The organism is Rhodopseudomonas infernalis (genome assembly GCF_022271405.1).
Taxonomy (GTDB): domain Bacteria; phylum Pseudomonadota; class Alphaproteobacteria; order Rhizobiales; family Xanthobacteraceae; genus Rhodopseudomonas; species Rhodopseudomonas infernalis.
In genome coordinates this window covers 1-57,671 of record NZ_JAJNAL010000014.1, presented here as the reverse complement: position 1 = coordinate 57,671, position 57,671 = coordinate 1, and the positions used below count along the sequence as shown (strand labels likewise).

At 66.4% G+C, this 57,671-nt stretch carries 46 protein-coding genes (1 of these 46 running past the window's edge); 17 read left to right on the top strand and 29 right to left on the bottom strand.

The annotated features are described in order from the left end of the window. The 5 genes from kdpB to LPW26_RS11860 form a co-directional block, all read right to left on the bottom strand. Positions 1-304 carry the beginning of a potassium-transporting ATPase subunit KdpB gene (gene kdpB / locus LPW26_RS11880; protein WP_319942179.1) on the bottom strand. It extends 1,769 nt beyond the left edge of the window, so 304 of the gene's 2,073 nt are visible here — the first part of the coding sequence; its start codon is at positions 302-304; its stop codon lies off the left edge, out of view. A 16-nt stretch (positions 305-320) separates the two neighbouring features. Further along, complete coding sequence (kdpA, locus tag LPW26_RS11875; protein ID WP_238735400.1) at positions 321-2,024, bottom strand: potassium-transporting ATPase subunit KdpA; 1,704 nt, start codon at positions 2,022-2,024, stop codon at positions 321-323. A 10-nt stretch (positions 2,025-2,034) separates the two neighbouring features. Then, a complete protein-coding gene (gene kdpF, locus LPW26_RS11870) occupies positions 2,035-2,124 on the bottom strand; it encodes a K(+)-transporting ATPase subunit F (RefSeq protein ID WP_238735398.1) in 90 nt (29 codons plus the stop codon). Positions 2,125-2,347: 223 nt separating this feature from the next. Beyond that, a complete protein-coding gene (locus LPW26_RS11865; protein ID WP_238735397.1) occupies positions 2,348-5,065 on the bottom strand; it encodes a bifunctional diguanylate cyclase/phosphodiesterase in 2,718 nt (905 codons plus the stop codon). 223 nt (positions 5,066-5,288) lie between these two features. Further along, a complete protein-coding gene (locus tag LPW26_RS11860; RefSeq protein WP_238735395.1) occupies positions 5,289-5,693 on the bottom strand; it encodes a hypothetical protein in 405 nt (134 codons plus the stop codon). Positions 5,694-6,089: 396 nt separating this feature from the next. On the opposite strand from LPW26_RS11860, the gene LPW26_RS11855 reads away from it, so the two are divergent. Beyond that, positions 6,090-6,287, top strand: a complete 198-nt coding sequence (locus LPW26_RS11855; protein ID WP_238735394.1) for a hypothetical protein — start codon at positions 6,090-6,092, stop codon at positions 6,285-6,287. Here the strand turns inward: LPW26_RS11855 and LPW26_RS11850 are convergent. The 4 genes from LPW26_RS11850 to LPW26_RS11835 form a co-directional block, all read right to left on the bottom strand. Beyond that, complete coding sequence (locus LPW26_RS11850) at positions 6,284-7,546, bottom strand: acyl-CoA dehydrogenase family protein (protein WP_238735392.1); 1,263 nt, start codon at positions 7,544-7,546, stop codon at positions 6,284-6,286. The genes LPW26_RS11855 and LPW26_RS11850 overlap by 4 nt on opposite strands. Positions 7,547-7,618: 72 nt before the next feature. Next, on the bottom strand, positions 7,619-7,960 hold the full coding sequence (locus tag LPW26_RS11845) for a c-type cytochrome (RefSeq protein WP_238735390.1): 342 nt from the start codon (positions 7,958-7,960) through the stop codon (positions 7,619-7,621). Positions 7,961-7,966: 6 nt separating this feature from the next. Further along, positions 7,967-8,398, bottom strand: coding sequence for a hypothetical protein (locus LPW26_RS11840; RefSeq protein WP_238735388.1), 432 nt, complete (start codon positions 8,396-8,398; stop codon positions 7,967-7,969). Positions 8,399-8,576: 178 nt separating this feature from the next. Continuing rightward, positions 8,577-10,376, bottom strand: coding sequence for a putative bifunctional diguanylate cyclase/phosphodiesterase (locus LPW26_RS11835; RefSeq protein ID WP_238735386.1), 1,800 nt, complete (start codon positions 10,374-10,376; stop codon positions 8,577-8,579). Between the two features lie 174 nt (positions 10,377-10,550). On the opposite strand from LPW26_RS11835, the gene LPW26_RS11830 reads away from it, so the two are divergent. After that, complete coding sequence (locus tag LPW26_RS11830; protein WP_238735384.1) at positions 10,551-11,393, top strand: SDR family NAD(P)-dependent oxidoreductase; 843 nt, start codon at positions 10,551-10,553, stop codon at positions 11,391-11,393. 102 nt (positions 11,394-11,495) lie between these two features. Here the strand turns inward: LPW26_RS11830 and LPW26_RS11825 are convergent, their stop codons facing one another. Both LPW26_RS11825 and LPW26_RS11820 read right to left on the bottom strand, forming a co-directional pair. Further along, a complete protein-coding gene (locus tag LPW26_RS11825) occupies positions 11,496-12,875 on the bottom strand; it encodes a cytochrome P450 (RefSeq protein WP_238735383.1) in 1,380 nt (459 codons plus the stop codon). Positions 12,876-12,995: 120 nt separating this feature from the next. Next, entirely contained in the window at positions 12,996-14,420 is a 1,425-nt protein-coding gene (locus LPW26_RS11820) for an adenylate/guanylate cyclase domain-containing protein (protein ID WP_238735382.1), read from the bottom strand. 49 nt (positions 14,421-14,469) lie between these two features. On the opposite strand from LPW26_RS11820, the gene htpX reads away from it, so the two are divergent. The 5 genes from htpX to LPW26_RS11795 all read left to right on the top strand — a co-directional run bounded on the left by htpX (position 14,470) and on the right by LPW26_RS11795 (position 20,648). Continuing rightward, positions 14,470-15,435, top strand: a complete 966-nt coding sequence (gene htpX, locus LPW26_RS11815; RefSeq protein ID WP_238735381.1) for a zinc metalloprotease HtpX — start codon at positions 14,470-14,472, stop codon at positions 15,433-15,435. A gap of 443 nt (positions 15,436-15,878) precedes the next feature. Further along, positions 15,879-16,916, top strand: coding sequence for a branched-chain amino acid ABC transporter permease (locus LPW26_RS11810; RefSeq protein WP_238735380.1), 1,038 nt, complete (start codon positions 15,879-15,881; stop codon positions 16,914-16,916). Beyond that, positions 16,913-18,685: a branched-chain amino acid ABC transporter ATP-binding protein/permease gene (locus tag LPW26_RS11805; RefSeq protein WP_238735378.1), complete on the top strand. Its 1,773-nt coding sequence runs from the start codon at positions 16,913-16,915 to the stop codon at positions 18,683-18,685. The genes LPW26_RS11810 and LPW26_RS11805 overlap by 4 nt, the downstream gene beginning before the upstream one ends. Then, positions 18,682-19,404 carry an ABC transporter ATP-binding protein gene (locus tag LPW26_RS11800; protein ID WP_238735376.1) on the top strand — a complete coding sequence of 241 codons (723 nt, stop codon included), beginning with the start codon at positions 18,682-18,684 and terminating at the stop codon, positions 19,402-19,404. Before LPW26_RS11805 ends, LPW26_RS11800 begins: the two co-directional genes overlap by 4 nt. Before the next feature lie 92 nt (positions 19,405-19,496). Then, positions 19,497-20,648: an ABC transporter substrate-binding protein gene (locus LPW26_RS11795; protein WP_238735374.1), complete on the top strand. Its 1,152-nt coding sequence runs from the start codon at positions 19,497-19,499 to the stop codon at positions 20,646-20,648. 230 nt (positions 20,649-20,878) lie between these two features. Here the strand turns inward: LPW26_RS11795 and LPW26_RS11790 are convergent, their stop codons facing one another. From LPW26_RS11790 to LPW26_RS11775, 4 genes are all read right to left on the bottom strand, one after another. Then, positions 20,879-22,066, bottom strand: coding sequence for a pyridoxal-phosphate-dependent aminotransferase family protein (locus tag LPW26_RS11790; RefSeq protein ID WP_238735372.1), 1,188 nt, complete (start codon positions 22,064-22,066; stop codon positions 20,879-20,881). A gap of 60 nt (positions 22,067-22,126) precedes the next feature. Then, the gene (locus tag LPW26_RS11785) at positions 22,127-22,969 is read right to left on the bottom strand and encodes an LssY C-terminal domain-containing protein (RefSeq protein WP_406677437.1); all 843 of its coding nucleotides are present in this window, start codon (positions 22,967-22,969) and stop codon (positions 22,127-22,129) included. Positions 22,970-22,990: 21 nt separating this feature from the next. Further along, a complete protein-coding gene (locus LPW26_RS11780) occupies positions 22,991-23,716 on the bottom strand; it encodes a thermonuclease family protein (RefSeq protein ID WP_238735368.1) in 726 nt (241 codons plus the stop codon). Positions 23,717-23,887: 171 nt separating this feature from the next. Continuing rightward, entirely contained in the window at positions 23,888-25,627 is a 1,740-nt protein-coding gene (locus LPW26_RS11775; RefSeq protein WP_238735366.1) for a hypothetical protein, read from the bottom strand. 431 nt (positions 25,628-26,058) lie between these two features. Between LPW26_RS11775 and LPW26_RS11770 the strand changes: the two genes are divergently transcribed. Next, positions 26,059-26,958 (top strand): caspase family protein, encoded by a 900-nt coding sequence (locus LPW26_RS11770; protein ID WP_238735492.1) that lies wholly within the window; start codon positions 26,059-26,061, stop codon positions 26,956-26,958. Positions 26,959-27,042: 84 nt separating this feature from the next. On the opposite strand, the gene LPW26_RS11765 is transcribed toward LPW26_RS11770, so the two are convergent. After that, entirely contained in the window at positions 27,043-27,801 is a 759-nt protein-coding gene (locus tag LPW26_RS11765) for a carbonic anhydrase (RefSeq protein ID WP_238735364.1), read from the bottom strand. 86 nt (positions 27,802-27,887) lie between these two features. After that, complete coding sequence (locus tag LPW26_RS11760; protein WP_238735490.1) at positions 27,888-28,514, bottom strand: S24 family peptidase; 627 nt, start codon at positions 28,512-28,514, stop codon at positions 27,888-27,890. A 341-nt stretch (positions 28,515-28,855) separates the two neighbouring features. Between LPW26_RS11760 and LPW26_RS11755 the strand changes: the two genes are divergently transcribed. After that, positions 28,856-29,200 carry a DUF952 domain-containing protein gene (locus LPW26_RS11755; RefSeq protein ID WP_238735362.1) on the top strand — a complete coding sequence of 115 codons (345 nt, stop codon included), beginning with the start codon at positions 28,856-28,858 and terminating at the stop codon, positions 29,198-29,200. Further along, entirely contained in the window at positions 29,197-30,291 is a 1,095-nt protein-coding gene (locus LPW26_RS11750) for a quinone-dependent dihydroorotate dehydrogenase (RefSeq protein ID WP_238735360.1), read from the top strand. Before LPW26_RS11755 ends, LPW26_RS11750 begins: the two co-directional genes overlap by 4 nt. 168 nt (positions 30,292-30,459) lie before the next feature. Here LPW26_RS11750 and LPW26_RS11745 read toward each other — a convergent pair whose 3' ends face one another. The 7 genes from LPW26_RS11745 to LPW26_RS11715 all read right to left on the bottom strand — a co-directional run bounded on the left by LPW26_RS11745 (position 30,460) and on the right by LPW26_RS11715 (position 38,319). Continuing rightward, a complete protein-coding gene (locus LPW26_RS11745; protein ID WP_238735358.1) occupies positions 30,460-31,194 on the bottom strand; it encodes an MBL fold metallo-hydrolase in 735 nt (244 codons plus the stop codon). Between the two features lie 92 nt (positions 31,195-31,286). Continuing rightward, a complete protein-coding gene (locus tag LPW26_RS11740; protein ID WP_238735356.1) occupies positions 31,287-31,991 on the bottom strand; it encodes a carbonic anhydrase in 705 nt (234 codons plus the stop codon). Between the two features lie 122 nt (positions 31,992-32,113). Continuing rightward, a complete protein-coding gene (locus LPW26_RS11735; protein ID WP_238735354.1) occupies positions 32,114-33,397 on the bottom strand; it encodes an MATE family efflux transporter in 1,284 nt (427 codons plus the stop codon). A 74-nt stretch (positions 33,398-33,471) separates the two neighbouring features. After that, the gene (locus LPW26_RS11730; RefSeq protein WP_238735352.1) at positions 33,472-33,774 is read right to left on the bottom strand and encodes a DUF6460 domain-containing protein; all 303 of its coding nucleotides are present in this window, start codon (positions 33,772-33,774) and stop codon (positions 33,472-33,474) included. A 69-nt stretch (positions 33,775-33,843) separates the two neighbouring features. Further along, complete coding sequence (locus LPW26_RS11725; protein WP_238735350.1) at positions 33,844-35,706, bottom strand: ATP-dependent DNA ligase; 1,863 nt, start codon at positions 35,704-35,706, stop codon at positions 33,844-33,846. Continuing rightward, positions 35,703-36,749 (bottom strand): ligase-associated DNA damage response exonuclease, encoded by a 1,047-nt coding sequence (locus LPW26_RS11720; RefSeq protein ID WP_238735348.1) that lies wholly within the window; start codon positions 36,747-36,749, stop codon positions 35,703-35,705. The genes LPW26_RS11725 and LPW26_RS11720 overlap by 4 nt, the downstream gene beginning before the upstream one ends. Before the next feature lie 208 nt (positions 36,750-36,957). Next, positions 36,958-38,319 (bottom strand): outer membrane protein, encoded by a 1,362-nt coding sequence (locus LPW26_RS11715; protein ID WP_238735346.1) that lies wholly within the window; start codon positions 38,317-38,319, stop codon positions 36,958-36,960. A gap of 341 nt (positions 38,320-38,660) precedes the next feature. Between LPW26_RS11715 and LPW26_RS11710 the strand changes: the two genes are divergently transcribed. From LPW26_RS11710 to pdeM, 3 genes are all read left to right on the top strand, one after another. Beyond that, complete coding sequence (locus LPW26_RS11710) at positions 38,661-39,875, top strand: ABC transporter substrate-binding protein (RefSeq protein ID WP_238735344.1); 1,215 nt, start codon at positions 38,661-38,663, stop codon at positions 39,873-39,875. A 333-nt stretch (positions 39,876-40,208) separates the two neighbouring features. Then, entirely contained in the window at positions 40,209-42,965 is a 2,757-nt protein-coding gene (locus LPW26_RS11705; protein WP_238735343.1) for a ligase-associated DNA damage response DEXH box helicase, read from the top strand. 105 nt (positions 42,966-43,070) lie between these two features. After that, entirely contained in the window at positions 43,071-43,745 is a 675-nt protein-coding gene (gene pdeM / locus LPW26_RS11700) for a ligase-associated DNA damage response endonuclease PdeM (protein WP_263858994.1), read from the top strand. A gap of 227 nt (positions 43,746-43,972) precedes the next feature. On the opposite strand, the gene LPW26_RS11695 is transcribed toward pdeM, so the two are convergent. The 4 genes from LPW26_RS11695 to LPW26_RS11680 all read right to left on the bottom strand — a co-directional run bounded on the left by LPW26_RS11695 (position 43,973) and on the right by LPW26_RS11680 (position 50,363). Beyond that, positions 43,973-44,758 (bottom strand): TIGR02186 family protein, encoded by a 786-nt coding sequence (locus tag LPW26_RS11695; protein WP_238735342.1) that lies wholly within the window; start codon positions 44,756-44,758, stop codon positions 43,973-43,975. After that, a complete protein-coding gene (locus LPW26_RS11690; protein WP_238735340.1) occupies positions 44,758-45,681 on the bottom strand; it encodes a sulfite exporter TauE/SafE family protein in 924 nt (307 codons plus the stop codon). The genes LPW26_RS11695 and LPW26_RS11690 overlap by 1 nt, the downstream gene beginning before the upstream one ends. A gap of 168 nt (positions 45,682-45,849) precedes the next feature. Next, on the bottom strand, positions 45,850-49,206 hold the full coding sequence (locus tag LPW26_RS11685) for a tetratricopeptide repeat protein (RefSeq protein ID WP_238735338.1): 3,357 nt from the start codon (positions 49,204-49,206) through the stop codon (positions 45,850-45,852). A 392-nt stretch (positions 49,207-49,598) separates the two neighbouring features. Further along, positions 49,599-50,363, bottom strand: a complete 765-nt coding sequence (locus LPW26_RS11680; protein WP_238735336.1) for a TetR/AcrR family transcriptional regulator — start codon at positions 50,361-50,363, stop codon at positions 49,599-49,601. A 146-nt stretch (positions 50,364-50,509) separates the two neighbouring features. Between LPW26_RS11680 and LPW26_RS11675 the strand changes: the two genes are divergently transcribed. The 3 genes from LPW26_RS11675 (at position 50,510) to LPW26_RS11665 (ending at position 54,143) form a co-directional block, all read left to right on the top strand. Further along, the gene (locus LPW26_RS11675; RefSeq protein WP_238735487.1) at positions 50,510-50,896 is read left to right on the top strand and encodes a nuclear transport factor 2 family protein; all 387 of its coding nucleotides are present in this window, start codon (positions 50,510-50,512) and stop codon (positions 50,894-50,896) included. A 92-nt stretch (positions 50,897-50,988) separates the two neighbouring features. Then, complete coding sequence (locus LPW26_RS11670; RefSeq protein WP_238735334.1) at positions 50,989-52,779, top strand: acyl-CoA dehydrogenase C-terminal domain-containing protein; 1,791 nt, start codon at positions 50,989-50,991, stop codon at positions 52,777-52,779. A 155-nt stretch (positions 52,780-52,934) separates the two neighbouring features. Continuing rightward, positions 52,935-54,143 (top strand): acetyl-CoA C-acetyltransferase, encoded by a 1,209-nt coding sequence (locus tag LPW26_RS11665; protein ID WP_238735332.1) that lies wholly within the window; start codon positions 52,935-52,937, stop codon positions 54,141-54,143. Between the two features lie 93 nt (positions 54,144-54,236). Here the strand turns inward: LPW26_RS11665 and LPW26_RS11660 are convergent, their stop codons facing one another. Continuing rightward, positions 54,237-55,010: an EAL domain-containing protein gene (locus LPW26_RS11660; RefSeq protein ID WP_238735330.1), complete on the bottom strand. Its 774-nt coding sequence runs from the start codon at positions 55,008-55,010 to the stop codon at positions 54,237-54,239. A gap of 105 nt (positions 55,011-55,115) precedes the next feature. Here LPW26_RS11660 and LPW26_RS11655 point away from each other — a divergent pair, with 105 nt between their 5' ends. Next, positions 55,116-57,332, top strand: coding sequence for a 3-hydroxyacyl-CoA dehydrogenase NAD-binding domain-containing protein (locus LPW26_RS11655; RefSeq protein ID WP_238735328.1), 2,217 nt, complete (start codon positions 55,116-55,118; stop codon positions 57,330-57,332). The last annotated feature ends 339 nt before the right edge of the window (positions 57,333-57,671 follow it).

The window sequence follows — 57,671 nt, the reverse complement described above, 5'->3', positions numbered from 1 at the left end:
TGTCGGCCTGCGCCCTGCCTCGGCCTTCGGCGACGGCCTCGGCGAAGTTGGCGAACAGCACCGTGAACCACAGCCAGACGGTGATCTGCAGTTCGAACCCGATGTCGCCCTGCCCGGTGACGATGTCGCGGAGCAGCAGCACGGTGGTGAGTGCGGTGACGATCTCGAGGACGAACATCACCGGGTTCTTGATCAGCGTGCGCGGATCTAGCTTGACGAAGGCCTGGCCGATGGCTGGCAGCAGCACCGCCGGATCGAGCATGGCCGACGCCATGTTCCGCTTGCGTGTTTTCGAGGGTTGCATGGCTGGTAGCTCCGGATCAGAACGCGGCGCCGTGGAGCATCGCCAGATGCTCGACGATGGGGCCGACTGCGAGTGCGGGGAAGAAGGTGAGGCCACCGACGATCAGGATGACGCCGACGAGCAGGCCGACGAACAGCGCGCCATTGGTGGGGAAAGTGCCGCTGGTGGCGGCGACCTTCCTTTTGCCGGCGAGCGAACCGGCGATCGCCATCGCCGGCACGATCATCCAGAACCGGCCGAAGAACATCGTCACCGCGCCGGCGAGGTTGTAGAACGGCGTGTTGCCGGTGAGGCCGCCGAACGCCGAGCCGTTATTGGCGGCCTGCGACGTGAAGGCGTACAGCACCTCGCTGAAGCCGTGCGGGCCGGCATTGGCCATCGACGCGAGCGCAGGCGGATACACCACGGCGATTGCCGTGAAGCCGAGCATGAACAGCGGCAGCACCAGGATCGCCAGCATCGCCATCTTGACCTCGCGGGCCTCGATCTTCTTGCCGACATATTCGGGCGTGCGGCCGACCATCAGTCCGGCCAGGAAGATGGTGATGATGACGAACAGCAGCATGCCGTAGAGGCCGGCGCCGACGCCGCCGATCACGATCTCGCCGAGCTCCATGTTGATCAGCGGGATCATGCCGCCGAGCGCGGTGAAGCTGTCGTGCATGGCGTTGACGGCGCCGCAGGAGGCGGCGGTGGTCACCACCGCGAACAGCGCCGAGGCGACGATGCCGAAGCGGACTTCCTTGCCTTCCATGTTGCCGCCGCTGAGGCCGAGCGACTGCAGGATCTGCGTGCCGTTCGCTTCGGCCCAGTAGCAGACCGCGACGCCAGCGATGAACAGCACGCCCATCGCGGCGAGGATCGCCCAGCCCTGACGCTGATCGCCGACCATGCGGCCGAACACGTTGGTGAGCGCCGCGCCGAGCGCGAAGATCGACAGCATCTGCACGAAGTTCGACAGCGCGGTCGGGTTCTCGAACGGATGCGCCGCGTTGGCGTTGAAGAAGCCGCCGCCATTGGTGCCGAGCATCTTGATCGCGACCTGCGACGCCACGGGGCCGAGCGCGATCGACTGCTTGCCGCCTTCGAGTGTGGTCGCATCAACGTAAGCGCCGAGCGTCTGCGGGATGCCCTGCCAGACCAGGAAGAGGGTGAGGATCACCGAGATCGGCAGCAGCACGTAGAGCGTACAGCGGGTGATATCGACCCAGAAATTGCCGATGGTGTTGGCCGAGGCGCGGGCGAAGCCGCGGATCAGTGCCACCGCCAGCACTATGCCGGTCGCGGCGGAGAGGAAGTTCTGCACCGTCAGCCCGAGCATCTGCGACAGATACGACATCGTCGTCTCGCCGCCGTAGTTCTGCCAGTTGGTGTTGGTGAGGAACGACACCACGGTGTTGAGCGTGAGGTCCGGCGCGACGGCGGACTGATCCGCCGGGTTCAGCGGCAGCACGCTTTGCAGCCGCAGCAGGCCGTACAGCAGCACGAAGCCGGCGGCGTGAAACAGCAGCATCGCCACCGTGTAGGTGAGCCAGTGCTGTTCGCGCTCGGGATCGACGCCGCAAAGCCGGTACAGCCCGGCCTCGACCGGCCGCAGCACGAACGACAGCGGCGTCGTTTGGCCGTTGAAAACGCGGGTGAGATAGGCGCCGAGCAGCGGCGTCAACGCGATAATGATGGCGCAGAACAGCGCGATCTGGGTCCAACCAATGAGGGTCATGGCGGCGCTCCTAAAACCGCTCGGGGCGCAGCAGCGCGTAGACGAGGTAGATCAGCAGCATCGCGCAGACCGATGCGGCCAGTACGTAGTCGATCGTCATGGGTGCGCTCCTCAGATCCGTTCGCACGCGTAGGCGTAGCCGATGGTGACGGCGAACAGGCTGAATCCACAGAGGAGCATGAGAAAGTCGAGCATCGAAGCCTCCTGATGATGGCTTCGATCAGCTAGGCCCCGGCCCATAAGGAAGCGATGCGGAAATTACCGCGCCGGCATAAAGCCGGCATAAAGACCAGAACTGCGTCAGGCGCGTTCGGACGGATGCGTCAGGCCGCGCGGGTGCCGCGATGCTCCTTCAGCAGCGCGCGGAATTTGCGGGCGGGCACCGCAGGGCTGAACAGCCATCCCTGCATCTGTGTGCAGCCGAGCGCGCGGAGGATGTCACGTTGGCGCTCGGTCTCCACGCCCTCGGCGGTCGTCGACATGTTGCGCGACGCCGCGATATTGACGATCGCCTCGATGATCGCCGTCGAGGTCTTGGTCCCGTCGACGCTGTCGATAAAGGTCCGGTCGATCTTGATCTTGTCGAACGGGAATCGCTGCAGATAGCTCAGCGACGAATAGCCGGTGCCGAAATCGTCCAGCGAAATGCGGACGCCGAGCGCGCGCAACTGGTTCAGCGTCGTCAGCGCCGCGTCGTCGTCGTGGATCAGCACGGCCTCGGTGACTTCGAGTTCGAGCCGCCGCGCCGGCAAACCGGTCGATCCGAGTACAGAGGCGACCAGCAGCGCCAGCGTCTGTTGGCGGAATTGCACCGGCGAAATGTTGACCGCGAGTGTGATGTCATCGTCCCACTGCGCCGCCTCGGCGCAGGCGGCGGCCAGCGTCCAGCCGCCGATCTCGTTGATCAGGCCGGTGTCCTCGGCGATCGGAATGAACTCCGCCGGTGAGATCATGCCACGCGTCGGATGCCGCCAGCGCAGCAGGGCCTCGCAGCCGGTGATGGTCTTGGTGCGCAGGTCGACCAGCGGCTGATAGTGAATTTCGAAGCCGCCGCCCGCGATGGCGTGGCGCAGGTCGAATTCGAGTTCGCGCCGGGCGCGCGCGACCGCGTCCATCGCGGGCTCGAAGAACCGGAAGGTGCGCCGGCCGCCGGCTTTGGCGCCGTACATCGCAAGGTCGGCGTTCTTGACCAGCTGATCGATCTCGGCGCCGTCGTGTGGTGCGATCGCTACGCCCATCGAGGCGTCGCTCGCCAGATGGTGGCCGAGGCATTGATACGGCCTGCGGATCGCCAGATGGATTTGCTCGACCAGCGCGGTCGCGCCCTGGGTCTCTCCAGCGCTGGCGGCGATGATGGCAAATTCGTCACCGCCGAGCCGCGCCACGAAATCGCCGGGGCCGACGCAGCCGCGCAGCCGCACCGCGACCTGCTTCAGCAGTTCATCGCCGATCGGATGACCGAGCGTGTCGTTGATGCTCTTGAACTCGTCGATGTCGATGTAGATCAGCGCGAAGCTGCCACCGCGTCTGCAGCGTTGCAGTTCGAGATCCAGCCGCTGCCTGAACAGGCTGCGGTTCGGCAGATCGGTCAGGCTGTCGTAGTGCGCCAGATAGGCGATCCGCTCACTGTCGCGGATCCGCTCGGTGATGTCTTCGTGGGTCGAGACCCAGCCGCCGCCCGGCACTGGAACACTTGAAATCTGGATCGAGCGATCGTCCGAGCCGTGCTTGTCGGCGGTCTTCTCCACCATCACGGCCTGGATGATGCGGCTGCAATATTCATCGACATCGCCTTTGAAGGAGCCGACTTCCTTGCGATGCGCGACGATGTCGCGGAAGCTGCAGCCCGGCTTCACGATGTCCGGCGACAATCCGTACATGTCGATGTAGCGCTGATTGCACACGACCAGCCGCGCCTGCGCATCGAACAGCAGCAGGCCTTGCGACATGTTGTTGATGGCGGTGTGCAGCCGATGCTTGTCGACGGCCAGCTTGGCCTGCGTGGCATGATGGTGCTTGCCGATCTGCCGGACGATCAGCAGCAGAATCACCGCGACCACGAGCGCCGACACCGCTGCCGCGACGATCAGCAGCCGGGTCTGCTTGCGCCAGGCAACCAGCGCCTCGTCGACCGTCGTGGTCGTGACCACGACGATCGGCAGGCCTCGCAGCGCGTGCGACGAGATCAGCCGGTCGCCGCCGTCGATCGGGCTTTTGAGGTGCGTGTTGAGATCGGTCTGAAACAGCTTGGTCCGCTGGAGCGATCCGGTGCGGAAATTCTGGCCGATCTGGTCGGCGGCGTGTGGGTAGCGGGCCAACAGCACGCCGCTGCGATGATGGATTGATATGGATGAGTCGCCGCCGAGCGACACCGAGGCCAGGAATTGCTCGATGTGGGCGGGCGTCAGCGAGCGGCTGACGACACCCAGAAATGCACCGTCGGCGCTGGTCATGCGCTGCGCCATCACGATCACCCAGCCGCCGGCCAGCGCATCCTGGATCAGTTCGACGGTCACGTTCGACGCTTTGCCCGACCTGTGGGCCTGGAAGTATTCGCGCTCGACGATCGAGAGGTCGGGGACCGGCCATTCGGCCGAGCTGTTGATCAGCAAGCCATGGTGATTGAAGATCGCCAGCTTCGAAATATCGGAACCAGGCAGAGTCTTGGCCCGCAGCAGTTCATGGGTTTCAAGCGTCGCCATCTGGCCGCTGAAGGCCTCGGGCGAACTGAACGGCGAATGCCGCGCGGCGGCGGCGACTTCTGCCTGAACGGTGAGGAAGTTCTCGAATTCCCGATCGTAGTGATGAGCCAGCAGCATGGCCGTATTGGCCAGTTCGCGCTCACTGTTCTTCAGAGCCTTGCCGCGCAGGTCGCCCACCATGGCGGTGGTCACGGCCGCGATCAGGGTAATCAGCAGAGCCCCGCATCCCATCAGCAGCGCCACCGGGCGATGATGCAGGATGTTGCCCATCGCGGCGCGCTGCGTCGATCCAGACGGATCTGTGGCGACTCCCTTGCCGGTATGCGAGCTGATCTTCATTCTGACAGGAATAACCACCAGTCATGGAAACTGAGTTAGGAATCACGGTAATCAAACCTTAAAATGGAACCGCGCAGTCTGGAGCTTGATCCGCCAGCGCTGGGTTCGTTTTGGCCGCGATCCTGTGCCAGATGTGGTGCACCGGACAGCACAAAGGCCGGCGTTTGCGGCGCCGGCCTTGAGGTCTTTGAAAGCGTGTGCGCGCTGGGAAGCGCCCGCCTGATCAGTTGATGCGGGTCCCCGGCTGCGCCGTGACCGATTTGGAGTTGCGGTAGACCTCGAAGACGCCCAGCGCCAGCGTGGCCGCAAAGATGAAGATCACCAGGTTGCGCGGCAGCAGCATTGCGGCGGCGATCAACGCGACCGAGATGGTGGTCGCCTTCACCAGCTTCTGTTCGTCGACGAACAGCGCCTTGAACCGCTCCAAATTCTCGGGCTTCCACAGCGGCGGGCTGAAGGTCTGCAGCCCGAACCGCTCCCAGGCTCCCTTGAAGCCGAGGTCGCGCGCCCACAGCAGGAAGAGCGCGATCAGGAAGGAGAGCAGCGCGACGAGCGCGCCGGGGGGGCCGCCGGCGTAGCCGATGACGACAATCAGCGCGGCGGCAAATGCAGCAAGCCAGATTTGCATGTGAGATACCTATTCACCCGTCATCGCGGGTGCCTTTTTCAGGTTCATCCACGCACGCGCCACGCGGGTGGAGGGAAAGGACGGCGCACGCGCGTGCGATCACGCCAACTGTGTCCACGATCGGTCCACGACCGACGGTGGACCGAGCCGACACGCGCCGATGTCAGCCTTGATGAAGTAAGACGATCCGGAAACAGCCGCCAGTCAGGCGAATTGCTGACAGCCGACGTCCGGCGAAAGATATTCACGGACGCAGACGCCGATGCGTACCGCCAGATCGGTCGCTAACGAGTCCTGTTCGCGTGCGATAGCCCGCATCGGTATTCCTACGAGCCGGCAATTTAATCTCTGCGTAACGACGTTGACGGAATAGTCGTCGCGACGGAGATCAGCACCATGATGACGCAGACGCTCGAAACGACCGACGTGAAGGAAGCTCGCCGCTCGCGCATCGCGCAGTTCAGCGGCCGTGCGGCAACCATTAAGGTCGGCGGTTCGTCCATCACCGGCATCGTTCGCGCGGTCAAGGAAGACAAGTCCGGCAACACTCCGCGCTGGCTGGTGACGGTGGTCGAAAAACCGAGGACGGCCTAGCCGAGCAGCGATGCTGGCGGGACGAACTGGCAGGCGTTGCGCCCGGCCTGCGCGCGCGCGGTGGCCAGCTCCGCCCGCGCCACGACGCGCAGATGCACCTCGTCCGGCCCGTCGAGAAAGCGCATCGCCCGCCCCCACGTCCACAGGTAGGACAGCGGCGTATCCGGCGTCAGTCCCATAGCGCCGAACACCTGCATGGCGCGGTCGACGATCCGGGTCTGCAGCCGGGCCGCCACCAGCTTGATGGCCGAGACATCGACCCGGGCCGCCGCATTGCCTTCGCGGTCCATGCGATGCGCCGCCTTCATCACCAGCAGCCGCGCCTGATCGATTTCGAGGCGGGATTCCGCGATCCAGTCCTGGATGTTGGCATAGTCGGCCAGATGCTTGCCGAACGCCTTGCGTTCCAGCGCGCGCTCGCACATCAGCTCGAGCGCGACCTCGCATTGGCCGATGGTGCGCATGCAATGATGCACCCGCCCCGGGCCGAGCCGATCCTGCGCCAGCCGGAAGCCTTTGCCCTCCTGGCCCAGCAGGTTGGAGGCCGGCACCCGGACGTCGCGAAACAGCAGCTCGCAATGCCCTTCGGGCGAATGGTGGTGCATGATCGGGATATCGCGGACAATGCTCAGTCCCGGCGTATCCATCGGCACCAGCAGCATCGAATGCCGTTCGGTCGAGGACGGGTCGAGATGCTCGCCTGTCATCCCCATCACGATCGCCAGCTTGCAGTTCGGATGCGCCGCGCCGGTGATGAACCATTTGCGGCCGTTGATCACATAGTCGTCGCCGTGACGGACCATGCTGGTGCGGATGTTCCGCGCATCCGACGAGGCGGCGTCGGGTTCGCTCATCGCAAAGCACGATCGGATCTCGCCGATCAGCAAAGGCTCGAGCCATCGGGCGTGCTGCTCCGGCGTCGCGGCCAGCTGCAGCAGCTCCATGTTGCCGGTGTCGGGCGCGTTGCAGTTGAAGACTTCGGATGCCCAATGGATCCGGCCCATGATTTCGGCGAGCGGGGCGTATTCCAGATTGGTCAGGCGTTGCCCCGGGTCGTCGTCGCCGAGCCCGGGCAGAAACAGATTCCAAAGGTCCTCGGAAAACGCCCGCGACTTCAGCCGCTCGATCAGCGCCAGCGGATAGCGGCCCGCCGCCACCTCGCGGTGCCAGGCAACATTCTGCGGCTCGACGTGAAATCGCATGAAATCGGATAGCTGGGCGCGAAGCCGCTGGACCTTGTCACTGTGGTCGAAATCCATGCGGCGGCTCTCAACTGTGGAAGCCGCGACGCGGCGCGCGGAGGGGCGACGCGTCGAGATGTCCCGGCCGCATCAATTGCGCCTGAGGCTGAGGATGTAGCGGACGATCTCATCCGCATCGCCGGGCGCGATGATGAAGTTCGGCATGTTGGCGTGGTTCGAGCGCAGAAACACCTTCAGCGACAACTCGGTCGTCGATGGCATGTCGGCGATGCGCTGGAAAGCGGGGCCTTTGCCGATCATCACCGCGCCATGTTCGATGGCGTGGCAATCGGCGCACCAGTTCAGCACCAAACGATGGCCGTCGGTGACCGCGTCCGGCAACGCCGAGGCTTTGGCGCGGTGCGGCTGGGGCATCAGCAGCACCGCGGCGATCACAGCGGTCGTTGCGAACCGAACCGCGCCCGTGCGCATTGTCGGTCAGTGCCGGGCGGTCGAGGGCGTGTGGACGTCGTCGCCGAGCGCGTCGAGCGTCACCTTGTTGGCGCAGTAGGCCTGATAGTGCTCGGCAACCGAGCCGTCCGCGAGGTCGTGGTCGCATTCGCTCTTGTGGCGGCACAGCGCGCAGACGCGTTCCAGGTCGCGCAGCACGAGCGGCTGAGTCCGGGCGATCGCGTCTTCGTCGATGCCGAGCGCCTTGAGCAACTGCGGCAGCTCATCGACCTTGTGCGGGCCCTGGCGGACCAACTCGTCGAGGTCGGTCGAGGTGACGCCGAGATCGTGGGCGATGCGGCTGAATTCAGCGGCGTCGAACTGGCACATCTCGGTGACTTCGCGGCGATGCTTGAGCCAGGCGGCGAAGGTGTCGATCAGGCGATCGACGAAGGGATAGGGGCGGGTGTGGGCAGGCATGACGCCCTCCAGATCTGTTCTTGGAGTGGCGCGACCTTCGCCGATGATCCGGCAGGCCACATTGCGTTAGATCAAGCCAATAATACCGTAATACTCCGGAGCCGGGAGAGTAGACTGACCAGTCGCCTTGCAGGTCTCGATAGTGTCGGCAGGAATGATCGGGACGTCGGCGGAGACCCTACGCGCGCCCGACATTTGCGCGGGATATGGCCGCGCGGGCTGGTTCGGCGGTCCGGCTGTAGGGGCTGGCCCGGCCGCTGCCGGTCTGCATCGCGGGCTTCAGCTCTTCCAGGAAGATCGGCTTGGAGAAGTAATAGCCCTGCGCATAGCGAATCTTGGTGGCGCTCTGCAGATAAGCGAGCTCCTCGAACGTCTCGAGGCCTTCGGCGATCACCGTCATGCCGAGCGCTTCGCCCAGCGATTCGATCGCCTTGAGGATGCCCTGGCTGCGCGGCCGTTTGTGGATGTCGGTGATGAACGAGCGGTCGATCTTGATCTCGTCGGCGGTGATATCGGCGAGCGCCGACAGCGACGAGTAGCCGATACCGAAATCGTCGATCGAGATGCCGACGCCGATCCGCCGCAGCAGCGGCAGGATCTCGCTCTGGAAGTGACTTTTGGCGACGAACGCGTCCTCCGTCACCTCGACGACGAAGCGTGCCGGAAACCCGGTCGCGACGAGCGCGGCGCAGAACGATCGCATGAAGACGGCATTGCCGGCCTGCTTGGCGGCGACATTGATGCTGATGCTCACGCCGGCCCCGAAGGTGTCGTCGATGAGGTCGATCGATCTGGTGATCTCGGCGAGCACCAGATGGGTCAGATCGTCGATCAGCCCGAGCTCGACGGCGAGATCGACGAAAGTCCCCGGAGCCTGGATGACGCCGTTGTCGTCGCGCAAGCGGACCAGCGCTTCGATGCCTTTGATATCGCGGGTGCGGATGTCGACCTTGGGCTGAAACGCGCAGCAGAACCGTTTGTCGAGGATCGCCTGACGCAGCGACTGCTCGATCGCCATCCGCTCAAGCGCCTCGCGTTCCATTGCGACGTCGAACATCGCCGCGGCGCCCTTGGTGGCGCTCTTGACCTGGTACATGGCGATATCGGCATTCTGGCGCAGCGCATCGAAACTGCGGCCGTGCTCGGGGTAGAGGCTGACGCCGGTGGAGGCCGAGGCGAACACTTCTGTGCCGTCGATAAAGAACGGCGCCCGCAGCCGCTGCAGCAGGAATTCGATGTAGTCGACGACTTCGTCGCGGCTCTGGATCGGGTTGAGCAGCAGCAGGAATTCGTCGCCGCTGATGCGCGACAGCATGTCGGTTTCGCGCAGCTCCAGCCCCAGCCGCTTGGCGACGCCGACCAGCAGCGCATCGCCGACCGCATGGCCGTAGTAGTCGTTGATGTGTTTGAAATTGTCGATGTCGAGGAAGGCCAACGCGAAGCGATTGGCGGGACCGTCGTCGCGCAGCAGCGTGTCGGCGCGGTGTTCGATCACGCTGCGGTTCGGCAGTCCGGTGAGTTCGTCGAAGTAAGCGCGCCGGAACAGCCGGTGTTCGGTCGCCTTCTGCTCGGTGATGTCGGAAGCGCTCGACAGCACCAACCGACGTCCGCCGAGCTCGATCGGTCGTTGTGCCGTGAGATAAGTCCGGGCCGAGGCGCCGGCGCCGATCTGCTCTTCGATGATGGCGGGGGCACCCGCGGTGAGCAGCGCCGGCGCTTCGAGACCCCGGGGCGCGGGGGCGGAATTCGCCTGCGCCGACGCGAGGGCCATCCGCGCTGCGGCGGCATCGTTGACAATCAGAAAATCGCCGCTCTCGTCCTGCACCGTGACGCCGGAGGGCAGCGCGCGAATGACAGCCTGGAGCAGCTCAGGGTCGACGGCGCGCGATGCCACGCGAACGCGGTCGCCGGCCGCGTCTGGGACGGAGCCGATTTCGTCGATCGAGTGCGAAAGGGGAGAGGTCGCTGCGCTGCACATCGCGGCGGACAATGGCAAGCTTGGTTGTAATATTAGTTAAGTCACACCTTGAAAACATGCCGCGAATTTGCGGGGCTTTCGATTTGGATTGCGGCAGCGTGATTTGTCATTAACAGAAGATCAACGATCGATTTGGTGCGGCGGCGACGACCGCATCGTAACAGGGAGGCGGCGATGGGACGGCTGAACGGCAAGGTGGCGGTAATCACGGGGGCAACCAGCGGCATCGGCCTGCGAACCGCCGAAGTGTTCGTCGCGGAAGGCGCCAAGGTGGTGATCGCCGGGCGGCGGGTGGCCGAGGGTGAGGCACTGGCGGCGCAGCTCGGCGACGCCTGCATCTTCCGGCAGACCGACGTCACCCAGGAAGAGCAGATGAAGGCGCTGATCGATGAGGCGGTGGGCAGCTTCGGGCGGATCGACTGCCTGTTCAACAATGCCGGCGGGCCGGCGCAGACCGGCGGCGTCGAGGGCCTGGAGGTCGACCGGTTCGACGCCGCGATGGCCACGCTGCTGCGCAGCGTCATGCTCGGCATGAAGCACGCCGCGCCGCACATGAAGAAGCAGGGCTCCGGCAGCATCATCAACAACGGCAGCATCGCCGGCCGTCTCGCGGGCTTCTCGTCGTCGCTGGTGTACGGCGCCGCCAAGGCGGCGGTGATCCATTTCACCAAATGCGTGGCGATGGAGCTCGGCGAGTCCGGCGTCCGCGTCAACAGCATTTCGCCGGGTGCGATCGCCACCGGCATCTTCGGCAAGGCGCTCGGTCTCACCACCGAAGCCGCCGAAAAGACCTCGGCAACGATGCGCGAGATCTACAAGACCGCGCAGCCGATCCAGCGCGCCGGCATTCCGGAGGATATCGCGCAGGCCGCGGTGTTCCTCGCCAGCGACGAGTCGAGCTTTATCAATGGCCATGACCTGGTGATCGACGGCGGCATCACCGGCGGCCGCAACTGGACCCAGCAGCAGCAGGGCTTGGTCGGGCTCCGCAAGGCGTTCGATCACGGCGAGGGGTGACAGCCGTCATTGCGAGCGGAGCGAAGCAATCCAGGGCTCCGCGCACGGAGCTGGATTGCTTCGTCGCTGCGCTCCTCGCAATGACGGCCTAAATGCAGGCAATTACTTCACCGGCGCCACATTCACCCGCAGCCCGTCCTTCGGTTTCGGGATCGGCCACATCTGCCAGCTCGACGTGTAGTTCGGCGGAAGGCTGACGTTGACGTTCTGCAGCAGGTGCACGGCAAAGCACTTCGCCTGCATGTAGGCGAAGTGCAGGCCAAGGCACATATGGGCGCCGCCGCCGAACGGGATCCAGGCGAAGCGGTGGCGGCTGCGCTGGGCCTCGTCGGTGAAGCGCAGCGGATCGAACCGATCCGGATTGGGCCAGATCTCGGGCATGTGGTGGGTGTAGAGCGGGTTCACCGCCACCATGGTTCCGACCGGGATCGTGTAGCCCCGAAAGGTGAATTCGCGGGTGGCGCGACGCGGCAGCGACGGCACCGGCGGCCGCAGCCGCATTGCTTCCTTGAAGGCCATCTCGGTCAGCGGCAGCGCGTCGAGCTGCGCGAAGCTGATCGGCTCGCCGGGCTTCAGCCCGAGTGCGGCGACTTCCGCGCGGAGCTTCTGCTGCCATGGCGGATCAGCCGCCAACGCCGCGACGAATGAGGTCAGCGACGACGTCAGCGTGTCGTGCGCCGCCATCATCAGGAAGCTCATATGGTCGATGATGTCCTGCGTCGACAGCAGCGCGCCGTCCTCGTGGGTGGCGCGGCACAGCTGCGAGAACAGATCGTCGCCGCCCTTGGCGCGGCGCAGCGGGATCTGCTCGGCGAAGTAAGCGACGATACGTTTGCGGCCGCGGACCCCACGCGCCATTGCGGTGCCGGGCCACGGCTTGCGGATCGGCGCGACCGAAGCCGCCACCATGTCGACGAAGGCGGCGTTGATCTCCTCGGTCTCGGGGCCGATCCTGGTGCCGAGGAACGACGTCGCCGCGAGGTCCAGCGTGAGCTGCTTCATCGCCGGATAGCACCGCATCTCGCCGGGCGCGGCGCGCCACTGCGCGACGCGGCGCGCGATGCCGTCATTGAGATCGGCCAGATAGGACTGCATCGGCCCGGCCTTGAAGGCGACCGACAGCGCCCGCCGGTGTAGCCGGTGCTCGTCGAAATCGAGCAACATCAGGCCGCGGGGAAACAGCAGGTCGAGGATCGATCCCCAGCCGTGGGTCGAGGAGAACAGCTTGGTGTTGTCGAACAGCACGAACTCGTTGGCCTCGGGGCCGAGCAGCGTGATGCTGGTCTCGCCGAGCACCCGGCTGCGGTACACCGGACCGTAGGTGCGGGCCATCATCTCGACCTGACCCTTCGGGTCGGCGAGCACCTCGAGGGTGCGGCCGATCACCGGCCAGCCTTCGTCGCCGGGAATATGGGCCAGCGCGCTGCGCTTCGGCCGCGTCGGCCGGGCGACGAGCGATGAGTCCGCAACCTGGATCGACATGATGTCCTCCGCGTTTCCTGCAGCCTGCGCGGAGGTTGTGCTCCGTCTTGCGGCTTTGTTGCATTTGAAAATAGGAGGCGTGTGATCGGCTTGGCAAGCGCTAACTCGGCGCGCGGCCGGCTACGAAGCCGCCGGCTGCGGGCGAACGGCCGTTTGTTCCGGAGGCGTCAGAATCGTCATCGGCGCCGCCACGCCGCGCAGCGGATGCTCGCCGAGCGGTTCCAGCGGTAAACTGATGTAGCGAGCGGCTGCGGCAGTGATGAGGATATTGCGGCCGAGGGTCTTCTGCAGCGCTTCCACACGACTGGCTTCGTTGACGGCCGGTCCGATCACGGTGAAGTCGAGCCGATTGGGCGCGCCGATATTGCCGAAGAACACTTCGCCCTCGTGCAGCGCGATGCCGGCGCGCAGCGGCCGCCAGCCTTCGACTTCGGCGAGGCCGGCTGGCGGCTCGGTGTTGAGCCGCGCCAGCCCGGCCTGCGCGGCTTGTGCGGCCGCGAGTGCAGCATTGCCGGCAGCGCAGCCGTCGTCGCCGAGCGGAAACACCGCCAGCAGGCCGTCGCCGATGAACTTCAGCACCTCGCCGCCCTGCGCCAGCACGGCGCCGACGAACACTTCGAAATACGCGTTGAGCACCGTGATGGTGTCCCAGCCGCTGAGCCGGTCGGACAGATCGGTGAAGCCGCGCATGTCCGAGACCCAGATGATGGCGCGGATCGGCTCGCCGCTGCCGCGTTTGATGTCGCCGTTCAGCACCTTGGTGGCGGCGACCGGGCCGAGATATGCGCCGAGCGCGTTGGTGGAGATCCGCACCGCGATGTGGCGTTCGACATGCAGCGTAAGCAGCACCAGCACGCGCTTGATCTCGGCCAACTGATCGTCGCTGAAGCCGCCCGGGCGTATCGTCGACAGGGTGACGGCGTGGCGGAAACCTTCGCCGCCCAGCGGCAGCGCCAGGTATTCGGTGTAACCGCCCGCCGCGAGGTCGCGCATGATCGGGAATTCGGCCTGGGCCGCCGGGTCCTGCGGATTGCGGCGGATCGCGCTGCCCTGATCGAAGATCCGGCGCAGCGGGTTGAGCTTGAAGGCGTCGGTGTCGGCGGTCGATTGCTGAACCTGGACTTCGTCGCAGAGCCCGTCCGAGGAGCGCCAGTTCCAGGCGAAGCCGAGCAGTTGCGGATGCAGCGTGCCGATATGCAGCGTGGCGCGATCGATCGGCAGGCCCGCGGCGTTCATCCGCCACATCAGCGCTTCGAAGGTCAGCAGCAGCTCGCGCTCGCCCGCAGCCTCGAGCAGCAGCCAGCGCTGCAACTCCTCGATCGTCGAGGTGGCGGGCACGCAGCTGCGGCCGCGCTGGCTGCGCTGGATGACGGTCACGCCCGCCGGATAGACCCGGACGGCGTCGCGGGGCGCGGCCGGGTCGATGGCGGCTTCCGAATTGGCGGGATTGGTCACTGCGACAATCTGCCCGTTCGGTGTCGGCACGGCAAGCCGCGACGCGCAGCCGCACGAGCCGATCTTGTTCGGAAGCAAAGAGTTACCCATCTCACGGATGCGTTATCCGCCCTTCGGGATCGGAACGCAGGAGGAGATCATGAGCTACTTCAAAACTGCGATGCTGCTCGCCGGGATGACCGCGCTGTTCATGGGCGTCGGCTACCTGATCGGCGGCGCCAACGGCGCCCTGATCGCGCTGGTCGTCGCGGCGGCGATGAACATCTTCACGTACTGGAATTCCGACCGGATGGTGCTGTCGATGTACGGCGCCCAGGAGGTCGACGCGCGCACCGCGCCGGACCTCCACCGCATGGTGGCGGACCTGGCTGGCCATGCCGGTCTGCCGATGCCGCGGGTGTACATCATGGACAACCCGCAGCCGAACGCGTTCGCGACCGGCCGCAATCCGGAGAACGCCGCGGTGGCGGTGACGACCGGCCTGATGGGCCAGCTCAGCCGCGAGGAACTCGCCGGCGTGGTGGCGCACGAGCTCGCACATATCAAGCATCACGATACGCTGCTGATGACCGTCACGGCGACGTTCGCCGGTGCGATCTCGATGATCGCGCAGTTCGGCATGTTCTTCGGCGGCAACCGCAACAACGGCCCGGGCGTGATCGGCTCGCTGGCGCTGATGATCCTGGCGCCGCTCGGCGCCATGCTGGTGCAGATGGCGATCAGCCGGACCCGCGAATACGCCGCCGACGAGATGGGCGCGCGGATTTGCGGCCAGCCGATGTGGCTCGCCTCGGCGCTGCGCCGGATCGAGGCCGCGGCGCATCAGGTGCCGAATGTCGACGCCGAGCGGGCGCCGGCGACCGCCCATATGTTCATTATCAACCCGCTGTCGGGGCAGGGCATGGACAATCTGTTCGCCACCCATCCGTCGACCGACAACCGCGTCGCCGCACTGCAGCGGCTTGCCGGCGAGATCGGTGGCGGTGGCGCTTATCCGACCGCGCCGCCCGCGCGCGGTTCGGCAGCCGGCCCGTGGAGTGGCCAGCCCCGCGGCACGTCGCGTAGTCCCTGGAGCGGCGGCGCGTCGCGGGGCCCGTGGGGTTAGGCTCCCCGTGATGCCGAAATGCTGAATGTCGAAGGCCCCAGTTCGCCGGGGCCTTTCTTTTTGGGGCACCGACCCCACCCCATCATTTGCGAGCGAAGCGAAGCAATCCAGAGGCGCCGTGCACGGGGCTGGATTGCTTCGTCGCTTCGCTCCTCGCAATGACTCTGAGGTTGGTGGTCGTGTTGGCGCCGCTGGCCGGCACATCGCGCTGATGCGCTGGATGAGGCGCGCGCCTTGGTCCCATCGTAGGGATGTCTGGCTGGGCCTGGCTGCGTTAGCCTGCCCGCGCTGCGCGTCGGGGGATCGCGCGGCCGGATCGGCTGGCGCCGCCGCCTGACGCCTGTGCGTCATTTCCCTTGAATTAAACGATCGGTTGGTGAATTTTACCAACCGCAGCGAAACCGGGCCGTCCAAGTGCCCGGGTCGCGCTCGGGGGAGGACGCGTGGACGCCACGATATTCCTGTTTCTTTTGCAGGACGGCATCATCAACGGTGCCGTCTATGCGCTCGTCGCCATCGCGCTGGTGCTGGTGTTCGCGGTCACGCGCGTCATCCTGGTGCCGCAGGGCGAATTCGTCGCGTTCACGGCGCTGACCATTGCGGCGCTGGAGAACGGCGTGGCGCCGGCGACGCCGTGGCTGTTGCTGGCGCTCGGCTGCCTCGCCGCGGCGTCCGAGCTGATCCGGCATTTCCGCGATCTGACACTGCGGCGCGTCGCCTTCATCGTGCTGTTCGATCTGGCGCTGCCGGTCGCGCTGCTGCTGCTGACGCGCGCGGTGGCGCCGATGAAGATCGGGCAGGTCGGCAGCATCCTGCTGGCGATCGCGCTGATCACCCCGATGGGGCCGATGCTGTACCGCATCGCGTTCGAGCCGATTGCCCATGCCAGCGTGCTGGTGCTGCTGATGGCCTCGTTCGGCGTGCATTTCTCGCTGATGGGGCTCGGGCTGTTGTTCTTCGGCCCGGAAGGCACCGGCACCACGCCGCTGTCGTCGCAAACCTTCTCGCTGGGCGAATTGCTGATTACCGGGCAGAGCGTCGCGGTGCTGGTCGTCACCGCCGTGCTGCTGGGACTGTTCGCGTTGTTCTTCGGCCGAACGCTGCTCGGCAAGGCGCTGAAGGCGTGCTCGTCGAACCGCACCGGCGCGCGGCTGGTCGGCATCCCGATCTCAGCCGCGGGGCAGATCGCGTTTGCGCTGGCCGCGCTGATCGGCGCGGTGTCGGGCGCGCTGGTCGGGCCGCTGATGACGGTGGCATATGACTCCGGCTTCCTGATCGGCCTGAAGGCGTTCGTCGCCGCCATCCTCGGCGGGCTGGTGAGCTATCCGCTCACCGTGCTGGCGGCGCTCACGGTCGGCTTTGCCGAAGCGCTGTTTTCGTTCTGGGCCAGCAATTTCAAGGAAGTGCTGGTGTTCACGCTGATCATCCCGGTGCTCGCCTGGCGCTCGATCGTGGCGCCCCATGCCGAGGAATCGGAATGAAGCTGCGCGCACCGAAGCTGATCCCCACGGCGATCGCCGCCGCGATCCTGATCCTCCCCTTCACCGGCCTGATGCCGGATTACTGGATCACGCTGTTCAACTATATCGGGATCTCGAGTCTCGTTGCGATCGGCCTGGTGCTGCTCACCGGCGTCGGCGGCATGACGTCGTTCGGCCAGGCCGCCTTCGTCGGCTTCGGCGCCTACACCACCGGCGTACTGACGGTGTACTGGGGCATCTCGCCGTGGCTGACGCTGCCGGCCGCGATCTTCGTCACCATGGTGGCGGCGCTGCTGGTCGGCGCCATTACGGTGCGGCTCAGCGGTCACTATCTGCCGCTCGGCACCATCGCCTGGGGCATCGCGTTCTATTATCTGTTCGGCAATCTGAGCTGGCTCGGCGCCCATGACGGACTGCCGGGCATTCCGGCGCTGAAGATCGGCGACTACGCGCTGATCGCGCCGCGCGATTACTTCGTGGTGGTGTGGATCGCGGTGGTGCTGGCGGTGATCGCCACGCAGAACCTGCTCGGCGGCCGCGTCGGCCGCGCAATTCGGGCGCTGCGGCGGAGCACCCGCGCCGCCGAGGCGTTCGGCGTCAACACCGCCGGCGCCAAGCTGATGGTGTTCGTCTATGCGGCGATGCTGGCGGGTCTCGCCGGCTGGCTGTACGCGCATTTCCAACGCTCGGTGTCGCCGGGGCCGTTCGGCATCACCGCCGGCACCGAATATCTGCTGATGGCCGTGCTCGGTGGCGCAGGGCGGGTCTATGGCGCCATCCTCGGTGCCGCGGGCATCACCTTCCTGCGCGATCAGTTGCAGGACTGGCTGCCCCGGCTGCTCGGCCACACCGGCAATTTCGAGATCATCGCGTTCGGCGCCGTGCTGGTGCTGCTACTGCAGACCGCGCCGGGCGGGCTGTGGCCGATCCTGTTCGGGGCGCCGCCGGCACCGAAAGTCCCGCCTCCGCCCGACGGCGATCGCCTGCCGGCGCGCACGCTGCCTGCGCCCGGCACCAAGCTGCTGCAGGCCGATCAGGCGCGCAAGAGTTTCGGCGGTCTGGTCGCCGTCAACGATGTCGGCTTCGAGGTCGAGAGCGGTCGCATCATCGGGCTGATCGGCCCGAACGGCGCCGGCAAGAGCACCACCTTCAACCTGATCACCGGCGTGCTGCCGCTGACTTCGGGCAAGATCGCGTTCGAAGGCCACCCGCTCGCCGCGCAGACGCCGCAGCGCGCCGCGCGGCTCGGGCTCGGCCGCACCTTCCAGCATGTCGAGATCGTGGCCGACATGAGCGTGGTCGAAAACGTCGCGCTCGGCGCGCATCTGCGCGGCCAGGCCGGCGTGCTGCGGGCGATCTTCCGGCTCGACCGCGCCGAGGAGGCACAGCTCCTCGACAGCGCCCGGCGTGCGCTTGCCCGCGTCGGCCTCGCCGAGGTGGCGGACGAGCCCGCCGGCACGTTGGCGCTCGGGCAGCTGCGGCTGATCGAAGTTGCCCGCGCCCTGTGCCTGGAGCCGATGCTGCTGCTGCTCGACGAGCCGGCCGCGGGTCTGCGTGTCGGCGAGAAGAAGGCGCTCGCCAAGCTGCTGCGCGAGGTGCGGGCCGAGGGCATGAGCGTGCTGCTGGTCGAGCACGATATGGATTTCGTGATGAGCCTTGCCGATCGCCTCGTGGTGCTCGACTTCGGCACCAAGATCGCCGAGGGCGCGCCGGCTGCGATCCGGCAGGATCCGGCGGTGCTCGAAGCCTATCTCGGAGGCGTGTCGTGACCGCGCTTCTGGAAGTGCAGAATGTCAGCGTCGCCTATGGCCGCGCCGAGGTGGTGCACGACGTCTCGCTCAAGGTCGAGCAGGGCGCGCTGGTGACGGTGATCGGTGCCAACGGCGCCGGCAAGACGACGCTGCTCAATGCCGTGATGGGACTGCTCAAGGCGCGCGGCCGGCTGGTGTTTCGCGGCGCCGAGATCAGCGCCGTGGCGCTGGAGTCGCGGGTCAAGGCTGGGCTTTGCCTCGTGCCCGAGCGGCGCGAGCTGTTCGCCGACATGGCGGTCGAGGACAATCTGCTGCTCGGCGGCTTCCGCCGCAGCCGCGCCGAGCGCAGCCAGACGATCGAAGAGATCTACGCGCGGCTGCCGCGGCTGAAAGAGCGGCGCGCACAGCTTGCCGGCACGCTCTCCGGCGGCGAGCGCCAGATGCTGGCGATGGGCCGAGCCTTGATGGCGCGGCCGACGCTGCTGATGCTGGACGAGCCGAGCCTCGGGCTGGCACCCCGGATCGTCCGCGACGTGTTCCACATTTTGACGGATCTGCGGAAGACCGGCGTGTCGATCCTGCTGGTCGAGCAGAATGCCCGTGCGGCGCTGGAAGTCGCCGACTATGCTTACGTGATGGAGCTGGGCGCGATCACCAAGCAGGGATCGCCCGCCGACATCGCCGCCGACCCGCGGCTGGTCGAAAGCTATCTCGGCCTCGGCGGCCATGATTACTAGAGCGCGATCCCGAAAAGTGGCTATCGGTTTTCGGACGAGGTCATGCTTCCAGGAAGACGCGTACGAACGATAACAAACGGAGGAGGACGTCCATGCAACAGACCAAGACAATGATCGTCGCGGTGGCGGCAATGCTGGCCGGTGTCAGTGCCGCGTCGGCCGACATCAAGATCGGCATCACCATGAGTGCGTCCGGCCCCGGCGCCGCGCTCGGCCAGCCGCAATCGAAGACGGTGGCGGCGCTGCCCAAGGAAATCGGCGGCGAAAAGATCACCTACTTCGCGCTCGACGACGAATCCGATCCGACCAAGGCGGCGCAGAACGCACGCAAGCTTCTGGCGGATGAAAAGGTCGACGTGCTGATCGGCTCGTCGCTGACTCCGGTCACGCTGCCGCTGATCGACATCGCGGCAGAAGCCAAGACGCCGCTGATGACCATGGCGGCCGCCGCGATCCTGGTGGCGCCGATGGATGAGCGGCGCAAATGGGTCTACAAGGTGGTGCCGAACGACGACATCATGGCGGAGGCCATCGGCAAGTACATCGCCAAGACCGGCGCCAAGAAGGTCGGTTATATCGGCTTCTCGGATGCCTACGGTGAGGGCTACTACAAGGTGCTGGCCGCCGCCGCGCCGAAGCTCGGCTTCGAGCTGACGACGCACGAGGTCTACGCCCGCAGCGACGCCAGCGTGACCGGCCAGATTCTGAAGATCATCGCCAGCAAGCCGGACGCGGTGTTCATCGCCGCGGCCGGCACGCCGGCGGTGCTGCCGCAGAAGGCGCTGCGCGAACGCGGCTTCAAGGGGCCGATCTATCAGACCCATGGCGTCGCCACCGAGGAGTTCATCAAGCTCGGCGGCAAGGACGTCGATGGCGCGATCTTCGCCGGCGAGGCATTCTCGGGCGCCGAGGACATGCCGGCCGACAGTCCGTTCCGTAAGGTCAAGGCACGCTTCGTCGACGCCTACAAGGCCGCCAATGGCGGCGCGTCGCCGACCATCTTCGGCGTGCATCTGTGGGATTCGATGACGTTGGTCGAAAACGCGATTCCGGCCGCTCTCAAGGTCGCCAAGCCCGGCACGCCGGAATTCCGCGCCGCGATCCGCGATCAGATCGAAAAGTCGAAGGATCTGGCGCTCAACAACGGCCTGTCGAACATGACGCCCGACAACCACAACGGCTACGACGAACGCTCCGCCTTCCTGATCGAAATTCGCGACGGCGCGTTCAGGCTGAAAAAGTAACCACTCCTCGTCATTCCGGGGCGCTCGCGCAAGGGAGCGAACCCGGAATCTGACGCGGCAGAACATGTCGGGATTCCGGGTTCGCGCTACGCGCGCCCCGGAATGACTGTGTCGGCGATTTGTAGGGTGGGCTGAGCGCAGCGAAGCCCACGCGGACCTCCACCACAAACGTGCCGCGTGGGCACGGCGCTCCGCGCCTTTGCCCACCCTACGTTGACCTTGCGACGCGGCTACGCCGGCACGCTTTCGGCCAGATAGCCGATCGCCGCGTCGACGCCGCCTTTGCCGTGGGGGATGTTCAGCGCGGTCAGCGCCATTTCGATGACGCCGAGCGTGCCGAGCACCATCGGGGCGTTGATGTGGCCCATATGGGCGATGCGGAAGGCGCGGTTCTGCAGGTCGCCGATGCCGACGCCGAGCACGACGCCGCACTTCTCCTTGCAGTAGCGATGCAACGCCAGCAGGTCGTGACCATCGGCGGCCCGCACGGTAGTCACGGTGTCGGCGCGCTCGCGCGGGTCGGCGATGTTGAAGCTGAACACCTGGCCCTCGCTCCAGGTCGACACCGCGCGGCGGACCGCTTCGGCGAGCAGCCGGTGGCGCATGAAGGTCGCATCCAGTCCTTCGGCGAACAGGATGTCGAGCGCCTTGCGCAGCGCGAACAGTAAATGGATCGGCGCCGTGCCGGCATATTTCTGGTAGTGCTCCGGGCCGTCGCGATTGGTCCAATCCCAATACGGCGTGCGCAGATCGGCGTGCTGATGCGCCGCGCGGGCACGGTCGCCGACCGCGACGAAGCCGAGGCCGGGCGGCGCCATCAGGCCCTTCTGCGAACCGGCCATCGCGACGTCGATGCCCCAGGCATCCATCTCGAACGGCATGCAGCCGAGCGACGCGACGGTGTCGACCATGAACAGTGCCGGGTGCCCGGCGGCCTTGATGGCGCGGCCGATCGCCTCGAGATCGTTGTAGGCGCTCGACGCCGTATCGACCTGCACCACCACGATCGCCTTGATGCTGTGGTCCTTGTCGCGGCGCAGCCGCTCCTCGACCTCGGCGGGCCGCACCGCACGCCGCCAGTCGCCCGGCAGCACCTCGACCTCGCAGCCCATCGCCTGCGCGGCGTTGCCCCAGCCGAGCGCGAAGCGGCCGCTTTCCAGCACCAGCACCTTGTCGCCGCGCGACAGCACGTTGCTGATCACCGCTTCCCATGCGCCGTGGCCGTTGGCGATGTAGATGTAGGACTTGCCCTGCGTGGCGAACAGCCGGCTGAGGTCGCTCAGCAGACCCTCGCTCAGCTCGATCATCTCGTTCGAGTAGATGTCGAGCGCCGGGCGGTGCATCGCCTGCAGCACTTCGTCCGGCATGGTGGTGGGGCCGGGGATCGCGAGGAATTCCCGGCCGGATCTGACGGCCATGATGCAGCAGTCCCTGTGATGTGAAGAGCGCCGCGACCATGCCGCCGTGCCGGGTTGAATTCAAGGTGCGGGCGCAATCGCTTCGGCGATGGTCCGGAAGAGTTGGTCCTTGATGATGGTGGCGAGCGGGCTCGGCAGGATCGCGGCCGGTGCGTCGCGTTTCTGGCCGTTCTCGACGAGGCGGAGAATCCAGACTTCGCCGTCGGTGTAATAGCGGTCGCCCTCGCCGTTGCGGCCGGCGATGGTCGGGCCGATGCCGGTGACCTGATAGCGCGCCTCGACCATGCCGGCGGCCTCGAGATCGGCCGCGAAACGCTCACGCTCGGCGTCGATGTCCGGATCGATGTGATGCGTGACCGCGCCCGTATAGTGGCTGAGGCCGACGCCACGATCGAAGGTGGCGTCGCCAAGCCAAACCGGGCGTCCCTCCGCGCCGCTGTCCAGCACCTTCCACAGCCGAACGTGATGACGCCGGTCGGCGCTGCGGCCGTCGGGCTTTTCGAAAGCCAGATCTTCGCGGCGGCCGAGATAATACAGGTTCGACACCGGCGCGTTGCGATACGGCCGGTCGAGCAGCACGCTGCCGGCGATCTCGATCGAGGAGCGCAGCGTGATCGGATCGGCCGGCGCCCAGCCCGCCGCCAGCATCGCGCGCAGCACGTCGGTCTGATTGCCGATCAGCCCGACATTGATCGGGTCACCCGGAATGCCTTGTGCCGTGCTGGTCGCCATCGGCAGTTCGGCGAGCCCGCGCTGATGGTCGTAATGCGTCCAGAACAGCGGCAGCGCCAAATAGGCGGCGAGCGCATAGACCGTGACGAACAGCGCGGTGACCAAACCGGCGCGTCGCAGCCGGGGATGGTGTTTATGTCGAGGTTGCTCGGTGGCAGCGCTCACGCTCACGACCCTTGGTGGCAGGTCACGCTAGCGCCGTGTCTCCCGGCAGCCGGCCGCTTCGGCGTCCTCGACCGAGCAGAACCAGCGCGTGCCCTTGCTGATTTTCATCTGGATCTTCGCATACCAGCGGCTGGTGGGCTTGTGATAGATGCATTCGCCCGCGGTGTTGACGTTGCCCTTGATGGTGCAGTCGGGCGACGGCGCGACCGGACCGGACGCCGAGGCCAGCAGAATGCGGCGGGCGTTCTTCGGCGGCCGGGTGGCGCCGAGGATCACCGTCTTGCTGTTGCGCACCCGCCAGTCCCGCGGCGCGATGAAGGCGCCCTGCCACAGGCCGACACGCGCGGCCCGTGCGGCCTTTTCGTCGGCATCGTAGGCGTGGGAATAGCGCGTGTAGGACAGCGCCCATCCGTTCTTCACCATCCATTGCTGGATGTCCTCACCGTCGACCATGCACTTGGCGACCGACACCTTCTTCTCGGTGCGCAGAACGCTGCAGGTCCAGTTCTTGTTGCCGACATGCGCGGCCAGCGCGTCGCGGGCGGCTACGCCGCAGGTCCAGCGATCGCCTTTCGGGCCGAGGCAGAGCTGATCGAGCGAGGGCGCATCCATGCCGGCGAGCCGGATGCGGTTGGCGCCGATGGTGATCTGGTCGCCGTTGCGCAGCTTCGGGACACCGCTGATATCGGCGGCCTGCGCCGCGACCGGCAGCAGCAGCGCGCACGCCATCAGCAGCACAAATCTTTTCACCATGCGTTTGCCATCCCGATTGAAGCCGCGGTGCCGTTCGCGGTCGTGCCCAATGCCGCAGCACCAAGGTGCGCCATTGTGATGTTTATTTGACGGGCCGGCCAGACTGACGCCGGGCGCGGCTGCTTCAACTTCGTGCGAGCCGCGTTCATCGGCGCGGCATGGTCAGCAGGTTCATCCGCGGCGCTGACCCTGCAAGATGGCTTGCCGCGCCAGCCCGAGCCCCATCAGCACGAACGCCGATGTGACCTCGGGGCCGCCGACCAGGATCCGCGTCGGCGTCTTCATCTTGTTCCATTCGTAGGCCCGGAACGGCGCACCGCCACGGCCTTCGCCGAGATGATTCAGGATGCAGTGCAGTGCCGGCGTAAAGTGGGCGAGGTCGCCGCCGAGATGCCCGAGCGCGATCAGCGCCAGCGCGGCGTCGAACACGTTCATTTCCCGGGCTATCATTTCCTCCTGCACATAGGTCAGCACCCGCTCGCGGATGAATTCGAACGCGCCGTCCGGGTCGATGGCGCGCCGCGCGGTCTCGTCAAGAGCCCGGAACGCCGCGAAGCAACGTCCGAAATACGCGCAATACAGTTCGGGCAGATAATAGATGTGCGACCTCGGATCGGCGAACGCGCCGCTTGCGACCAGCCGCTGGTGGAAGCCGACGATGCGCCGGACCGTCTCGAGCCGCGCAGGGGTCTCGATGATCTTCCAGCGCGCGCAATTGCGGAAGCTGACTTCGAGCACGTCGAGGTTCAGCGTCGGATCGAGGTCGTTGCCGAACGGACGCTCGCCGGTCGGGCCATCGATCCAGGTGACGATGCCGCCGTCGTAGTCGATGTTGTCGTTGAGCGGCACGGTGACCAGCGGCGCGTTGGCGCCGGCACGCACCTGATGCGACGCGTAGAAATCGATCAGCGGCTGATCGAGGATCGGGTCGGTCGAATTGGCCTGCGTTGCCGCCGAGATCGCGCAGGCGGTGGTGTCGCAGTCGGGGACGTAGACGCCGAAGCCGAGGTCCTGCTTGATATGGGTGAAGAACCGGCTGAAGCGCGGGTGCGGTGGCGGCGCGAGCGCAGTGATCACGTCGAACGCTTCGCCGTCGACCGAGCGGACTCGCTCGCGGCTGGTCTTGATGCAGAACTCGGTCATGTCGGCGATGATGCGCCGTGCGGTGCGGACGTCTTCGGGTGAGCCGAGGCCGCTGTCGATGAAGCTGAGCAGCGCCTCGATGTAGAACGCGTCGTAATAGGCCGAGCGATGCCTGATCTGCACCGGCGCCCACATCGGCTCGGCGATGCCACGCCACGGCGGATTGATCAGGCCGGCGGCCGGCGAGCGGGCGATGAACACCCGCGCCAGATTGAACAGCAGCGTCGAGTTCTTGTAGCTGCGGGCATTCAACCCGGTCAGCGCCGCCAGAAAGGCGCGGCTGTCGAAATCGGGATCGCCGATCAGGTTGAACGCCGCATAAGCGGGGATGAAGCCGCTGCGCTGCCACGAGCGCAGCAGATGGTCACCGGCGGCGCGGATCGCGCTCTCGATGTCGGCTACCCGCGGCATCTGAGTAGGGAGCGCGACCGGCCGCGGCTGTGGATGCTGCAACTGGACGCTGTCGAGCAGTTCGGCGATCGGCCGGCCGATCGCCGGCCAGTCCGGATCGGTCGCGTCGCGGGCGGCGATCAAGGCGTCGCGGACGGCGCGGAACCGGACCGGATCCTGCAGCTCGGGCAGTCCGGCCCTGCGCAGCAGCGGCCGCAGCGCGGGGTTTCCGAGCGCGGTCTTGTAGAATTTGGAAATATGCGAGTCGCCGCGCTTGCGACCGAGGAACACCGGATCGCACAGGTCGTACAGCGAGGGGGCCTGCTTGCGGGCGGTCAGCGCGCGAACCGCCGCGCCGGCCATCATCAGCATATCCATGAGCTCTTTCCGCAGCAGTTCCGGAAGCCGTCAAGTCATTGATAAGTCGCATGCTCCGGCCGGATTGACAAATCCCGCAGCGCCGCAGCCGGGCCGCGGCGAAGCTGCAGCGCACCCCCGGTGTGCGGCCAATAAAATGCGGCCGTCCGAAGGTGGTTCAAAGATCTGGTTCGGCGAACCAAGTCACGCAGCGTAATATTGAACGATCAACTGTGATCCGGGGCAAGCAAAGCCTTAGTCTAGGCAGGCGGCAACGATCAGGCTATACGGTGCCGGCGATTGCTGGCCTGCCCGCAGGGGCCTGGATGGTAATCCTTTGTTATGTTGCGGCGCCGCAAATTGAGCGCAATTCGACCGCACGAGATTGGCTCATCCTTCGCCAACGCATGTCACCGCGCCTTTCCGGTTGCGCGGACAAGGACCGATTGCTGATGATGTTTCGCGTACCCCGCCTGTCGCGCCGCTCAATAACGGCGATGGCTGCTCTGGCCGCCATGGTTGGCGCCGTTTCGGTGGCGATTGGCGCACACGCTGCGCTGAACAAGCGCGGCGTTGAAGCGCTGCGCGGCAAGGACACGTCTCAGGTCAGTGCCTCTCAGGCCAGTGTGGCGACGCCATCGACCTCGCGCTTCGCGCTGGTCATTGGCAACGGCCGTTATCCGGATGCGTCGCAGCCGCTGCTGCAGCCGATCAATGACGCGCGGGCGCTCAGCGCCGCGCTGCGCCGCGAGGGATTCGATGTCGATATGGTCGAGGACGCCCGCCGCGCCGACATCGTGCAGGCGGTCGAGCGGCTGAAGGGCCGGGTCACCAAGGACTCGACCGTGATGCTGTTCTTCGGTGGCTATGGCATCCAGTCCGGTCGTGAGAGTTACATGATACCGGTCGATGCGCAGATCTGGAACGAAGCCGATGTTCGCCGCGCCGGCGTCAGCATCGAGCAGGTGCTGGGGGAGATCCGGGACCGCGGCGTTCACGCCAAGCTGGCGATCATCGACGCATCCCGCCGCAACCCTTATGAGCGCCGCTTCCGCGCCTATTCGCACGGCCTCGCCCCGATCAATGCCCCCGCCAATGCGCTGGTGCTGTCGTCGGCGACGCCCGGCAAGGTTGCCGAGGACAGCGACGGCGACAACAGCGTGCTGGTCAGCGCGCTGCTCGGATCGATCTCGTCGCGTATCGTCAGCGCCGATGCGGCGTTTGCCAAAGCGCGCCTCGCGGTGACGCGGGCGACCGGCGGCGCCCAGGTGCCATCGGTATCGTCGTCGCTGGTCGACGACGTCAAGCTGTCGCCGGTCACCGCCGACGCTTCCGCCACCACCGGCGGTTAGTTCAGCTTTCGAACGATCAACTCGTACAAAAGGACCCGGGGCGGCATCGCCTCGGGTCCTTTTGTTTGTGGCGCGCTGCTGCGCTCAGTTGGACTGCAGCACGAAGCGGCGATTGTCCTTCTGAGCCGGACGCGCGTTCATCGGATACAGCTTGGCGAAGGCCGCGATGTCGTCTTCGGACACGGTGATCGGATTGGCCAGCACCATCCAGTCGACCACCTCCGAGCAAGGCGGCGTGGTCAGCGAACCTTCGTACCGATAGTAGGCGCGCTTTTCGGGCAGCAGCGTGGTCGGGTCGATCGCGGCGTCCGCCTTGATGGCCGGGCCTTCGCTCTGCGGCATGGTGGCGACGATCTTGGCAAAGGTCGGGTTGGCCTTGCCGGCCTGCATCAACACACCGAGCACACCGAGCGTGCCGGAGTCGGTGCGGTGCACGAAGTGGATTTCCATCGGAAAGTTCTTCCCGTCGATCAGATGCTCGCTGGGATGATGGAAGTGAAACTGCACCAGCTTGAAGCTGACGCTGCCGAGCTTCAGCCGGCTGTCGTCGGCAACGTTGACCTGAATGGTGTGGCCATTGTTGACGATGGTATCGACCTTGCCGGTCCACTCGATCTCGATCGGATACAGGTTGGCGCCGACGGTGGTGCCGATGTCGATCGGCGACTGCTGCACGCCCAAGCTGCAGATCTGATTGGCGGAGTCGAGTTCGCCCCACTTCGTCGGGCCGACATCTCCTTCATACCCCCAATGATGGGCGGTTTCGGCGGCAACGCCGGCGGAGGCGCAGAGTGGACAAAGGGCGAGGCCGGCGAAGGCCTTCAAGATAGCGCGACGATCCATGATGTGATGCTCCCAGCAATCGGGAACTCAACTATCCCCGCCGGCCGGGATTTGTGAAGTCAGGAGAATTGCTATAGCGGCCCTCATTACTGGCTGGCCCAAACGATACGGGCGATCCATTCGACCTCGGCCGGGGCGAAGGTCCGGTCGGGGTGGCTGGGATTGAGCGAGGACAGCTCGACGATCTTGGTGGTCCGCCGCTTCAGCTCCTTGACCATCACTTCGCCTGCGGTCGTCTTCACCACGACACGGTCGCCGCGCCGGATCGCGGTGCCCGGCGACACTACGATGATGTCCCCGTCGCGATACGCAGGCTTCATCGACTCGCCTGAAATCTCCAGCGCGTAGGCGTGTTCGTCATTGATCGACGGCAGGCCGATCTCGTCCCAGCCCTTGCCGGCCGGGAAGCCGCCATCGTCGAAGAAGCCGCCGGCGCCGGCCTGGGCGAGGCCGAGCAGCGGCACCGACTGCACGACACGCGGCCGGTCCGTGATCAGCTGCACAAAGGTGTCGATCGCCGTGTTGGTCGCCGACAGCGCCTTGGCGACCGATTCGGTCGAGGGCCAGCGCTCGCGACCGTCATTGGTGATCCGCTTCGATTTGTTGAAGGTGGTCGGATCGAGCCCCGATTTCTTGGCGAGGCCAGAGGGTGAAAGGCCCGAGCGCTCGGCCAGACGGTCGAGCGCGGTCCAGATCTGGTCGTGCGTCAGCATGTGCATCGCGGCCATCCCCCATGTAGGCCCGGAGCAGCCGGGCGTCCTAAAAAAACGACTTGACAAGTAGGAATTATTACCTCAGCGCGAGGCGTTCCGCAATCCCGTCGCGTGACAAAAACGCGGCGCTTGCAGTGCACCGAGGCCGTCGATACGGTCGACCCCGAGCCCGGATGATGTCCAGGCAACCGAACGCGTCACGGTCCTGCCTCCCGGGCCAGGTGACGCGCTGTCAGGACGTGCGCAAGGTCTTGTTTTCGCGGATGTTATTCGGTTGCCCGGCATACTGACGGGATGCACGACCGATCTGCCCGACCTGCCGCAAATGGGAATCCGCGCCGTTGCGCACAATCTACAAAATATGTGATGCGCCGGCATGGCGCATGGCCGAACAGGCCGGCACCTATCGCGGCAGCGCCGACGATAGCCGGGACGGCTTCATTCATTTCTCCACCGCGGAGCAAGTGTCCGGGACGCTTGCCAAGCATTATGCCGGCCAGACCGGGCTCAAGCTGATCGCCGTCGACGCCGACGCGCTCGGGCCGGCGCTGCGCTTGGAGCCGTCACGCGGCGGCGCGCTGTTTCCGCATCTCTACGGCGAACTGCCGCTTGGCGCCGTCATCTCTGTGCAGGAGATCCCCAGCCGCGGCGATGGCGGCCACGACGTTCCGGAGCTTGTGCCGTGATCCGCGCCTTCGACGCCCTCTCACTGCCGCTGCTACGCCTGTTCGACGCCGAGGACGCGCACCGGCTGGCGATCCAGGGGCTGAAGCTGCTGCCGCAGGTCAAGCCGCGGCCGGACGATCCGAAGCTGGCGGTGCGGGCGTTCGGGCTGAACTTTCCCAATCCTGTCGGCATCGCGGCCGGCTTCGACAAGAACGCCGAGGCGCCGGATGCACTGATGCGGCTCGGCTTCGGCTTCGTCGAAATCGGCACCGTGACGCCGAAGCCGCAGGCCGGCAATCCGCGGCCGCGGCTGTTTCGGCTGGAGCGCGACGAGGCGGTGATCAACCGCATGGGCTTCAACAACAACGGCAGCGAAGCCGTGCTGCGGCGACTCGCGGCGCGGGCCCAGCAGGGCGGCATCCTCGGCGTCAATGTCGGAGCCAATAGGGAAAGCACCGACCGCGTCGCCGACTATGTCGCGCTGATCGAGACCTTCGCGCCGGTCGCCAGCTACTTCACCGTCAATGTGTCCTCGCCGAATACGCCGGGCCTGCGCAATCTGCAGCAGGCTGCCGCGCTCGACGATCTGCTGGCGCGGGTAATCGAGGCGCGCGAGCGGGTGCGGGCCAGCGCCGGCGACACCCCGGTGCTGCTGAAGATCGCGCCGGATCTGACGCTCGGCGAACTCGACGACGTCGTCCACATCGCCCGGTCGCGCCGGGTCGACGGCATGATCGTCGCCAACACCACGCTGGCGCGCTCGCCGCTGCTCCGCGAGCGCAGCAAGCTGAACGAGCAGGGCGGCCTGAGCGGCCGGCCGCTGTTCCGACTGTCGACCCGGATGGTGGCGGAGACCTATGTGCGGGCCGAAGGGGCATTCCCGCTGATCGGCGTCGGCGGCATCGATTCCGGCGGCGCGGCGCTGACCAAGATCCGCGCCGGCGCCAGCCTGGTGCAGCTCTATTCGGCGCTGATCTACAAGGGCCTCGGCCTGGTCGAGAGTATCAAGTCCGACCTTGCCTCGACGCTACTCCGCACCGGCCGCGACTCGCTGGCCGAAATCGTCGGTGCCGACGCGCCGACGATTACTGCCGAAGAGTGGCCGGTGTAGCGCCGGCCACAGGCGCGTCATTCCGGGGCGCGCGCAAAGCGCGCGAACCCGGAATCCCGACAAGCTGGAAAAGAATACACCAACCTCGAGGTTCCGGGTTCACGAGCTGACGCTCGTGCCCCGGAACGACGTGCTTGGGGCGGGCCAACCTGGGGCGGGCGCTGCGAACTACAATTCCACGATCAGTCCGTCGCTCGCCGCCATATGGGTGATGCTGTCGAGCTTGTGCAGCACCTCGTCGCCCATGTGGGTGAGGACCAGCCGCTTCGGGTTGATTTGCGGCAGGTGGCTTTCGAGCAGCTTCAAGCTGAGGTGATTCTTCACCGTGCGGTCGTAGGTGTAGGCCTCGCAGACGAACAGGTCGGCGTCGTGCGCCGCATCGACCAGCGTCGGCGTCCACTGCGTGTCGCCGCTATAGGCCAGCGTGCGGCCCTCGGCCTCGATCCTGTAGGCATAGAACGGTCCGCCGGAATCGCCGTGAACGACCGGAAACGGCGTCGCCGTCACCGCGCCGAAGCTACGCGCGACCGCCGGGTCGAGCGCGACGATCTGCAGATCGAAGCTCGGCTTGCTGGCCGAAGAATGCTCGAACAGCGCTTCCATCACCCGCGTCAGCCGGATGTCGATCCCGGTCGGCCCGGCGATCACCAGCGGACGCTTGCGCTTGGTGAACTGCGCCTCGAGCAGCAGGAACGGCAGCCCGCCGAAATGATCGCCGTGAAAGTGGGTAATCAGCACCAGATCCAGCGCGTCCCGCGAGATGCCGTAGCGCTTCAGCGCCGGCAGCGAGGTGGCTCCGCAGTCGATCAAGAAGTTGGCGGTCTGGCCGGAGACGTGAAAGCAGGTGTTGAGGCGGCCGCCGGAGCCGAACGCGTCGCCGCAGCCGACAAATCGCAGTTGCATCGCTGATCCCCCGGCCGGCGGGTTGCCGTGCCGGGGCACCTCTACGCTCGGGCGAGTGGGAACGAAAGCCCCACCATCGCCGGATTGCGGCCTCAGATCAGTTCGACCTTGCCGTTGGCGAGGTTGTAGACGCCGCCGACGATCTTGAGCTTGCCGCTCGACACCAGCCCGGCGAGGATCGGCTGCGACTGCTGCAGCGTCTTCACGTTGTGGCGGACATTGGCGATCACGGCCCGCTGCGGCAGGTCGTCGCCCGTCTCCTTCAGCGCCGGTTCGACGCCAGGCTTCATTGCGCGCACCAGATCGCCGATGTGGCCGGGCAGGTCGTTGCCTTTCTGCAGCGCGCCGATCGTCGCGTTGATGGCGCCGCAATTGCTGTGACCCAGCACCATGATCACCTTGGTGCCGAGCACCGCTGCACCATATTCGAGGCTGGCGAGCCCGTCGGGCGTGACGAAATTGCCGGCGACCCGGACGACGAACAGATTGCCCGGCCCCTGATCGAAGGCGAGCTCCGGCGCGATGCGCGAGTCGGCGCAGCCGAGGATCGCGGCGAATGGCGACTGGCCTTGCGAGCGCGCGACGCGGCCGGCGGAGAAATCACGCTCGCGCAATTCGTTGCCGGTGTAGCGGGCGTTGCCCTGCATCAGCTTGTCGAGCGCGGCGTCCGGCGTATCGCTGGGGACGGTCGGCGCCTGGGCGAAGGCGGCCGATGGCAGCGTGGCGGCAAGTAGTCCAAGTCCGCCCTGAACCAGTCGGCGTCGGGACAGTCTGGTATCAACGCAGGCGTCGCACATTCCATCTCTCCTCAGTGGGCGCATCCGGCGAGATGGTAGTTCGAGTGTTCCGATGTCGCGAAGAGCTGTTTGCGGCTCAACTCATTAGTCGTAAAAACCGAATTAAGTCGGCGCGGCAAGCTTTAGGCAAATTCGGTGCGTTGCGTGGCGGCAGGAAACGACTGCCGGAGCATGGCCGGATAGCGCAGCGCCTGCAGGCCGCCGCGCCACACGTAGTGCAGCAGCAGCGCCAGCCACAGCCCGGTGTTGCCGAACGGGCGGAGCGCCAGCCAGCCGGCGAAGAACAGCACCAGCGACAGCAGCATCAGGTTGCGCATCTCGCGCGACCAGGTGGCGCCGATGAAGATGCCGTCGAACGCGAAGGCGAATACGCCGAGCAGCGGCGCCAGCGTCACCAGCCACAGATAGTCGCGTGCGGCGCTGCGCAATTCGGCGCTCGATGTCATCGCGTCGATCAGCAGCGGTCCGGCGAACGCGTAGATTGCGCTCACCACGATGGCGAAGGCGAAGCCCCACATGATCACCAGCCGCGTCGCCGCCACGAAGCCGGCGCGGTCGCGGGCGCCGAGCGTGCGGCCGCACAGCTGCTCGGCCGCATTGGCGAGGCCGTCGAGGAAGAACGCGCTCACCATCAGGAAATTGTTGAGCACCGAATTGGTCGCGAGGATGACGTCGCCGGAGCGGGCGCCCTGCGCGGTGAAGAACAGGAACACAGTGATCAGTGCCGCCGTGCGGATCATGATGTCGCGATTGACCGCGAACATCCGGCAAAGTTTGTCGCGATCGAACAATGCGGATCGAGGCATTGGTGGTGCGCCGCGAAACAGCCAGCCGGCGATCGCCAGGCCGATGATCAGTCCCGAGCCTTCGGCCATCACCGCGGCGATCGCCGCGCCGGTGATGCCGAAGTCGAACCACAGCACCAGTGTGACTGTCGCGACGATGTTGATGAGATTAATGGCGACCTGGATGCCGAGCGCCAGTGTGGCGCGGGCCTGCCCGACCAGCCAGCCGAGCACGGCGAAATTCGCCAGCACCAGCGGGGCCGACCAGATCCGGATGGTGAAGTAACTCTTCGCCGCGGTGCTGACGGCATCGCTGCCGCCCATCGCGCCGATCACTGCGCTTGCAAGCGGCGCCTGCAGCGCGATCAGCAGCAATCCCACCGCCGCCGCGACGATCAAGCCGCGGACAAGGTGGGCCGGGACTTCGCCTCGATGGCCGGCGCCGAGCGATTGCGCGGTGAACGCCAGCGTGCTCATCCGCAGGAAGCCGAACAGCCAGAACAAACAGTCGAAGATCACCGAAGTCATCGCCACGCCGCCGAGCAGGGTGGCGTCGCCGAGCCGGCCGATCGCCGCGGTGGCGACGACGCCGAGCAGCGGTGTCGTCAGATTGGCCACCATCGCCGGGCCGGCGATGGCAAAAACCTGCCTGGAGCTGACGGACGAGGCTTGTGGCAAACTTCAGGCGCCCAAAATCAGCGCCCGCGCGGGCTGCTGAACACGCGCGACAGCAGCCAGATCGGGATCACGATGACGGCGCCGAGCAGGAAGTAGCGCCACAATCCGCTGATCGCGTCGAAGCCGAGATCCCACAGCCGCTCGAACAGCAGCCGGATGCTGACCAGGATGTTCCACGGGTCCAGTCCGATCGCGGCCAGCACGACGCCGACCAGGATCGACATCAGCGCCAGGCGGAACAGCACCGCGAGCGGAGAGCCGCCGAGGAAACGGGAGAGGCCGTCATTGGAGGCCGGCAGGTTTCGGGTGTCGTCGCGCATCGCTTCAGTCCTCGCGGTCCGGCCGGATGATAATCGGTGTTGGGGAAATGGGGAACCGGGTTGGGGCCGTCAATGCCCGCCGGCGGCGGCTTTTTCGCGGCGCGGCGCGTCGGCCTTCAGCATCCGCTCCAAAGTTTCGAGCCGGTCGGCGTCTCGCGGCGGCTTGTCCCAGCGCAGCCGGTTGATCCGGGGAAACCGCATCGCGACTCCCGATTTGTGCCGCGGCGAGCGTTGCAGGCCTTCGAACGCGACTTCCAGCACCAGGCCCTGATCCGGCTGGTGCACGACATGGCGGACCGGGCCGAATTTCTCGGTGGTGTTGCGGCGGACGAAACGGTCGATCTGCAGCAGCTCCTCGTCGGTGAAGCCGAAATACGCCTTGCCGACCGGCACCAGCTGATCGGCGCCGTCGGCTTCGGTCCAGACCCCGAAGGTGTAGTCGGAGTAATAGGACGAGCGCTTGCCGTGGCCGCGCTGCGCATACATCAGCACGGCGTCGATGAGGTGGGGGTCGTGTTTCCACTTCCACCATTGGCCCTTCGGGCGGCCCGGCAGATACAAAGCGTCGCGCCGCTTCAGCATCACGCCCTCGACAGCATCAGCATCGAGCCCGGCGCCTGCGGAGGCCGGGTCGCGCCGCGCGGCGCGCAGCCCGTCCCAGTCGTCGAACGCCACGGTCGGCGACAGGTCGATGCGCGGATCGTCGAGACGGGCGATGAAGGTCTCGAGCCGGGCGCGGCGTTCGGCGAACGGCAGCGTGCGCAGATCCTCGTCGCCGTCGCCGAGCAGATCGTAGGCGCGCAGATGGATCGGGTATTCCTTGGTCAGCTTCGGCGTCACCGATTTGCGGTTCAGCCGCTGCTGCAGCACGTTGAAGGTCTGCACGCGCTGCTCGCGCAGCACCAGCAGCTCGCCGTCGATCGCGCCGGGCAGGCGCAGCGACGGCAACAGATCGGGGAAACTCATGGTGATGTCTTCGCCGCTGCGCGAATATAGCCGCACCACGATGTCGCCGTGCTCGCCAAGGCCGCTGACCGCCTGAACGCGGATGCCGTCCCATTTCCATTCGGCGATGTAGTCGGCCGGATTCATCGCGGCGAAGTCGGTGTCCTCGACCGCATGCGCCAGCATCACCGGCCGGAACGGCGCCGGATCGCGGTTGACCGGCTGCGGGCCGCGGTCTTCCAGCCAGGCGAACAGTTCGAGATACGGCGGCGCGAGGCCGGGCCAGATCAGCTCGACATCGTGCGGATCCTTATCGCCGAGCGCCGCGACCGCGGTCTTGGCCAGTCGCGCCGATACGCCGATGCGCAACGACCCGGTGACCAGCTTGAGCAGCGCCCAGCGTCCGGTCTCGTCGAGCTCGTCCAGCCACCGCGTCAACTGCGCCGGCATCTCGGCCTTGCCGAGACTGTGCAGCGTGGTGACGATTTCGGTGAGGGTGGGGGGAGGCGGGTTGTTGTGGCCGGAACTCACTACGGCGCTTAGTTCTGAAGCGATGGTCTCACCGCTTGCGGGGCGAGCTCCCTCTCCCGCTTGCGGGAGAGGGTTGGGGTGAGGGGGCCCCAAGGATGGCGTCCCGGTGGGGACCCCCACCCCCGACCCCTCCCCGCAAGGGGGAGGGGAGGAGGCCCCGCCAGGGGGGATGGCCGCCCGACTCGGGGCGGGCCACATCAACGCGACCGTCTCCGACAAATCGCCGACGTAGTCGTAGGAAATCTCGAACAGCACCGGGTCGGTGCGTTCGGCGATCAGGGCGCGGATCAGCGCCGGCTTGGCGTGGCGGAACGACAGCGCGCCGGTCAGCGCCGCCAGCGCGTAGCCGCGGTCGGGGTCTTCGACCTCGCGGAAATAACTGACGAGCAGCCGCAGCTTGGCGTTGCGGCCGGGTTCGTAGGCGAGGCGGTCGAGCAGGGCGGCAAAGCGGTTCATGCCTCTGCGGCCTCGCTTTCGTCCGCCGGCATGCCGGCGTCTTCGTCCTCGTCGCCATAGCCGACCAGATCGAGCGGCCGCGCGGCGAGGCCCTTGCTCTGGCACCAATGCACCAGCGCGTCTTCCTGACCGTGGGTGACCCAAACTTCGCCGGCGCCGGTCGCCGCGATCGTGGCGGTGAGGCCGTCCCAGTCGGCGTGGTCGGAAATCACCAGCGGCAGTTCGACGCCGCGCTGCCGGGCGCGGGCGCGCACCCGCATCCAGCCGGACGCAAAGGCGGTGAGCGGATCGGGGAAGCGCCGCGTCCACAAATCGGAGGTCGCCGATGGCGGCGCCAGCGTGATGGTGCCGGCAAGCTCGGCCTTCTTGACGCCCTTCACCGGGCGTAGCTCGCCGAGCGGAACGCCGTGCTCCGCGTAGTAATGGGTGATCTTCTCCATCGCGCCGTGCAGATAGATCGGCGCGTCGTAGCCGGCCTCGCGGATCAGGGCGATCACCCGCTGCGCCTTGCCGAGCGAATAGGCGCCGACCAGATGCGCCCGCTCCGGAAACAGCGCGACCGAGTCGAGCAGCTTGCGGACTTCGCCGGCCGCGTTGGGATGACGGAACACGGGCAGCCCGAACGTCGCCTCGGTGATGAACACGTCGCAGGGCACGATTTCGAACGGCGTGCAGGTCGGGTCCGGCGCATCCTTGTAGTCGCCCGACGCGACGATACGGATGCCGCCCGCTTCGACCGCAATCTGCGCCGAGCCGAGCACGTGACCGGCCGGATGGAGCGTCACCGTGGTGTCTCCGAGCCGGATGGTTTCGCCGTAACGGATCGCCTGCGTGCTGCCGGCGAAATTCTCGCCGTAGCGCAGCCGCATCATGTCCAGGGTTTCCTGCGTCGCCAGCACGGCGCCGTGGCCGGGGCGCGCATGGTCGGAATGGCCGTGCGTGATCACGGCCCGCTCCACCGGTCGCACCGGGTCGATATGGAAGCCGCCGGGCTTGCAGCAAAGCCCGGAGGCGATCGGCAACAGGATGTCGTGGGGGCGCATGATTTCTATATAGGCCGGCCAGCAGGGCAAACGAGTCGCACCCGGACTGGTTCCGTGGATGCCCGCAGATGAGTGCCCCGGGCACCGCCTGCCCCCTCTCCCGCTTGCGGGAGAGGGCTGGGGTGAGGGCGCCCCAGGCAGTGAGTGCAAACAAAAACCCCGGCCTTTCGGCCGGGGTTTGGTGTCTCAGGTCCGGATCGGACGAGGCTTAGTACTTCGCGACGACCGGCTGGTTGAAGTGATAGTTGATGCCGGTGCGCAGCATGTGCTCGGTGACCTTGGAGGTGTTCACAGCCAGGCCGCCGGCGAACGCGTCGGTGGTCGAGCCGAGGTCGACATAAAGATATTCCGACTTCGAGGTCCAGTTCGGGCCGAGCAGGCCGAACAGGCTGAACGGAGTTTCGATGCCGGCGCCGACAGCGTAGCCGCTGCGCGTGCGGTTGAAGGTCTCGTTGCTGATCGGGGTCACGATGTTGGTCTTGACGTTGCCGTAAGCGTAACCGCCGGTGGCGTAGAACAACGTGGTGCCGACCGTATAGCCGATGCGGCCACGCGCCGTGCCGAACCAGGGAAGCTTCTGGTTGTACAGAACGGTCGAATTGAGCACCGCGGTGCGGTCGTCCTTCTGAGTCGAGCCCTGGAAGTCGGCTTCGAGGCCGAACACCCAGCTGGCGGCCTGCCAGTTGTAGCCGATCTGACCACCGCCGACGTAGCCGTCGGGCGACAGGCTGAACTGCTCGTTGAACGGTCCGATCGAAGCGGTCGTGGCGTTGCGGCCCAGCGCGCCGCCGAAGTTGGCGCCGATGTACATGCCGGCCCAATTCGCCGGGGGCGGCGCGATGTACATGCCGGTGCCGCCGATGCGGTAGTTCACGCCGGCGCGGAAGATGCTCTCGCGATATTCGGTGCGTAGCGCCTGAGTGCCGAACGCGTCGTTGCGGTTGCCGAGGTCGAGATAAAGGTACTCGATCTTGCCGGTCCAGTTGCCGCCGAGCGCTGCTTCGACACCGGAACCGAGGGTCCAGCCGGTGCGGGTCTCGCTGAGGGCGAACGGCACCAGGCCCAGGCCGGGCTCGGTGACCGTGGTCTTGACGTTGCCGGCCGCGAAACCGCCGGTGACGTAGCCGACCGCCGGACCGCGCACCAGACCGATACGGCCGCGCACGGTGCTGAACCAGTCGAGCTTCTGATTGTAATTCACCGTGCCGACCGCGCTGTTCAGCGTGGTGCGGCCGTCGGAGACGCCGCTGCCCTGGATGTCGGCTTCGATGCCGATCAGCAACGGACCCAGGAAGGTGGTGTTGCTCTGCCAGTTGTAGCCGATCTGACCGCCGCCGATCACGCCCTGCGGCTGCAGGTAGGTCGAATTGAAGGTGCCGCCTGCCGGGAAGGCATGCGCCGCAAGGTCACGACCGAGGCCGACGCCGACGTTGGCGCCGATGTAGAAGCCGGTCCAGTCATAGACCATCGCCACCGGCGCCTTCATGTAGGGAGCTTTGACGGCGAGATCGGCTGCCTGGGCGCTGACCGCGGTGCCAACGAGCGCCACACCGGCGAGAATCTTTTTCATGCGGGTACCTTCCTGATGATCCGCGAAAACTAGCTCTGTTCGCAGCTTGCGGCTGTACCCGGACTGCCACACCTGCCGAAATTCTCGCGTTGTTTCAAGCGTAAATGACTGATTAACGGACCGATTTCCCCACACGCCGGGCGCCGCGCCGGCTGCGGCGAGAGGTCGCTGCGCTAAGCACAAAACTTCCCATTGGGCGGGAAATCCGCAGCCGTTTCCTGCACATCCAGGGTTGCGATCGGCGGGCGTTCCGCACAGGATGCCGCCGCCGCAAGAGCGAACCCGCCAACGGCAGAACGAGAACCGGACGCGCCAGCGAACCGGCACCAGGAGGAAACTGTATGAATCAGCGCTCGAATTCCGTCTTCGCGTCCACCGTGCTGGGCGCGTTGCTGCTCGCCGCCCCGGCGGTCGCCGCCGACAAGAAATACGATGCCGGCGCCAGCGACACCGAGATCAAGATCGGCCAGACGGTGCCGCATTCCGGTCCGGGTTCGCTCTACGGCGTGCTCGGTCGCGTCGGCGAAGCCTATTTCCAGATGCTGAACGAGAAGGGCGGCATCAACGGGCGCAAGGTCAAGTTCATCACTCTGGACGATTCCTACAGCGCCCCGAAGGCGGTCGAGGCGACCCGCCGGCTGGTCGAGCAGGAGGAAGTGCTGGCGCTGTATGGCTCGCTCGGCACCGCGCCGCAGACCGCAGTCCACAAATATCTCAATAACAAGAAGGTGCCGCAGCTGCTGCTGAACACCGGCGCCTCGAAGTGGAACGACCCGAAGAACTTCAAATGGACCATGGCGGGCCTGCCGCTGTATCCGACCGAGGCGCGCATCCTCGCCAAATACGTGCTGAGCGTGAAGCCCGACGCCAAGGTCGCGATTCTGTATCAGAACGACGATTTCGGCCGCGACTTCCTCGGCCCGTTCAAGAAGGTTCTGGAAGAGGCCGGCGGCAAGGCCAAGGTGGTGGCCGAGGCCAGCTACGACCTGACCGAGCCGACGATCGATTCGCAGATGATCAACCTGTCGAAGTCCGGCGCCGACGTGTTCTACAACATCACCACCGGCAAGGCGACGTCGCAGTCGATCCGCAAGGTTGCCGAAATCGGCTGGAAGCCGCTGCAACTGCTGTCGGCCGGCTCGACCGGGCGTTCGATTCTCGAAGCCGCGGGCCTCGAAAACGCCAAGGGCATCGTGGCGATCGCCTACACCAAGGACATCGGATCGGCCAAGTGGGCCAACGATCCGGGCGTGATGGGGTTCGAAGAGCTGCGCAAGAAGTATCTGCCGAACGTCACGGCGGACAATTCGATCGCGTTTTCGGGCTACGGCCAGGCCGCCGCGATGGCCGAGATCCTGCGTCGCTGCGGTGACGACCTCACTCACGAGAACGTCCTGAAGCAGGCGTCGATGCTGGGCGGCTTCAGCACGCCGCACATGCTGCCGGGCGTCAGCTACTCCTACACGCCGACCGACTACACCTCGATCAAGACGCTCTACACCATGCAGTTCAACGGCAAGGACTGGGACGTCTCGGATAAACCCGTCACGGAGTAGGTCCGCGACATCGACCGAAACTGGTCCGTCAACCAGCTACGACATGGCCGGGCTCGTCCCGGCCATTTTCGTTTGGACGACCGCATCGGATCGATGCCCGGCACGAAGCCGCACGACGGCAGCGAGATTGCGCCGAGCCGGCGAAGCGACGTCATTGCGAGCTACCGGGTCGGCGCAAAGCGCCGCCCGATGACAGGCTCCGCGAAGCAATCCAGAAGCTCGGTGCAGGGAGCTGGATTGCTTCGTCGCTTCGCTCCTCGCAATGACGGGCGTAGCTGGACATTTTGATTGCCGTACCTCGACCTGCGGGGTTCGAATCCCTAGCTTGGCGGGGTGAGCCTCGCCGAATCCGACCCGTCCTCCGACCTGCTGCCCGAACGGTTCCGCCGCTGGTTCGCCGAGCGCGGCTGGGCGCCGCGGGCGCATCAGCTCGCGTTGCTGGAACGGGCGCGGGCCGATCGGGCGGCGCTGCTGATCGCGCCGACCGGCGCCGGCAAGACGCTGGCCGGATTCCTGCCGACGCTGGTGGAACTGAGCGAGGCGTTGCCCAACCTCTCCCCGCCTGCGGGGAGGGGTCGACTTGTCGGCGGAGCCGGCAAGTCGGGTGAGGGGCCAGATGACTCCGCGCCGTCGGCGGCGGCGCGTCCTGCCGAGACGCCCCCTCATCCGGCACGGCAAGCTGCGCTTGCCGCGCCACCTTCTCCCCGCGCGCGGGGAGAAGGATTCGTGCCTCGACCAGGCGGCCTGCACACGCTCTACATCTCCCCGCTCAAGGCGCTGGCGGTCGATATCGCGCGTAATCTCGAACTCCCGATCGCCCAGATGGGGCTGCCGATCCGGGTCGAGACCCGCACCGGCGACACCCCGGTGTCGCGGCGGACGCGGCAGCGCAAATATCCGCCCGACATCCTGCTCACCACGCCCGAACAGCTCGCGCTGCTGCTTGCGTCCGACGATGCGCCGTATCTGTTCGGCTCGCTGCGGCGGATCGTGCTCGATGAACTCCACGCGCTGGTGACGTCGAAGCGCGGCGATCTGCTGTCGCTCGGGCTGGCGCGGCTGTGGCGGATCGCGCCGCAACTGCGCGCCACCGGGCTGTCGGCGACCGTCGCCGATCCGGACGAACTCGCGCGTTTCCTGGTGCCCCAACCCTTTGTCCCCTCTCCCGCAAGGGGAGAGGGAGAAGAGAGGGCTGTTGGTCAGGCCGACATCGTCGTCGCCAGCGGTGCGGTGCAGCCGATCGTCGAGATGCTCGATACCAAGGAGCGCCTGCCGTGGGCCGGCCACTCGGCGCGGCATGCTCTGGCCGAGATCTATGACCTGATCAAGGGCAACAACACCACGCTGGTCTTCGTCAACACCCGCAGCCAGGCCGAGATGCTGTTCCAGGAACTCTGGCGCATGAACGACGACAATCTGGCGATCGCGCTGCATCACGGCTCGCTCGACGTCGCGCAGCGCCGCAAGGTCGAGGACGCGATGGCGGCCGGTCGGCTGCGCGGCGTGGTGTGTACCTCGTCGCTCGATCTCGGCATCGACTGGGGCGACATCGACCTCGTCGTGAATGTCGGCGCGCCGAAAGGCTCGTCGCGGCTGATGCAGCGGATCGGCCGCGCCAATCACCGGCTGGATGAGGCCTCGCGCGCGGTGCTGGTGCCGTCCAATCGCTTCGAAGTGCTGGAATGCGTCGCCGCGATCGACGCCGTCGCCGAGAATGCGCAGGACACGCCGCCTCAGCGCAAGGGTGCGCTCGACGTGCTGGCGCAGCACATCCTCGGCTGCGCCTGCGGCGAGCCGTTTGTCGCGGATGATCTGTATCGTGAAGTGAGAAGCGCGGCGCCCTATGCGGATCTCAGTCGCGCCGATTTCGACGACACGCTCGATTTCGTCGCCAGCGGCGGCTACGCGCTGAAGAGCTACGAACGCTTCGCCCGCATCAAGCAGGACAAGCAGGGCCGTTGGCGGGTCGCCAATCCGAAGGTGCGGCAGGCCTATCGGCTCAACGTCGGCACCATCGTCGAGGAGGCGATGCTGAAGGTCAAGCTGGTGCGCTCGGCGCGGTCGAAAGGCGGCGGCCACACCGGCGCGATCGCGCGTGGCGGACGGATGCTCGGCCAGATCGAGGAGTACTTCATCGAAGGCCTGACGCCGGGCGACACCTTCGTGTTCGGCGGCGAAGTGGTGCGCTACGAGGCGATGATGGAGGATCAGGTCTACGTCTCGCGCGCCGCCGACAAGGACGCGCGGGTGCCATCCTACATGGGCGGCAAGTTTCCGCTGTCGACGTATCTGGCCGAGCGCGTCCGCGGGCTGCTGGCCGACAAGCGCGCCTGGAAGGGATTGCCCGATCAGGTGCGCGACTGGCTGGCGCTGCAGACCAAGGCGTCGAAAGTGCCCGGCCGCAGCGAGCTGGTGGTCGAGACGTTTCCGCGCGCCGCCAAGTACTATTTGGTGTGCTATCCGTTCGAGGGAAGGCTGGCGCATCAGACGCTCGGCATGCTGCTGACGCGGCGGCTGGAGCGCGCCCGCGCCCGGCCGCTGGGCTTCGTCGCTAACGAATATGCGCTGGCGGTGTGGGGGCTGGGCGATACGTCTCATATGATCCGGCAGGGCCGGCTCGACCTCGACGCGCTGTTCGATCCCGACATGCTGGGTGACGATCTCGAGGCCTGGCTGGCCGAATCGGCGCTGATGAAGCGCACCTTTCGCTACGCAGCGATCATCTCCGGACTGATCGCGCGGCGCTTCGCCGGCGAGGAAAAATCGCGCCGGCAGGTGCTGTTCTCGACCGACCTGGTCTACGACGTACTGAACAAACACCAGCCCGATCACGTGCTGCTGCGCGCCGCCCGTGCCGACGCCGCCACAGGGCTGCTCGATTTGCGACGTCTCAGTGATATGCTGACGCGAATCAAGGGTCACATCGTCCACAAGGAACTCGACCGCGTGTCGCCTTTGGCGGTGCCGGTGATGCTGGAAATCGGCCGCGAAGCCGTGTACGGCGAAGCCTCCGATGAACTGCTCGCCGAAGCCGCCGACGAATTGGTGCGCGAGGCGATGGAAGATACGTCAACGCGTAGGATGGGTTGAGCGCAAGCGAAACCCATCGCGCGCTGCACTGAATTGATGGGTTTCGCTACGCTCAACCCATCCTACGGATAGATCGTTTTGCCGGCAGACCGCGCTTCGAACGAACTGGATGAGGTGCCCGTCGTCACCGTCGCCGATGTTGCGATGGTGGCCGACCTGTCTGGCGCGTTGTATTGGGAAGCCGAGCGGCTGCTGATCGTGTCCGATCTGCATCTCGAAAAAGGCTCGAGCTACGCAATGCGCGGCGTGCTGCTGCCGCCTTACGATACGGTGGCGACGCTCGGCCGGCTCGGTGCAGTGATCGCGCGGTTCGATCCGCGCTGCGTGATCGCGCTCGGCGACAGCTTTCACGATCGGCACGCGCATGGCCGGCTGTCGGCCGCCAATCGCGATATCCTCACGGCGCTGCAGGCGCGCCGCGACTGGATCTGGATCTCCGGCAATCACGATCCGGAACTACCGGGCGACCTCGGCGGCAGCGTCGCGGACAAAGTGACGATCGGCGACATCGCGTTCCGCCACGAGCCGACCGGCGCGCGCGGCGAAATTGCCGGCCATCTGCATCCGAAAGCCCGCGTCAGCCGCCGCGGCCGCAGCGTCGAACGGCGCTGCTTCGCCGGCGACGGCCTGCGTGTGGTGATGCCGGCGTTCGGCGCCTACACCGGCGGCCTCAACATCCGCGACGCCGCCTTCGCCCGCCTGTTCGGCTCGGCCGCGTTCGTCGCCCACGTCCTCGGCGACCACCGCCTCCACGCCATCGCGGCGTCGCGCTGCTGCTGACGGATCGACGCGCAGGTCTTCACTCAGCTTTCGCCGGCGCGCCCACCTCTCCACGAGTCATTCCGGGGCGCTCGCGAAGCGAGCGAACCCGGAATCTCGAAGTTGTTGAGTCGAGAGTTCGCCACGCGCGGCGCTGTCGGGTGCCCTGAACGGCGGGATTCCGGGTTCGCGCGCGTTGCGCGCGCCCCGGAATGACGTGTTTGGGGCGTGACGTGCTTGGGGCGCGATTAGTCCCGCCTAAACACGATCGATGCCATCCAGCCGGTGGCGAGGGCCATCAGGGCGGTGAACAGGCCGTAGAGGATGCCGTGCTGCTTGGCGGCGGTGGCGACGAATTGTTCGAAGCCGACCTTGGCGATTTCGAACGAGGTCTCGGTCTGGGTCAGCAGTTCGCCGTTGCCGAACAGCTTGATGTGCACCTCGTAGCTGCCGATCGGCACTTCGGCGGGCAGCGGAATGCCGGTGCGGAACATCGTCGGGGTGAGGAATTTCACCGCTGCCGGGTCTTCCTCGTAGAGCTTGCGCTCCTCGCGCAGCCGCACGAAGGCGGTGCGGAACTGATCGTCGGAAACGACGTCCGCATAGTCGGTGCCGATCCGCTGGGTCAGCAGCGTGTAGCGGATGCCGAGCTGCTGCCGTCGCCGCACCTCGGGGGCGGCGATCGCCTGCAGCGGCTGGTTGGAAAACACCGCCAGATAGCTCGGCACCATCAGAAACTGCCGGGAATCGGTGTTGATCCAGATCCCGAAGCGGCGCTCCTTGCGCCGCGTCACCATGTCGGAGCGCGGACCGATCACGGTGACGACCAGACCATAGGCCATCGGCTCGACCGGCGCCGGGCTGTCGCGCTCGACCGAGCCGAACAGCACCAGCTCGCCGCCCGAATAGTTCGGCGTCACCGTCACCCGGGCGTTGGAGACCGATACGATCAGCTTCTCGGCGCGCGCCGGGCCGGCCAGCGCGAGCAGCGCCAGCGCGGCGATCACCCACAGCTGTGCGCGCCGGGATCCCATCAGTTCGGCCCGGTTTCGCGCAGGGTGAACAATTCCTCCGGCTTGATGCCGAGGTCGACCGCGAAGCGGATGCCGACCGCCAGCACCAGGAGGCCGAGCAGCAGCCGCAGCTGTTCGCCGCGGATGCGCTGGCCGGCGCGGGCGCCGAATTGCGCGCCGGTGACGCCGCCGATCATCAGGATCAGCGCCAGCACGGCGTCGACCAGGTGGTTGGTGGCGGCGTGCAGCACGGTGGCGATCAGCATCGTCACCAGCGTCAGCACCATCGAGGTGCCCACCACCATGCTGGTCGGGACCCGCAGCAGATAGATCAGCATGGGCACCAGGATGAAGCCGCCGCCGACGCCCATCACGGCGCCGATGAAGCCGATCAGCAGCCCGATCGTCACCACCGGGATCACCGACAGATACATCTTGGAGCGCTTGAACCGGATCTTCAGCGGCAGCGCGTGGATCCAGTTGCGGTTGCCGGTGCGGCCTGCCAGCGGCACCTGGCCGCGGCGGCTGCGCAGGATCGCGCGGATGCCCTCATACACCATCAGCCCGCCGACCGCGGTCAGCAGCACCACGTAGGACAGCGCGATCATCAGATCGAGCTGCCCGACCGAGCGCATCAGCGCGAAGAACCAGACGCCCAGCGCGGTCCCGGCGATGCCGCCGCATAACAGGATGAAGGCGAGCATCGGGTCGATCGCCCGCCGCCGCCAATACGACAGCGCGCCCGAGAACGACGACGCCGCCATGTGGCTGGTGACGGAGGCGACCGCGACGGCCGGCGCGATGCCGATGAAGATCAGCAGCGGCGTCATCAGGAAGCCGCCGCCGACCCCGAACATGCCGGACACGAACCCGACCGCAGCGCCCATCGCCAGGATGAGCAGGACATTGACCGGAAGGTCTGCGATCGGAAGATAAAGCTGCACGCGCGGTCGCTTCGGAGTTCGTCGCTGTGGCTGAATGCGCGGACCCGCGAGGTCCGGCAGCCCTGCATAGCCGATAACAACCTGACCTTGGATTAAAGAATCCGCGACGGCCGAGGTTTTTCGCCTCCCGCCGCCGCGAACCTGGTGCGGTGGTGAACGGTTATCCGGTCAGCGTGCCGCGCGCTTGCCGGCGCCCGACTTGGCGGCCGCCGCGGGCTGCGCGTCCCAGCCGCCGGCCGGGGTCGCGACCTTGACGGCATCGTCGGGCTGCGGCTCGACCATGAAGGTCTGCACCGCGAGTTTGGCGGCCGACAGCGATTGCGGATCGAGCCGCTTGGCGACGTCGTCGCGCTTCTTGCCGGCGTCATTGTCGCCCTGGGCCGCCGCGAGGCTGAACCATTTGAACGACTCGGCGAGGTTCTGTTCGACGCCGATGCCGCGGGCGTACAGGATTCCGAGGTTGAACTGGCTGTCGGGGACGCCGCGTTCGGCCGCCTTGCGGAACCACTCCGCCGCGCTCTTGTAGTTGGCGCCCTTGCCGCCGCCGTCAGCCTCGAGCACCGCGAGATTATGCATCGCCTTGGCGTTGCCGCGGTCCGCCGCCCGGACGTAGTAGCGCCGCGCGGCGTCGAGATCCTTGGTCACCCCGAGGCCCTTTTCGTTCAGGGTCCCCATCCGGAACATCGCCGGCACGACGCCGGCCTGCGAGGCGCGGCCGTACCATTTGGCGGCCTCCTCGACATTCGCCGGCACGCCCTTGCCTTCTGCGAAGCGGTTGCCGACCTCGTAGGCGGCGGCGGCGTCGCCCTTCAGCGCGGCCTTGCGCAGCGCCGGACCGCCGATCGCCTCGGGCAGCGTCTCGCCGGCCGGGATCGCGACCGTGGTGATCGGCGGAGGCGCCGAGGTCTGCGGCGTGGGGATTGCGCCGGTGATGTCGACGGACGCGGTCTTGGCGGACGACGCCGGCGCCGGCGCCGGCGACGCGGCGGCCGGCGTCTGCGCTGGTCCGAAAAGCGATTGCTGGTTCAGCGGTGTCGGCGAGGTCATCGACGGGGCTGCCGGAGCCGCGGGCGTTTCGGCCGGCATCTCGTCGTCCTCGTCGGCGCCGCCGTCCTGCGGCGCGGGTTCTTGCAGGCTCGCGGCCGGGACCGGAAGGTCGTTGTCGAGCAGGTTCATCGCGAGCTTGAAGGTGCCGAGCACGATCACCACGACGCTGGCGCCGACCAGAAGCGAGCGGATCTTGGAGCCGAGCGTAGTGACAGGCTTGCCGGCGTCGGAGCCGGCGGCGCCTTGCGGCTTGACCTTAACCTTGTCGGCCGGTTGCGTGGTCGCGGTGGCGGCCGCCTGGGCGGCGCGGCGCGCGGCCGCGATGAAGCTCGAACTGCTGGCCGGTTCGGGCTTGGCAGAGCCGGCGAGTTCGCTGATGGCGCTTTCCGAAGCTGCGATCCGTTCGGACGGCGAGGCGACGCGGGCCGGCGGCCGGCTGCCCGGCTCCAGCGGATGATCCGGCGGCAGCGAATCCTGCGGCATCCGCTGCGTGGTGATCTGCGGCTCGGGCGCGCGGCCGCGGCTCGCCTGCGGATCGAGAATGTCGAAGATCGCGCGCGAACTGGGAGCGGGCGCGGGCGCGGGCTCGGCGACGGCCGGCTCGGCCGGACGGCTCGGCGCAAATTCGCGCGGCGCGGCCTCGAAGGCCGGCATGGCAGCGGCCGGGTTCGGCAGTTCGGGGCGCGGCGGCAGCTTAACCTGCGGGGCCGGCGCCATCGCGGCCGGCATCGGCGCAGGGATCGGTGCGGCTGTCGGCTTGGTCGTCGGCCTGGCGGGCTCGGCGACCGGCGGCGCCGAGCGGGCGCTGCGCAGATCGCTCTCGATCATCGCCAGCCGGTCGACGACGTGGCCGAGCGTGTTGTGTACCGCCTCGAGCGAATCCTGGGTGTGCCGGTCGGTTTCGGACTGGCTGAAGCGGATGTCGGAAATCTCGCGCTTGATGGTCTCGACCGCGCCGTTGTCGAACGCGGACGCCGCCTGGCTGAGATCGGCGATCCGGCTGAAGCTGTCCTGCTGGCGCTCGAGCATCCGCAGGATGTCCTGCAGGCCTTCTTCGACGCGCTCGAGATTGCCGCCGCCGCGCGCGCCGGCGGCCTGCTCCATCCTTTCGAGCAGAAAGGTCACGCGCTGTTCGAGATGCGCGAAGGCCGACGAATTGTCATTGCCGACCGGCAGGTGATCCAGCCGTTCCGACAGCGCCCGCATGGCGCTTTCGAGTTGCTCGGTCGAAGCGCTGGCGGCCGGCTCGCGGCTCTCCAGCGCGGCGGTCAGCGCGGTGATGCGGTTCTCGAGCGCCGCGAGTGAAACGGTGTTGCTGTCGACCTGCGACAGCTGATCGATCTTGTCGGCGAGGGTGTGAACGTTGCTGCTGAGCTGCTCGAGGGCCTCGTTGGAGGCGACATTGGAGACGATGCCGCGCAGCGCCCCGATGGCGTTTTCCAGCTGCTGCAACGTGCCGGGATCGTCGCTGTTGCGCACGATCATGTCGATCTTGCCGCCGAGATTGCGGATCGCTTCGTCGAAACCGGCAAGCTGTTCGGCTGGCGTCAGCGATTGCAGCGCGGCGTGGATTTCCCCGAGCGCCCGCTCGATGCCGGCGATCACGCCGGCGTCGATGCTGCCGTGGCGGCTGTCGTCGAGCCGCTGCGCCAGCGATCTGACCTCGCCTTCGAGCGTTTCGATTGCCCGGCGCGGCATCGCTTCGGTGATGGTCTGGCGGATTTCGGCGAGTTCGGTCCGGAACGCCGCGATCGATTGCTCGATCTGGTCGGGCCGCTGCAGCGCGTCGATCTGGCTGGTGATCCTGAGCAACTGCTGCTCCAGGCTCGAGAAGTTCGGGCCGGACGGCGGGGTCATATCCCGGGCGATCGAAGGCGCAATCGGCGGAGCTTGCCGCGACGGCACGCGGCCGACCGGGGCGTCGAGTTCGCTCTGGCGGGCCGCGATCTCGGCAATCGCGAGGTCGAGCGCGTTCGGATCGAGCGGCGGCGAGCTGCGATAGACCTGGGTGGCGGCACGCTCGACCCGCTCGGTCGGCGATTGCGGCGCCGGCTCGGGCTGGGCTGCAGGCTGCGGAGCGGGCTTCGGCTCGGTGATCCGCGCCAGCCGCGCGTCGAGGCGCGAGATCGCGTCGTTCAGCTGTCGCGACACCGGCTCGCCGCGTGTCGGCGGACGGGAAATCTGGTCGATCTGCCGGGCGATCGAATCCAGCCGCTGATGAATTTCGGCGACGTCGGGCGCACCCTTGTCGGACATCACACCGCGTCCCGGCTCGAGCTCCGGAGCGGCCGCTTGGGTGTCGGGCTGGACCGGAGCTTGAGGCGCATGGGTGGGGGCAGCCGCGCCTTGCGGTGCGGAGTCGCCGAGCTGACCGTTGATCCAGTCCGCGAGCGACATGCCGGCGCGCTTCGCAGCGGCTTCCGCGCGCTCCCGCACTGACGGTTCGATGCCTTCGACGCTCCACGATACGCGATTCATGTTTTGGTCGCTTCCGAACTGCCGACTGCGGCGCTTGCAACCTTCCCGTCGTGTCCCGCGCGAACGACACCCGAATTCAATGCGGGAGGGCTGCCTCTCGCACCGACTTTTTCGCGTTAGGGTAAATACCGAGTTAAGGATGGTGGCCGGAGGGAGGGGAAACTTGCCGGACCGCGTATTATCCCGCTCCCGCAAGCGTATCCCCGAGCACTGCGTAACCTCTCCCGCTTGCGGGAGAGAGCCTGCCCTCGGGCTTGACCCGAGGGTCGGATCGCGTAGCGATCCGGGTGAGGGGCACTCCCATCCGCGCTTGCTGATTCAGTGCCTGGGGCTCCCTCACCCCAACCCTCTCCCGCAGGCGGGAGAGGGGGCGCGCAGTGCCCCGGGGGAAGTCAGCGAGTAAACAGAGCGCTCAGATCGTCGATGTCTGCTTCGGTGATCACCGAGTGCGCGGGGTTGAGCATCGCGGTCTGGCCGATATAGGCCCAGTACAGGAATTCGGCCCGCGACTGCGCGCGCCGGCTTTCGACGCCGGACTCGATCAGGATCTTGGCCAGATACTCGACCCGCCTTGTGTCCACCGACGCCACCATCTCGGCCGCCGTCGGGTCGGTTTCGGCCAGCGCCCGAATGGCGCGGTCGAGGCTGCGGTCTTCGTTGAAGGCGAGCTTTATCAGATGCGTCAGCCGGGCCGGACCGACGATCGCGGCGTCGATCTCGCGAAACACCTGATCGGTGACGCGCTCCTGCCAACGCTGCAGCAGCTGGATGCGGAAATCGGTCGCGTCCTTGAAGTGCCAGTAGAAACTACCGCGGGAGACATCCAACCCGGCTGCCAGATCGCCCACTTTCAGGGCGTTCGCGCCTTCGCGCGCCAGCATGCGCAGGCCATGCGCCAGCCAATCGGCGCGCGTGAGCCGGTCCTTGGTATCCGTTTCCATCTGCCGACCATACACCAGTGTATTGACACGGCCAAGCCGTCTCGCTAGATACCATTCAGGGATGTATGGAAACGGTCTCGAAGGGTGCGGCGCTGGCGCCGCGCGATGGGTGGCGATGACAGCGATCCTGCGTGGCAATGCGGCCCAGCGACTGGGCCGGCCGTTTCGATCCGCCGCGCGCGGTCTCCGCGCAATCGGCGTGACGCGTCGTCGCAATCAGCCTGTTCTTCATGTCGGACCTGCAGCCAAAGATGATTTGGCTGTTAGCATCGGGCGCGGCGCGTGACGGCGCGGCAGATCCTTTCGGTCGCGACCGCGCGACCCATCCGGCAATCGTCTCTCACCAACTCGGAGCGCCACTGATGGCATTGAACGGCCTCGACGTCTGGTACGGCTTCATGAAGACTCATGACAAGGCCGCACTGTGGGATCTGCTGCATCCCGACGCTGTGTTCGAAAGCCCGGTGGTACATACGCCGCAGGCCGGCCGCGATATCGTATTCAAGTACCTGGTGAGCGCTGAGAAGGTATTGGGCGGCCCCGGCTTCAAATATGTGGGCGAGTGGCGCAGCCAAAATGGCGCGGTGCTGGAATTCGAGAACGAGATCGACGGCATCAAGCTCAACGGCGTCGACATCATCACGTTCGCGGACGATGGACGGATTACCAACTTCAAGGTCATGGTCCGGCCATTGAAGGCGATCAATCTGCTGCACCGGCTGATGGGAGAGCAGTTGGCGCGTCAGTAGCGCGCCGGCATCCAGTCAAATCCTCGTGGCCGCCGTCTGAACCTGCCCCGCATGGCGTACACTTCACACCAGATCCCGATCGAGAGACACGCATGACGATCTACAAGGCTCCCGTTGAAGATGTCGGCTTCCTGCTGAACGACGTGTTTCAGTTCGACCGCTACAACAATCTGCCCGGCTTCGCCGACGCGGCGCCGGACGTACGCGATGCGATCATCAACGAGGCGGCCCGGCTCAGCGAAGAAGTGCTGCATCCGCTGAACAGCATCGGCGACAGCGAAGGCTGCACCCGCAACGACGATGGCAGCGTCACCCCGCCCAAAGGCTTCAAGGAAGCCTACAAGCAGATCGCCGAGGGCGGCTGGATGGGCCTGTCGGCGCCGACCGAATATGGCGGGCAGGGGTTGCCGATCACGCTGACCCAGACCGTGCAGGAATTCCTGAACTCCGCCAACATGGCGTTCGCGATGTATCCGGGTCTGACCATGGGCGCCGCGGCGGCGCTGACGGTGCACGGCTCGCCGGAGCAGAAGCAGACCTATCTGCCCAAGATGGTGAGCGGCGAGTGGACCGGCACCATGAACCTCACCGAGCCGCAATGCGGCACCGACCTGGGCCTGCTGCGCACCAAGGCGGTGAAGCAGGCGGACGGCAGCTACAAGCTCACCGGCACCAAGATCTTCATCTCGGCCGGTGAGCACGATATGGCCGACAACATCATCCATCTGGTGCTGGCGCGGATCGAAGGCGCACCCGCCGGCATCAAGGGCGTGTCGCTGTTCGTGGTGCCGAAGTTCATGGTCAATGCCGATGGTTCGCTCGGCGCGCGCAACGGCGTGGTGTGCGGCTCGATCGAGCACAAGATGGGCATCCACGGCAACGCCACCTGCACGATGAACTACGACGACGCCACCGGCTGGCTGATCGGCGAAGAGAACAAGGGCATGCAGGGCATGTTCGTGATGATGAACGAGGCCCGCCTCGGCGTCGCCGTGCAGGGCCTGGCGCAGTCGGAAGTCGCGTATCAGAACGCCGTCGAATATGCCCGCGAGCGGCTGCAGGGCCGCGCGCTGTCCGGCCCGAAGGCGACCGACAAGCCGGCCGATCCGATTATCGTGCATCCCGACATCCGCCGCGCGCTGCTGACGATGCGCTCGTTCAACGAGGCGGCGCGCGCGCTGGTGCTGTGGACCGCGCTGAAGAGCGATGTTGCGCATCGCTCCGACGACGCCAAGGAGCGGCAGGCCGCCGACGATCATCTCGGCCTGATGACTCCGGTGCTGAAGGGTGTGCTGACCGACACCGGCTTCGCCAACACCGTGATGGCGCAGCAGATCTATGGCGGCCACGGCTACATCCACGCCAACGGCGTCGAGCAGTTCGTCCGCGACGCCCGCATCGCGATGATCTACGAAGGCGCCAACGGCATCCAGGCGCTCGATCTCGTCGGCCGCAAGCTGCCGCGCGACGGCGGCCGCGCCGTGATGGCGTTCTTCGCCGAGGTCGGCGCCTTCGCCAAGGAGCACGGCGGCGACGAGGCGATGAAGCCGTTCGTCAGCCCGCTGTCGACCTCGCTCGGCCATCTGCAGCAGGCCACCACCTGGCTGATGCTGAACGCGATGGCGGCGCCCGACAATGCCGGCGCCGGCGCCACCGACTACATGCATCTGTTCGGTCTCGTCGCCTGCGGCTACATGTGGGCCAAGATGGCCAAGGTGGCGCAGGACAAGATTGCCGCCAGCGGCGCCACGCCCTATCTCACCACCAAGCTGGTCACCGGCCGGTTCTTCATGGAACGCTCGCTGCCCGCCACCGCGCTGCATCTGGCGCGGCTGCAGACCGGCAGCGCGACCACCATGGAGTTGCCGGCGGAAGCGTTCTGATCTCCACGTGCTGTCATCCCCGCGAAGGCGGGGATCCAGTAACCCCGGCGCCGGCGGCTCATCCGCGACGCTCTTGAATACTGGGTCGCCCGGTCAAGCCGGGCGATGACACCTCGAATAACACTGCGTCACAGCTTCATTTTGAGGAACACCCCATGCCCGAAGCCTATATCTACGATCACGTTCGCACCCCGCGCGGCCGCGGCAAGGCCGATGGCGCGCTGCACGAGGTGACTGCGCTGGCGCTGGCGACGGTGCCGCTGAAGGCGCTGAAGGACCGTAACAATCTGAAGAAGGATGTGGTCGACGACGTCGTGATGGGCGTGGTCGATCCGGTCGGCGAGGCGGGCTCGGACATCGCGCGGTTCGCGGCGATGAACGCCGGTCTCGGCGAGGCCGTGCCGGGCGTGCAGATCTCCCGGTTCTGCGCCTCGGGCCTCGACGCGGTGAACTTTGCCGCCGCGCAGGTGATGAGCGGTCAGCACGAGCTGGTGATCGGCGGCGGCGCGGAGTCGATGAGCCGCATCGGTCTCGGCGCCTCGGGCGGCGCCTGGCCGATGGACCCGTCGATGGCGGTGCCGTCCTACTTCATGCCGCAGGGCGTCTCGGCCGATCTGATCGCCACCAAATACGGGTTTTCTCGCGACGACGTCGACGCCTACGCGGTGCAGAGCCAGCAGCGCGCCGCGAAGTCGTGGGACGAAGGTCGGTTCGACAAGTCGGTGGTGCCGGTCAAGGACATCAACGGCCTGACGATTCTGGCCAAGGACGAGCACATGCGGCCGTCGACCACGATGCAGTCGCTCGGCCAGTTGCAGCCGTCGTTCGCGCCGATGGCGGTGATGGGCGGCTTCGACGCGGTGGCGATCCAGTCGCATCCGGAAATCGAGAAGATCAACTACGTCCATCACGCCGGCAACTCGTCCGGGATCGTCGACGGCGCCGGCGCGGTGCTGCTCGGCAGCAAGGAGGCCGGCGACAAGCACGGCCTCAAGCCGCGTGCAAAGATCCGCGCGTTCGCCAATATCGGCTCGGAGCCGGCGATGATGCTGACCGGTCCGGTCGACGTGACCAAGAAGCTGTTCGAGCGCTCGGGCATGAAGAAGAGCGACATCGATCTGTTCGAGCTCAACGAGGCGTTCGCCTCGGTCGTGCTGCGCTACATGCAGGCGTTCGAGATCGACAAGGATCAGATCAACGTCAATGGCGGCGCAATCGCGCTCGGCCATCCGCTCGGCGCCACCGGCGCGATGATCCTCGGCACCGTGCTGGACGAACTCGAGCGCACCGGCAAGGCGACCGCGCTGGTGACGCTGTGCATCGGCGGCGGCATGGGCACCGCCACGATCATCGAGCGGGTGTGACACCGTAGGGTGGGCAAAGCGAAGCGTGCCCACCACCACGGTCTCGGTCGTTCGCGTGGGCACGGCGCTTCGCGCCTTTGCCCACCCTACGAACTACACGGCCGCTCTGACGTCGATCGTCGGCGTCAGCATCGGCACCTCGGGCAGAGCCATCAAAGCAGGTTTGGCGAAATGGTAACCCTGGAACAGCGAGATACCGGCTGCGCGCAGCACGGTGCATTCCTGTTCGCATTCGACGCCTTCGGCGAGCACGCGAATGTCCAGTTCGCGGGCGATGCCGACGATTCCCGCGACGATCGCCTGCTTGGCGCGGCTGAGATGGATGTCGCGCAGCACCTCCATGTCGATCTTGATCAGATCGGGCTGCAGCTTGGAGAGCAGGCCGAGGCCCGCATAGCCGGCGCCGAAATCGTCAAGCGCAGTGAGGAAGCCGAGCTTGCGATAGACCTCGATGATCTTGCTGACATGCGCGGCGTCGAGCATGCGCTCGTTCTCGGTGAACTCGAACATCAGGTTCCGATGCGGGAACTGCGCGCGCTTGGCGGCGGCGAGCGACTTCTGAATGCAGGCGTTCGGCTCGTAGACCGCGTTCGGCATGAAGTTGATCGACAGCCGCGTGCAGGAATCGACGAACAGCTTGCCGGCCGTCTCGATCGCAAGTACGCGCGCCGCCTGATCGAAGCGGTAGCGCATCTCGTCGGTGACCTGGGACAGAATCATGCCGGCGGGCTCGCCGTTCGGCCCGCGTACCAAAGCCTCGTAACCCCACACCCGCTGCGCCGACAGATCGACGATCGGCTGAAAAGCCATCTTCATCTCGAACGGAACCGCGATGCCATCCTGGCAACCGGCGCAAGCGGAACTCATAAGGCCTCCTGTTTTATCGGCGCTCACAGCGCGGGTAAGACGGTAGCCTACAATCAGACCTCTTATGCAACGTTAAGCTAACAGTTCGAAACGGAGCACACAGCGATGAGCTACAGCAACTTCAAGATCGAGATCGACTCCGACGGCATCGCGCTCGTGACCTGGGATCTCCCCGGACGCTCGATGAACGTGCTCGACACCAAGACGATCGAGGAGCTCGCCGCGATCGCCGAGCAGACGACCAAGGACGCGGCCGTCAAGGGCGTGGTGATTACTTCGGCCAAGGACGCGTTCTGCGCCGGCGCCGACCTGTCGATGCTGGAGGCGATGACCAAGCAGTTCGCCCAGATCAAGACGGACAAGGGTGAAGAAGCCGCCCAGCAGATGCTGTTAGACGAGAGCCGCAAGCTGTCGCAGATCCTGCGCGGCATCGAGACCGGCGGCAAGCCGTGGGTTGCGGCGATCAACGGCATGGCGCTCGGCGGCGGTTTTGAGGTCACGCTGGCCTGTCACTACCGCGTCGCTGCCGACAATCCGAAGACCCGCCTCGGCCTGCCCGAGATCAAGGTCGGCCTGTTCCCGGGCGGCGGCGGCACGCAGCGGATTCCGCGTATCGTCAATCCGCAGGAGGCGATGACCATTCTGCTCAAGGGCGATCAGCTCAAGCTCGACAAGGCCAAGGCGCTGAAGCTGGTCGACGCCGTGGTGCCGGCAGATCAATTGATCGACACCGCCAAGCAGTGGATCAAGGCCGGCGGCAAGGCGGTGGCGCCGTGGGACGAGAAGGGCTTCAAGCTGCCCGGCGGCCCGGTGTTCTCCAAGCAGGGCATGATGATGTTCCCGGCCGGCAACGCCATCTATCGCCGCGAGACCTACGACAACTATCCGGCCGCGCGCGCCATCATGAGCTGCGTCTATGAGGGGCTGCAGGTGCCGATGGACGTCGCGCTGCGCATCGAGTCGCGTTACTTCGCCCATGTGCTGCAGACGAAGGAAGCGGCGGCGATGATCCGCAGCCTGTTCCTGTCGATGCAGGAGCTGAACAAGGGTGCGCGCCGTCCGCAGGGCGTGCCGCCCACCAAGGTCAAGAAGCTCGCGATCATCGGCGCCGGCTTCATGGGCGCCAGCGTCGGCTACGTCTCGGCCAAGGCCGGCATCGAGGTGGTGCTGATCGACCGCGATCAGGAGAGCGCCGACAAGGGCAAGGCGCACTGCCAGTCGGTCATCGACGGTCTCATCAAGAAAGGCCGCGCCAAGCCGGCGGACGCCGAAGCGCTGCTGTCGCGCATCACCGCGACCGCAGACTTCAACGCGATCTCGGATTGCGACCTCGTCATCGAGGCGGTGTTCGAGGATCGCAAGGTCAAGGCCGAGACCTACGCCAAGGCGCAGCCGCTCTTGAAGGAAGGCGCGATCTTTGCCTCCAACACCTCGACGCTGCCGATCAACTCGCTGGCCGAGGAGTTCAAGGACCAGTCGAAGTTCATCGGCATCCACTTCTTCTCGCCGGTCGAGAAGATGATGCTGGTCGAAGTGATCGTCGGCAAGAACACCGGCGACGTCGCGCTCGCCACCGCGCTCGACTACACCCGGCAGATCGGCAAGACCCCGATCGTGGTCAACGACTCGCGCGGCTTCTTCGCCAACCGCTGCGTGCTGCGCTTCACCGCCGAAGGCCTCGAGATGCTGATGGAAGGCGTCCCGGCGCCGATGATCGAGACCGCCGCCAAGATGGCCGGCATGCCGGTCGGCCCGCTGTCGCTCGCCGACGAAGTCGCGCTCGATCTGATCCTGAAGATCATGAAGGCGACCGAAGCCGACCTCGGCGAACAGGCGGTCGATCAGCAGCAGAAGAAGCTGATGGTCGAGCTGGTCGAGAAGCAGGGCCGGTTCGGCCGCAAGAACGGCAAGGGCTTCTACGTCTATCCGGAGAAGGGCAAAGGCCAGAAGAGCCTGTGGGACGGCATCGCCGCGCTGCAGCCGAAGCATCTCGATCCCGACACGATCGACGTCGAGGAGCTCAAGCAGCGCTTCCTGGCGGTGCAGGCGGTCGAAGCTGCCCGCACGGTCGAGGACAACGTCATCGTCGATCCGCGCGAGGCCGATGTCGGCTCGATCCTCGGCTTCGGCTTCGCGCCGTTCACCGGCGGCACGCTGAGCTACATCGACTTCATGGGCACCAAGGAGTTCGTGGCGCTGTGCCACAAGCTCGAGGGCAAGTTCGGCTCGCGCTTCACGCCGCCGAAGCTGCTTGAAGAGATGGCCAAGACCGGCGACACCTTCTACCACCGCTTCGCCCCGAAGAAGCAGGCGGCGGCGTAGTTAGCTACGTCTTCCATGATGAAATGACGTAGCTAGCCCCGAACCGTAGCGAGCTCCCTCTCCCGCTTGCGGGAGAGGGTTGGGGTGAGGGCGCCCCAACCGCTGACTCAGCGATTCGCGGAGAGGAGTGCCCTCACCCGCCGCGCTTCGCGCGTCGACCCTCGGGTCAAGCCCGAGGGCAGGCTCTCTCCCGCAAGCGGGAGAGGTTCACGAGACTCAGTGCCCGTGTTCAACCGGCATGATTCCCGACACTTCAGACCGGGATGATTGTCGACAGTTCTGGGTCCGCGTGTTCCGGCGCGTAGCGCAGCCCCTCTCGGGGCGGAGCGAAGCGCCGGA

What these genes read in the sequence shown, in the direction of transcription:
- kdpA (WP_238735400.1), bottom strand. Translation starts at nt 2,024, where the DNA reads ATGACCCTCATTGGTTGGACCCAGATCGCGCTGTTCTGCGCCATCATT.
- kdpF (WP_238735398.1), bottom strand. Translation starts at nt 2,124, where the DNA reads ATGACGATCGACTACGTACTGGCCGCATCGGTCTGCGCGATGCTGCTG.
- LPW26_RS11865 (WP_238735397.1), bottom strand. Translation starts at nt 5,065, where the DNA reads ATGAAGATCAGCTCGCATACCGGCAAGGGAGTCGCCACAGATCCGTCT.
- LPW26_RS11860 (WP_238735395.1), bottom strand. Translation starts at nt 5,693, where the DNA reads ATGCAAATCTGGCTTGCTGCATTTGCCGCCGCGCTGATTGTCGTCATC.
- LPW26_RS11855 (WP_238735394.1), top strand. Translation starts at nt 6,090, where the DNA reads ATGATGACGCAGACGCTCGAAACGACCGACGTGAAGGAAGCTCGCCGC.
- LPW26_RS11850 (WP_238735392.1), bottom strand. Translation starts at nt 7,546, where the DNA reads ATGGATTTCGACCACAGTGACAAGGTCCAGCGGCTTCGCGCCCAGCTA.
- LPW26_RS11845 (WP_238735390.1), bottom strand. Translation starts at nt 7,960, where the DNA reads ATGCGCACGGGCGCGGTTCGGTTCGCAACGACCGCTGTGATCGCCGCG.
- LPW26_RS11840 (WP_238735388.1), bottom strand. Translation starts at nt 8,398, where the DNA reads ATGCCTGCCCACACCCGCCCCTATCCCTTCGTCGATCGCCTGATCGAC.
- LPW26_RS11835 (WP_238735386.1), bottom strand. Translation starts at nt 10,376, where the DNA reads ATGTGCAGCGCAGCGACCTCTCCCCTTTCGCACTCGATCGACGAAATC.
- LPW26_RS11830 (WP_238735384.1), top strand. Translation starts at nt 10,551, where the DNA reads ATGGGACGGCTGAACGGCAAGGTGGCGGTAATCACGGGGGCAACCAGC.
- LPW26_RS11825 (WP_238735383.1), bottom strand. Translation starts at nt 12,875, where the DNA reads ATGTCGATCCAGGTTGCGGACTCATCGCTCGTCGCCCGGCCGACGCGG.
- LPW26_RS11820 (WP_238735382.1), bottom strand. Translation starts at nt 14,420, where the DNA reads ATGGGTAACTCTTTGCTTCCGAACAAGATCGGCTCGTGCGGCTGCGCG.
- htpX (WP_238735381.1), top strand. Translation starts at nt 14,470, where the DNA reads ATGAGCTACTTCAAAACTGCGATGCTGCTCGCCGGGATGACCGCGCTG.
- LPW26_RS11805 (WP_238735378.1), top strand. Translation starts at nt 16,913, where the DNA reads ATGAAGCTGCGCGCACCGAAGCTGATCCCCACGGCGATCGCCGCCGCG.
- LPW26_RS11795 (WP_238735374.1), top strand. Translation starts at nt 19,497, where the DNA reads ATGCAACAGACCAAGACAATGATCGTCGCGGTGGCGGCAATGCTGGCC.
- LPW26_RS11790 (WP_238735372.1), bottom strand. Translation starts at nt 22,066, where the DNA reads ATGGCCGTCAGATCCGGCCGGGAATTCCTCGCGATCCCCGGCCCCACC.
- LPW26_RS11780 (WP_238735368.1), bottom strand. Translation starts at nt 23,716, where the DNA reads ATGGTGAAAAGATTTGTGCTGCTGATGGCGTGCGCGCTGCTGCTGCCG.
- LPW26_RS11775 (WP_238735366.1), bottom strand. Translation starts at nt 25,627, where the DNA reads ATGGATATGCTGATGATGGCCGGCGCGGCGGTTCGCGCGCTGACCGCC.
- LPW26_RS11770 (WP_238735492.1), top strand. Translation starts at nt 26,059, where the DNA reads ATGATGTTTCGCGTACCCCGCCTGTCGCGCCGCTCAATAACGGCGATG.
- LPW26_RS11765 (WP_238735364.1), bottom strand. Translation starts at nt 27,801, where the DNA reads ATGGATCGTCGCGCTATCTTGAAGGCCTTCGCCGGCCTCGCCCTTTGT.
- LPW26_RS11760 (WP_238735490.1), bottom strand. Translation starts at nt 28,514, where the DNA reads ATGCTGACGCACGACCAGATCTGGACCGCGCTCGACCGTCTGGCCGAG.
- LPW26_RS11745 (WP_238735358.1), bottom strand. Translation starts at nt 31,194, where the DNA reads ATGCAACTGCGATTTGTCGGCTGCGGCGACGCGTTCGGCTCCGGCGGC.
- LPW26_RS11740 (WP_238735356.1), bottom strand. Translation starts at nt 31,991, where the DNA reads ATGTGCGACGCCTGCGTTGATACCAGACTGTCCCGACGCCGACTGGTT.
- LPW26_RS11735 (WP_238735354.1), bottom strand. Translation starts at nt 33,397, where the DNA reads ATGGTGGCCAATCTGACGACACCGCTGCTCGGCGTCGTCGCCACCGCG.
- LPW26_RS11730 (WP_238735352.1), bottom strand. Translation starts at nt 33,774, where the DNA reads ATGCGCGACGACACCCGAAACCTGCCGGCCTCCAATGACGGCCTCTCC.
- LPW26_RS11725 (WP_238735350.1), bottom strand. Translation starts at nt 35,706, where the DNA reads ATGAACCGCTTTGCCGCCCTGCTCGACCGCCTCGCCTACGAACCCGGC.
- LPW26_RS11720 (WP_238735348.1), bottom strand. Translation starts at nt 36,749, where the DNA reads ATGCGCCCCCACGACATCCTGTTGCCGATCGCCTCCGGGCTTTGCTGC.
- LPW26_RS11715 (WP_238735346.1), bottom strand. Translation starts at nt 38,319, where the DNA reads ATGAAAAAGATTCTCGCCGGTGTGGCGCTCGTTGGCACCGCGGTCAGC.
- LPW26_RS11710 (WP_238735344.1), top strand. Translation starts at nt 38,661, where the DNA reads ATGAATCAGCGCTCGAATTCCGTCTTCGCGTCCACCGTGCTGGGCGCG.
- LPW26_RS11695 (WP_238735342.1), bottom strand. Translation starts at nt 44,758, where the DNA reads ATGGGATCCCGGCGCGCACAGCTGTGGGTGATCGCCGCGCTGGCGCTG.
- LPW26_RS11685 (WP_238735338.1), bottom strand. Translation starts at nt 49,206, where the DNA reads ATGAATCGCGTATCGTGGAGCGTCGAAGGCATCGAACCGTCAGTGCGG.
- LPW26_RS11675 (WP_238735487.1), top strand. Translation starts at nt 50,510, where the DNA reads ATGGCATTGAACGGCCTCGACGTCTGGTACGGCTTCATGAAGACTCAT.
- LPW26_RS11670 (WP_238735334.1), top strand. Translation starts at nt 50,989, where the DNA reads ATGACGATCTACAAGGCTCCCGTTGAAGATGTCGGCTTCCTGCTGAAC.
- LPW26_RS11665 (WP_238735332.1), top strand. Translation starts at nt 52,935, where the DNA reads ATGCCCGAAGCCTATATCTACGATCACGTTCGCACCCCGCGCGGCCGC.
- LPW26_RS11660 (WP_238735330.1), bottom strand. Translation starts at nt 55,010, where the DNA reads ATGAGTTCCGCTTGCGCCGGTTGCCAGGATGGCATCGCGGTTCCGTTC.
- LPW26_RS11655 (WP_238735328.1), top strand. Translation starts at nt 55,116, where the DNA reads ATGAGCTACAGCAACTTCAAGATCGAGATCGACTCCGACGGCATCGCG.